Annotated in this window: 58 protein-coding genes and 1 tRNA gene (2 of these 59 running past the window's edge); 26 read left to right on the plus strand and 33 right to left on the minus strand. The window is 67.6% G+C overall.

Annotation, left to right across the window (positions count from 1 at the left end; translation table 11 throughout):
* Positions 1 to 513, plus strand: partial view of a protocatechuate 3,4-dioxygenase subunit beta gene (pcaH, locus tag ACEQZY_RS03600; RefSeq protein WP_341702150.1) — the 3' portion only. The gene continues 213 nt to the left of window position 1, outside the view; only the last 513 of its 726 coding nucleotides appear in the window; its start codon lies off the left edge, out of view; its stop codon occupies positions 511 to 513.
* A 3-nt stretch (positions 514 to 516) separates the two neighbouring features.
* Positions 517 to 1143, plus strand: a complete 627-nt coding sequence (gene pcaG / locus ACEQZY_RS03605; protein ID WP_341702149.1) for a protocatechuate 3,4-dioxygenase subunit alpha — start codon at positions 517 to 519, stop codon at positions 1141 to 1143.
* 63 nt (positions 1144 to 1206) lie between these two features.
* Here pcaG and ACEQZY_RS03610 read toward each other — a convergent pair whose 3' ends face one another.
* The 3 genes from ACEQZY_RS03610 to ACEQZY_RS03620 all read right to left on the minus strand — a co-directional run bounded on the left by ACEQZY_RS03610 (position 1207) and on the right by ACEQZY_RS03620 (position 5851).
* Positions 1207 to 2781: an alkaline phosphatase family protein gene (locus ACEQZY_RS03610; RefSeq protein WP_370152354.1), complete on the minus strand. Its 1575-nt coding sequence runs from the start codon at positions 2779 to 2781 to the stop codon at positions 1207 to 1209.
* 77 nt (positions 2782 to 2858) lie between these two features.
* Positions 2859 to 3893, minus strand: coding sequence for a TAXI family TRAP transporter solute-binding subunit (locus ACEQZY_RS03615; RefSeq protein WP_341702147.1), 1035 nt, complete (start codon positions 3891 to 3893; stop codon positions 2859 to 2861).
* A 32-nt stretch (positions 3894 to 3925) separates the two neighbouring features.
* Positions 3926 to 5851: a TRAP transporter permease gene (locus ACEQZY_RS03620; RefSeq protein WP_370152358.1), complete on the minus strand. Its 1926-nt coding sequence runs from the start codon at positions 5849 to 5851 to the stop codon at positions 3926 to 3928.
* Between the two features lie 131 nt (positions 5852 to 5982).
* On the opposite strand from ACEQZY_RS03620, the gene ACEQZY_RS03625 reads away from it, so the two are divergent.
* On the plus strand, positions 5983 to 6792 hold the full coding sequence (locus ACEQZY_RS03625) for a helix-turn-helix domain-containing protein (RefSeq protein WP_341702145.1): 810 nt from the start codon (positions 5983 to 5985) through the stop codon (positions 6790 to 6792).
* 13 nt (positions 6793 to 6805) lie between these two features.
* Positions 6806 to 7462, plus strand: coding sequence for an NAD(P)H-binding protein (locus ACEQZY_RS03630; protein WP_370152361.1), 657 nt, complete (start codon positions 6806 to 6808; stop codon positions 7460 to 7462).
* Here ACEQZY_RS03630 and ACEQZY_RS03635 read toward each other — a convergent pair.
* Genes ACEQZY_RS03635 through ACEQZY_RS03660 form a run of 6 tightly spaced genes read right to left on the minus strand, consistent with a single transcriptional unit; the run spans position 7432 to position 13869 of the window.
* A complete protein-coding gene (locus ACEQZY_RS03635) occupies positions 7432 to 8604 on the minus strand; it encodes an amidase (protein WP_370152494.1) in 1173 nt (390 codons plus the stop codon). The genes ACEQZY_RS03630 and ACEQZY_RS03635 overlap by 31 nt on opposite strands.
* Positions 8605 to 8609: 5 nt before the next feature.
* Entirely contained in the window at positions 8610 to 9272 is a 663-nt protein-coding gene (locus ACEQZY_RS03640; protein ID WP_341702142.1) for an isochorismatase family cysteine hydrolase, read from the minus strand.
* Between the two features lie 9 nt (positions 9273 to 9281).
* Positions 9282 to 10202, minus strand: coding sequence for an ABC transporter permease (locus ACEQZY_RS03645; RefSeq protein WP_341702141.1), 921 nt, complete (start codon positions 10200 to 10202; stop codon positions 9282 to 9284).
* A complete protein-coding gene (locus ACEQZY_RS03650) occupies positions 10202 to 11284 on the minus strand; it encodes an ABC transporter permease (protein WP_341702140.1) in 1083 nt (360 codons plus the stop codon). The genes ACEQZY_RS03645 and ACEQZY_RS03650 overlap by 1 nt, the downstream gene beginning before the upstream one ends.
* On the minus strand, positions 11281 to 12864 hold the full coding sequence (locus ACEQZY_RS03655) for an ABC transporter ATP-binding protein (protein WP_370152366.1): 1584 nt from the start codon (positions 12862 to 12864) through the stop codon (positions 11281 to 11283). Before ACEQZY_RS03655 ends, ACEQZY_RS03650 begins: the two co-directional genes overlap by 4 nt.
* A gap of 12 nt (positions 12865 to 12876) precedes the next feature.
* Positions 12877 to 13869, minus strand: coding sequence for a BMP family protein (locus ACEQZY_RS03660; protein ID WP_341702138.1), 993 nt, complete (start codon positions 13867 to 13869; stop codon positions 12877 to 12879).
* A gap of 272 nt (positions 13870 to 14141) precedes the next feature.
* On the opposite strand from ACEQZY_RS03660, the gene ACEQZY_RS03665 reads away from it, so the two are divergent.
* Positions 14142 to 14942: a cysteine hydrolase gene (locus ACEQZY_RS03665; protein ID WP_341702137.1), complete on the plus strand. Its 801-nt coding sequence runs from the start codon at positions 14142 to 14144 to the stop codon at positions 14940 to 14942.
* 3 nt (positions 14943 to 14945) lie between these two features.
* Here the strand turns inward: ACEQZY_RS03665 and ACEQZY_RS03670 are convergent, their stop codons facing one another.
* From ACEQZY_RS03670 to ACEQZY_RS03680, 3 genes are all read right to left on the minus strand, one after another.
* Positions 14946 to 15704: a CoA-transferase gene (locus ACEQZY_RS03670; RefSeq protein WP_341702136.1), complete on the minus strand. Its 759-nt coding sequence runs from the start codon at positions 15702 to 15704 to the stop codon at positions 14946 to 14948.
* 3 nt (positions 15705 to 15707) lie between these two features.
* Positions 15708 to 16556 (minus strand): CoA transferase subunit A, encoded by an 849-nt coding sequence (locus ACEQZY_RS03675; RefSeq protein WP_370152371.1) that lies wholly within the window; start codon positions 16554 to 16556, stop codon positions 15708 to 15710.
* Between the two features lie 73 nt (positions 16557 to 16629).
* Positions 16630 to 16716 (minus strand) — tRNA-Leu (locus tag ACEQZY_RS03680).
* A 154-nt stretch (positions 16717 to 16870) separates the two neighbouring features.
* Between ACEQZY_RS03680 and ACEQZY_RS03685 the strand changes: the two genes are divergently transcribed.
* Genes ACEQZY_RS03685 through ACEQZY_RS03695 form a run of 3 tightly spaced genes read left to right on the plus strand, consistent with a single transcriptional unit; the run spans position 16871 to position 18521 of the window.
* Positions 16871 to 17452 (plus strand): YqaA family protein, encoded by a 582-nt coding sequence (locus tag ACEQZY_RS03685; protein WP_341702134.1) that lies wholly within the window; start codon positions 16871 to 16873, stop codon positions 17450 to 17452.
* 3 nt (positions 17453 to 17455) lie between these two features.
* Positions 17456 to 17950 carry a disulfide bond formation protein B gene (locus tag ACEQZY_RS03690; protein WP_341702133.1) on the plus strand — a complete coding sequence of 165 codons (495 nt, stop codon included), beginning with the start codon at positions 17456 to 17458 and terminating at the stop codon, positions 17948 to 17950.
* Between the two features lie 22 nt (positions 17951 to 17972).
* A complete protein-coding gene (locus ACEQZY_RS03695) occupies positions 17973 to 18521 on the plus strand; it encodes a demethoxyubiquinone hydroxylase family protein (RefSeq protein ID WP_341702132.1) in 549 nt (182 codons plus the stop codon).
* 6 nt (positions 18522 to 18527) lie between these two features.
* Here the strand turns inward: ACEQZY_RS03695 and ACEQZY_RS03700 are convergent, their stop codons facing one another.
* Both ACEQZY_RS03700 and ACEQZY_RS03705 read right to left on the minus strand, forming a co-directional pair.
* A complete protein-coding gene (locus tag ACEQZY_RS03700; RefSeq protein ID WP_370152375.1) occupies positions 18528 to 19892 on the minus strand; it encodes an MATE family efflux transporter in 1365 nt (454 codons plus the stop codon).
* Between the two features lie 7 nt (positions 19893 to 19899).
* Entirely contained in the window at positions 19900 to 20451 is a 552-nt protein-coding gene (locus ACEQZY_RS03705) for a DUF2239 family protein (protein ID WP_370152378.1), read from the minus strand.
* 82 nt (positions 20452 to 20533) lie between these two features.
* Here ACEQZY_RS03705 and ACEQZY_RS03710 point away from each other — a divergent pair, with 82 nt between their 5' ends.
* Positions 20534 to 20866, plus strand: a complete 333-nt coding sequence (locus ACEQZY_RS03710; protein WP_370152381.1) for a GIY-YIG nuclease family protein — start codon at positions 20534 to 20536, stop codon at positions 20864 to 20866.
* A 10-nt stretch (positions 20867 to 20876) separates the two neighbouring features.
* On the opposite strand, the gene ACEQZY_RS03715 is transcribed toward ACEQZY_RS03710, so the two are convergent.
* The 3 genes from ACEQZY_RS03715 to ACEQZY_RS03725 all read right to left on the minus strand — a co-directional run bounded on the left by ACEQZY_RS03715 (position 20877) and on the right by ACEQZY_RS03725 (position 22953).
* Positions 20877 to 21422, minus strand: coding sequence for an HNH endonuclease (locus ACEQZY_RS03715; protein ID WP_341702127.1), 546 nt, complete (start codon positions 21420 to 21422; stop codon positions 20877 to 20879).
* Between the two features lie 119 nt (positions 21423 to 21541).
* Positions 21542 to 22261: an alpha/beta hydrolase gene (locus tag ACEQZY_RS03720; RefSeq protein WP_370152384.1), complete on the minus strand. Its 720-nt coding sequence runs from the start codon at positions 22259 to 22261 to the stop codon at positions 21542 to 21544.
* 5 nt (positions 22262 to 22266) lie between these two features.
* Entirely contained in the window at positions 22267 to 22953 is a 687-nt protein-coding gene (locus ACEQZY_RS03725) for a DNA-3-methyladenine glycosylase 2 family protein (protein ID WP_341702125.1), read from the minus strand.
* An 86-nt stretch (positions 22954 to 23039) separates the two neighbouring features.
* On the opposite strand from ACEQZY_RS03725, the gene gluQRS reads away from it, so the two are divergent.
* Positions 23040 to 23963, plus strand: a complete 924-nt coding sequence (gene gluQRS / locus ACEQZY_RS03730) for a tRNA glutamyl-Q(34) synthetase GluQRS (protein WP_370152387.1) — start codon at positions 23040 to 23042, stop codon at positions 23961 to 23963.
* A gap of 132 nt (positions 23964 to 24095) precedes the next feature.
* On the opposite strand, the gene ACEQZY_RS03735 is transcribed toward gluQRS, so the two are convergent.
* On the minus strand, positions 24096 to 24605 hold the full coding sequence (locus tag ACEQZY_RS03735; protein WP_341705155.1) for an acyloxyacyl hydrolase: 510 nt from the start codon (positions 24603 to 24605) through the stop codon (positions 24096 to 24098).
* A gap of 145 nt (positions 24606 to 24750) precedes the next feature.
* Here ACEQZY_RS03735 and ACEQZY_RS03740 point away from each other — a divergent pair, with 145 nt between their 5' ends.
* From ACEQZY_RS03740 to ACEQZY_RS03755, 4 genes are all read left to right on the plus strand, one after another.
* Positions 24751 to 25440 (plus strand): TIGR02117 family protein, encoded by a 690-nt coding sequence (locus ACEQZY_RS03740; RefSeq protein WP_341705154.1) that lies wholly within the window; start codon positions 24751 to 24753, stop codon positions 25438 to 25440.
* 152 nt (positions 25441 to 25592) lie between these two features.
* A complete protein-coding gene (gene gap / locus ACEQZY_RS03745; RefSeq protein WP_370152390.1) occupies positions 25593 to 26597 on the plus strand; it encodes a type I glyceraldehyde-3-phosphate dehydrogenase in 1005 nt (334 codons plus the stop codon).
* Positions 26598 to 26619: 22 nt separating this feature from the next.
* On the plus strand, positions 26620 to 27816 hold the full coding sequence (gene pgk / locus ACEQZY_RS03750; RefSeq protein ID WP_370152393.1) for a phosphoglycerate kinase: 1197 nt from the start codon (positions 26620 to 26622) through the stop codon (positions 27814 to 27816).
* 87 nt (positions 27817 to 27903) lie between these two features.
* On the plus strand, positions 27904 to 28941 hold the full coding sequence (locus tag ACEQZY_RS03755) for a class I fructose-bisphosphate aldolase (protein WP_370152395.1): 1038 nt from the start codon (positions 27904 to 27906) through the stop codon (positions 28939 to 28941).
* Positions 28942 to 29013: 72 nt separating this feature from the next.
* On the opposite strand, the gene ACEQZY_RS03760 is transcribed toward ACEQZY_RS03755, so the two are convergent.
* From ACEQZY_RS03760 to ACEQZY_RS03785, 6 genes are all read right to left on the minus strand, one after another.
* Positions 29014 to 30063: a M48 family metallopeptidase gene (locus ACEQZY_RS03760; RefSeq protein ID WP_370152398.1), complete on the minus strand. Its 1050-nt coding sequence runs from the start codon at positions 30061 to 30063 to the stop codon at positions 29014 to 29016.
* 43 nt (positions 30064 to 30106) lie between these two features.
* Complete coding sequence (locus tag ACEQZY_RS03765; protein WP_341705230.1) at positions 30107 to 31381, minus strand: DUF898 family protein; 1275 nt, start codon at positions 31379 to 31381, stop codon at positions 30107 to 30109.
* 138 nt (positions 31382 to 31519) lie between these two features.
* Complete coding sequence (locus ACEQZY_RS03770; protein WP_370152401.1) at positions 31520 to 32017, minus strand: Hsp20 family protein; 498 nt, start codon at positions 32015 to 32017, stop codon at positions 31520 to 31522.
* 193 nt (positions 32018 to 32210) lie between these two features.
* On the minus strand, positions 32211 to 32477 hold the full coding sequence (locus tag ACEQZY_RS03775) for a hypothetical protein (RefSeq protein ID WP_341705228.1): 267 nt from the start codon (positions 32475 to 32477) through the stop codon (positions 32211 to 32213).
* Between the two features lie 201 nt (positions 32478 to 32678).
* Positions 32679 to 32906: a 50S ribosomal protein L31 gene (rpmE, locus tag ACEQZY_RS03780; protein WP_341705227.1), complete on the minus strand. Its 228-nt coding sequence runs from the start codon at positions 32904 to 32906 to the stop codon at positions 32679 to 32681.
* Positions 32907 to 33115: 209 nt separating this feature from the next.
* Entirely contained in the window at positions 33116 to 33703 is a 588-nt protein-coding gene (locus tag ACEQZY_RS03785; protein WP_341705232.1) for a serine protease, read from the minus strand.
* On the opposite strand from ACEQZY_RS03785, the gene ACEQZY_RS03790 reads away from it, so the two are divergent.
* From ACEQZY_RS03790 to ACEQZY_RS03800, 3 genes are all read left to right on the plus strand, one after another.
* The gene (locus tag ACEQZY_RS03790) at positions 33587 to 34552 is read left to right on the plus strand and encodes a hypothetical protein (protein WP_370152500.1); all 966 of its coding nucleotides are present in this window, start codon (positions 33587 to 33589) and stop codon (positions 34550 to 34552) included. The genes ACEQZY_RS03785 and ACEQZY_RS03790 overlap by 117 nt on opposite strands.
* 152 nt (positions 34553 to 34704) lie before the next feature.
* On the plus strand, positions 34705 to 36489 hold the full coding sequence (locus ACEQZY_RS03795) for an ABC transporter transmembrane domain-containing protein (protein WP_370152406.1): 1785 nt from the start codon (positions 34705 to 34707) through the stop codon (positions 36487 to 36489).
* Positions 36476 to 37591, plus strand: coding sequence for a hypothetical protein (locus ACEQZY_RS03800; RefSeq protein ID WP_341705411.1), 1116 nt, complete (start codon positions 36476 to 36478; stop codon positions 37589 to 37591). Before ACEQZY_RS03795 ends, ACEQZY_RS03800 begins: the two co-directional genes overlap by 14 nt.
* A 15-nt stretch (positions 37592 to 37606) precedes the next feature.
* On the opposite strand, the gene ACEQZY_RS03805 is transcribed toward ACEQZY_RS03800, so the two are convergent.
* From ACEQZY_RS03805 to ACEQZY_RS03840, 8 genes are all read right to left on the minus strand, one after another.
* Positions 37607 to 38677 carry a peptidoglycan -binding protein gene (locus tag ACEQZY_RS03805; RefSeq protein ID WP_341705412.1) on the minus strand — a complete coding sequence of 357 codons (1071 nt, stop codon included), beginning with the start codon at positions 38675 to 38677 and terminating at the stop codon, positions 37607 to 37609.
* A gap of 22 nt (positions 38678 to 38699) precedes the next feature.
* Complete coding sequence (locus tag ACEQZY_RS03810) at positions 38700 to 39848, minus strand: flagellar motor protein MotA (RefSeq protein ID WP_370152410.1); 1149 nt, start codon at positions 39846 to 39848, stop codon at positions 38700 to 38702.
* Between the two features lie 189 nt (positions 39849 to 40037).
* Positions 40038 to 41108, minus strand: a complete 1071-nt coding sequence (locus ACEQZY_RS03815; protein WP_370152413.1) for an OmpA family protein — start codon at positions 41106 to 41108, stop codon at positions 40038 to 40040.
* A gap of 99 nt (positions 41109 to 41207) precedes the next feature.
* Positions 41208 to 41552 carry a hypothetical protein gene (locus tag ACEQZY_RS03820; RefSeq protein ID WP_370152416.1) on the minus strand — a complete coding sequence of 115 codons (345 nt, stop codon included), beginning with the start codon at positions 41550 to 41552 and terminating at the stop codon, positions 41208 to 41210.
* 133 nt (positions 41553 to 41685) lie between these two features.
* Complete coding sequence (locus tag ACEQZY_RS03825) at positions 41686 to 42474, minus strand: inositol monophosphatase (protein WP_370152419.1); 789 nt, start codon at positions 42472 to 42474, stop codon at positions 41686 to 41688.
* 43 nt (positions 42475 to 42517) lie between these two features.
* Complete coding sequence (gene thiE / locus ACEQZY_RS03830) at positions 42518 to 43186, minus strand: thiamine phosphate synthase (RefSeq protein ID WP_370152422.1); 669 nt, start codon at positions 43184 to 43186, stop codon at positions 42518 to 42520.
* A gap of 4 nt (positions 43187 to 43190) precedes the next feature.
* Entirely contained in the window at positions 43191 to 43985 is a 795-nt protein-coding gene (locus ACEQZY_RS03835; RefSeq protein ID WP_370152425.1) for an alpha/beta fold hydrolase, read from the minus strand.
* Between the two features lie 21 nt (positions 43986 to 44006).
* Positions 44007 to 45320: an O-acetylhomoserine aminocarboxypropyltransferase gene (locus ACEQZY_RS03840; protein WP_341703566.1), complete on the minus strand. Its 1314-nt coding sequence runs from the start codon at positions 45318 to 45320 to the stop codon at positions 44007 to 44009.
* Positions 45321 to 45713: 393 nt separating this feature from the next.
* On the opposite strand from ACEQZY_RS03840, the gene ACEQZY_RS03845 reads away from it, so the two are divergent.
* Both ACEQZY_RS03845 and ACEQZY_RS03850 read left to right on the plus strand, forming a co-directional pair.
* Positions 45714 to 46352 carry a TetR/AcrR family transcriptional regulator gene (locus ACEQZY_RS03845; RefSeq protein WP_341703565.1) on the plus strand — a complete coding sequence of 213 codons (639 nt, stop codon included), beginning with the start codon at positions 45714 to 45716 and terminating at the stop codon, positions 46350 to 46352.
* 88 nt (positions 46353 to 46440) lie between these two features.
* Entirely contained in the window at positions 46441 to 46908 is a 468-nt protein-coding gene (locus ACEQZY_RS03850) for a hypothetical protein (protein ID WP_370152428.1), read from the plus strand.
* On the opposite strand, the gene ACEQZY_RS03855 is transcribed toward ACEQZY_RS03850, so the two are convergent.
* Positions 46898 to 47074, minus strand: a complete 177-nt coding sequence (locus ACEQZY_RS03855) for a DUF1192 domain-containing protein (protein WP_341703563.1) — start codon at positions 47072 to 47074, stop codon at positions 46898 to 46900. The genes ACEQZY_RS03850 and ACEQZY_RS03855 overlap by 11 nt on opposite strands.
* 152 nt (positions 47075 to 47226) lie before the next feature.
* Here ACEQZY_RS03855 and ACEQZY_RS03860 point away from each other — a divergent pair, with 152 nt between their 5' ends.
* From ACEQZY_RS03860 to ACEQZY_RS03890, 7 genes are all read left to right on the plus strand, one after another.
* Positions 47227 to 48438: an MFS transporter gene (locus ACEQZY_RS03860; protein WP_370152430.1), complete on the plus strand. Its 1212-nt coding sequence runs from the start codon at positions 47227 to 47229 to the stop codon at positions 48436 to 48438.
* Positions 48439 to 48515: 77 nt separating this feature from the next.
* Positions 48516 to 49511, plus strand: coding sequence for an NAD(P)H-quinone oxidoreductase (locus ACEQZY_RS03865; RefSeq protein WP_341703561.1), 996 nt, complete (start codon positions 48516 to 48518; stop codon positions 49509 to 49511).
* Between the two features lie 130 nt (positions 49512 to 49641).
* On the plus strand, positions 49642 to 50385 hold the full coding sequence (locus ACEQZY_RS03870) for a cell cycle transcriptional regulator TrcR (RefSeq protein ID WP_341703560.1): 744 nt from the start codon (positions 49642 to 49644) through the stop codon (positions 50383 to 50385).
* Between the two features lie 140 nt (positions 50386 to 50525).
* On the plus strand, positions 50526 to 51500 hold the full coding sequence (locus ACEQZY_RS03875) for an ABC transporter permease (protein ID WP_341703559.1): 975 nt from the start codon (positions 50526 to 50528) through the stop codon (positions 51498 to 51500).
* Between the two features lie 16 nt (positions 51501 to 51516).
* Entirely contained in the window at positions 51517 to 52428 is a 912-nt protein-coding gene (locus ACEQZY_RS03880) for an ABC transporter permease (protein WP_341703558.1), read from the plus strand.
* A 16-nt stretch (positions 52429 to 52444) separates the two neighbouring features.
* On the plus strand, positions 52445 to 53452 hold the full coding sequence (locus tag ACEQZY_RS03885) for an ABC transporter ATP-binding protein (RefSeq protein WP_341703557.1): 1008 nt from the start codon (positions 52445 to 52447) through the stop codon (positions 53450 to 53452).
* Positions 53449 to 54205 carry the 5' portion of an ABC transporter ATP-binding protein gene (locus ACEQZY_RS03890; protein ID WP_370152435.1) on the plus strand. 242 nt of this gene lie beyond the right edge of the window, so the window shows 757 of its 999 coding nt (coding positions 1–757); it begins with the start codon at positions 53449 to 53451; the stop codon falls past the right edge of the window. The genes ACEQZY_RS03885 and ACEQZY_RS03890 overlap by 4 nt, the downstream gene beginning before the upstream one ends.

Raw genomic sequence — 54205 nt, forward strand, 5'->3', positions numbered from 1 at the left:
CCGATCGGCGAGCGCATCATCGTGCATGGCCGGGTGCTGGACGAAACCGGCCGGCCAGTGCCGCGCACCCTGGTCGAGTTCTGGCAGGCCAATGCCGGCGGCCGCTACCGCCACAAGAAGGATACCTATCTGGCACCGATCGATCCGAATTTCGGCGGCTGCGGCCGCACACTGACCGACGACGACGGCTACTACTTCTACCGCACCATCAAGCCTGGGCCCTATCCATGGCGCAATTTCGTCAATTCCTGGCGGCCGGCACATATCCATTACTCGGTCTTCGGATCCGGCTTCGCCCAGCGGCTGATCACACAGATGTATTTCGAGGGCGATCCGCTGATCGCCTCCTGCCCGATGCTGCAGAACGTGCCGGACAAGGATGCGCTCGAACGACTGATCGCGCCGCTGGACATGAATGCGTCGATTCCGCTGGACTCGCTGGCCTACCGCTTCGATATCGTGCTGCGCGGCCGGCGCTCCACCATGTTCGAGAACAAACTGGACGGGAACTGAACCATGCCGCAGCCGATGAACTACCTGCGCGAAACCGCTTCGCAGACTGCCGGCCCCTATGTGCATATCGGCCTGGCGCCGCACCAGGCCGGCTTCGACATCTTCCAGCAGAATTTCAGCAACCAGCTGGCCGGACCGCTGACCCGGGGCGAGCGCATCGCCATCGAGGGCCGGGTGATCGACGGCACCGGCACCCCGCTGAACGATGCGCTGCTGGAAATCTGGCAGGCCAATGCCGCCGGCCGCTACAGCCACCCGGCCGACAGCCAGGACAAGCCGCTCGATGCGGATTTCCGCGGCTGGGGCCGCACCGGTGCCGATTTCGATACCGGCATCTACCGGTTCGACACCATCAAGCCCGGTCCGGTGCCCGGCCGCCATGGCCGCATGATGGCGCCGCATGTCAATTTCTGGATCGTCGCGCGCGGCATCAATATCGGCCTCAGCACGCGGATGTATTTCGCCGACGAGGAAGCCGCCAATGCCGCCGATCCGGTGCTGAACCTGATCGAGCAGAAACAGCGCCGCAAGACGCTGATCGCCGCACGCGGCAGCCACGACGGCAAGACGGTCTACACCTTCGATATCGTCCTGCAGGGCGAGAACGAAACGGTGTTCCTCGATATCTGAAGTCTGCGCGCCGCAGCAAGGCTGCAGATGGCGGGGCGGCAATGCCCCGCCATTGCTTTTCGGTTACCAGACGCCGAACAGGATGCCGCGCGCCCTGGCATTGCCGGTGCGCCGCTCGACATCCTCGTTCGACATGGTGGTGCGGATGCGGCGCTGCTGCAGCCAGTCCAGCAGCCGCGCCGCCATCTCGGCCCGGATGCCGGCATGGGCCGGGCTCTCGCCGAGATCCTCGAATTCGTCCGGATCAGCATCGAGATCGAACAGCTGCGACCGGAAGCCTTCATAGGCGATGTATTTCCAGCGGTCGGTACGCACCATCCAGCCGCGGGCGCGGTCCGGTGGCAGCTTCAGGATCTGCCGTGCCTCGCGGAAGGCATAGTCGAATTCGCTGAAAGCCGCATCGCGCCAGTCCGGCAGGGAGGCACCGGCCAGCAGCGGCAGCAGCGACACCCCTTCCAGCCGGTGCGACTGCGCCGCACCGCCGGCCGCCTCGAGAAAGGTCGGCACCAGGTCGATCGCCTCGACGAAACGGTGGTCGACCTGGCCCCGCGTGGCATCCATGGCGGCATCCGGGTGATACACGATCATCGGAATCCGCACGCTCTCCTCGTGGAACAGCTCCTTCTCGCCCAGCCAGTGATCGCCCAGATAATCGCCGTGGTCACTGGTCAGCACGATCAGCGTGTCGTCCATGCGGCCCTGCTGTTCGAGGAAGGCGAACAGCCGCCCGAGATGGTCGTCCAGCTGCTTCACCAGCCCCATATAGGCCGGGATCACCGTGTCGCGCACCTCGTCGCGACTGAAATTGACCGATTCCTCATGCTGCATGAAAGCCGCCACCACCGGATGGGGCGCCTCGCGCTCGCGCGGATGTTTCCTCGCCGGCAGGATCTGGTTCGGTCCGTACATCGCGTGATACGGCGCCGGTGCGATATAGGGCCAGTGCGGCTTGATATAGCTGAGATGCAGGCACCAGGGCGTCTCGCCGCTGTCGCGGATGAAATCGATCGCCCGGTCGGTCATGTATGGGGTTTCGGAATCGGCCTCGCGCACGCGGGCCGGCAGGCGCGCATGGCGCAGATACCAGCCGCTGAGGATTTCCCCGTCGGGGCCTTCCGCCGCATTGGCAAAGTCATGCCAGGGATTGTCGGAGACATAGCCCTTGCTGCGCAGGTAACGGTTATAGGCCAGGTCGGGATCGGTACTCTGGTCCGGATGCAGGCCGTCGTCGCGTTCATACGGCTCGAAACCGCATTGCCCGACCAGGACACCGAGGGATGATTGCGGATCGAGCCCCAGCCGGCGCATGCCCTCGTCGTCGCCCTTCATATGAGTCTTGCCGACCAGCGCCACCCGGTAGCCCAGCGGCCGCAGATAATCGCCCAGCGTCAGCTCGGTCGCCCGCAGCGGCACGTTGTTGTAGGTGGCGCCGTGGCTGGTCATGTAGCGGCCGGTATAGAAAGACATCCGCGACGGACCGCAGACCGGTGCCTGGCAATAGGCACGGTCGAACAGGACCCCGCGTTTCGCCAGCCCGTCGATATGCGGCGTCTGCAGGGTCGGGTGGCCGGCGCAGGAGAGATAATCCGCCCGCAGCTGGTCGGCCATGATGAACAGGATGTTGCGAACCTTGCCCATGGGGTGTCCGTCTCGGGGAAGCTGACCTGAGGGAATGAACGGCCGGGTGGCCCGGAAGGTGCCACCCGGCCGCGACTTTACTGCGGCATCAGGCCTGCGGGAATCGTCATTCCGACTTCCTTGTAGTAGCGAGCCGCACCGGGATGCAGCGGCATGTTCGACATCTCGCGAAAGACATTCTCGATCCTGACGGCCCGCAGCCACGGCGTCTTGTCGCGCTGCTTCGCCGCGCCTTCCCAGAAGGCCTTGGTCATCTTGTAGATCACCTCGTCCGGCATATCCTTGCGGGTGCCGATGCCGACAATCGATCCGATCGTCGTCACATCCTCCTTGTTCACCTGGTTTTCGCCGTAAATAGCCGCCGGAATCTGATCGAGCACCCCGCCGGGCCGCGAGCTGAAAGCCTTGAATTCGTCGGACGCCATCTGCTTCTCGGTCAGGCCCAGCAGGCGGATCTTGCTGGTCAGAGCGAATTGCTGGATCACCGGGCTCGGCGGCAGGGTCGGATTCATATAGACGTCAATATGCTTGTCCTGGAAAGACTGCGCGGCCGCTTCCCAGCCAAGGTTGATCTGTTCGAAATCCTTGCCCGGCTCGTAGCCGGTGGTCAGCTTCATCAGCTGCGCCATGGTGTTGGTTGCGCCACCGCCGGGCGGCCCGAGGAACACGCGCTTGCCCTTTATCTGCTCAAGGTTGGTGATGCCGGAATCGGCATAGACAACGATGTGATAATAGCCGAGCGGGAAATTGAAGACGCTGCGCAGGTTTTTCGATAGTTCCGGTGCGTCGGTGATCTTGGCATACATCGCCGTGCCTTCGATCATGAAGCCCTGCACAGTCGGCGACGACATGAAGAAATCCATCTTCCCGCGGGCGGTTTCCAGGGCATGGGCGGTGGCGGCACCGGTGGCATTCACCTGCACTTCCATGTCCGGATGGGCCTGGTTGACGATGTTGGCGAAGGTCGACATCACCAGATAAGGCGAACTGCCGGGCCCGAGGGTCGACAGCTTGTAGTAATCCTTGGCCCCGGCCGGCCCGGCGGACAGGCCGGCAAGCACTGCCGTGGATATGGCCGCCATGACAATGCGGCGCGATACGGATGTGGTCATTGTTTCCTCCCTCTTTCTTTCCTGCAAACCAGTCACGCCTGCCGCCAGCCGAGGCGGGCGGCGAGTGCTGCCAGACCCGGCGGCGAGCCGGCCAGGCCCCGCCGCCAGTCGACCGCCAGCATCGCCAGGGCGGCGACGAAGGCAGCGGTTTCGATGATCTCTCCCGGCATCAGCATGAGGATGCCGGTGGCCGTACGCACCAGGCGGGACGGCCAGTCGAGGCGGGCCCGGTCCTGGCCGCCAAGCCCGCTGGCCAGCACCCAGATCGCCAGGGCCAGACGCAGGCAGGCCCAGAGGAATTCCGGCCAGGCAAAATCCACCATCAGCGTCAGCGACGGGTTGTAGACAAAGACAAAGGGAATGATGAAGCCGATCACCGCCACCTTCACGGATTCCACCGCCGTCGCCATCGGGCTGGCGCCGCAGATCGGCGCCGCAGCGAAGGCGGCCAGAGCCACCGGCGGCGTGATCGATGACAGCACGCCGAAATAGACCACGAACAGATGTGCCACCAGGGTCGGCACGCCGAGGCCCTCGATGGCCGGGCCCATTGCCAGCACGATGATCAGGTAGGCCGGCACCGTCGGCATGCCCATGCCGAGCACCAGGCAGCCGGCCATGGTCAGCAACAGGGCAAGGAACAGGGAATCGCTCGACAATGCGAGGATCACATTGGCAAAGCGGATGCCGAGCCCGGTCATGTTCATCACGCCGATGATCATGCCGACCGCACCCACCGCGATCAGGATGGTGGCACCGGCCCGCCCGGCCTGGGCCAGTGCCGCCAGCAGCCGCTGCGGTCTGCGGCGCAGGTCCGGATTGAGCAGCAGCCCCAGCGCTACCGCCGACAGCGCGGCCCAGAAGCCCGCTGCGGCCGGCGACCGGCCGGCAATCAGCAGCACAACGATCACCAGCAGCGGCAGCACGAAGGTCAGCGACATCACCCAGTCCTGCCGGGTCATCGACTGCCGCTCGGCATCCGGGATCGGCTGGATGCCAAGGCGGGCGGCACTGACCGCCACCGAGGCAAACAGGCTTGCATAATAGAACAGCGCCGGCACCAGCGCGGCGACGCAGATGGTGAGATAGGGAATGCCGGTCACATCGGCCATGATGAAGGCCACCGCCCCCATCACCGGCGGCGTGAACTGGCCGCCCGACGAGGCCGCCGATTCAACGGCACCGGCAAATTTCGCCGGAAAGCCACGCTGCTTGATCATCGGCATGGTGAAGACGCCGGTACCGACCACATTGCCGGCAACGCTGCCGGACATGGTGCCGAACAGGGCGCTGGCAACGATCGCGGCGTGGGCCGGCCCGCCGCGCAGCCGGGCCGTCACGCTGAAAGCGAGCTTCAGCAGCACCGGGCCGGCCCCGATTCCCTCCAGCAGCACGCCGAACACCACGAAGATCAGGATCAGGCTGGTGACCACGGCAACCGGGCCGCCGAAAACCCCGTCGAAACTGTACCAGACCGTGCGCAGGGTTTCGTAATAGGGGAACCCGGCATGCCGGAATATCCAGGGCAGATGATGGCCATAGAGCGCGTAGACCAGCGCCAGTGCGCAGACGATCACCAGCGGCCAGCCGAAAATCCGTCGCGTCAGTTCCAGCAGCAGCAGCATTGCGAAGCCGCCGAGCCACAGGTCGCTGACGGTGAAATCGTAGAGACCGATTTCCAGCGCGGCACCGATCTCGAAATACCGCCAGAAGGCGGCCATGCCGAGCAGCAGCAGCAGGATATCGGCAGCGCGGCCGATCCGGCCCGGTAGCGGAAAGGCCAGCAGGCCAAGCGCCATGGCCACCGCCAGCGTCCCGACCCGCGACACCGTCTCGTCGAAGACGCCGACCCCGGCGGTGTAAAACGCCACCAGGCTGATGCCGATGCCAAGCAGCACCACCGCCGCCTGGTCCGGTCCGGCCAGAATCGCAGTCACGGCCGCGCGCAGCTGGCGCATCCGCCGCCTCCCCTTGCTGTTTCCCTCCGTGGCAGCCTGCCGGCTGTCCTGATTGGCAGTAACCGTTATCCGTCCGGTCGCCGGCAGCAAAGTCCGATTGACCGGCGTTTCACCTGGTGTAACCTTGGCCCATGACCGCCATAACCCTGCCGCAGGTCAAATCCATCCGCGCACTCGCCCGCGGCCTCGATGTGCTGAAGGCCCTGCAGGACCGTCCCGCCACCAGCCTGCAGGACCTGCATGGCGACACCGGGCTGTCGAAACCGACCCTGCTGCGCATCCTGAAGACACTGGAAGAGGCCGGCATGGTGCATCGCGCCATCGGCGATGGCCGCTACCGCGTCAGCGCCCGGGTGCGGTTCCTCGGCCGCGATCTCGGCGTCCACGATGCCATTGCCGAACTGGCCGCGCCGGTGCTCGACCGGCTGTGCCGCCATGTGCTGTGGCCATCCGACATCGCCGTCTACAAGGACGGGGCCATGGAGATCCTCGAAACCAGCCGGCAGCAGACGCCGTTCCTGGTCAATCGCGCCCGCATGGGCTACCGCGTGCACATGCTGATGAGCGCCATGGGCCGCGCCTATCTCGCCTTCTGCACGGAGGATGAGCGCACCGCGATCCTCGGCCGTCTGCAGCGGTCGGACGATCCTTATGACCGCAAGGCCCGCAACCGGCCGGCCGTGCAGACGATGCTCGGCGAGGACCGGGCCCGCGGCTATGCGACGCGCGAGCCGGGTTACGGATACTGGGGGACCGACCGCAGCCAGGCCGCGGCGATCGCCGTGCCGGTGCGGCGCGGCAATCGCGTGTTCGCCAGCATCAACCTGTGCTGGGTGGCCGGCGCCGTGCCGACCGACGAGATGGTTCGTCTGCATCTGGCCGACCTGCAGCAGGCTGCAGACGAAATCGCCCGTGGCGTCGCCGACGAAGACGCCGCCTGACCAGGAGCCCTGCATGCATCTTCTTGTTTCCGGTGGAACCGGACTGATCGGCAGCCTCGCGCTGCGCCACGCCATCGGGCATGGCGGCATCGACCGGATCACGGCGCTGGGCCGCCGGCCGGCCTCGCTCGACAGCCCGCAACTGAGCCAGATCGCCTGCGATTTCGCCAGTCTCGATGCGGTGGCCGACCAGATTCAGCCGGCTGACGCGGCCATCTGCGCGCTGGGCACGACCATGCGGCAGGCCGGCTCGCGGCAGGCCTTCCATGCCGTCGACCACGACGCCGTGATCGCCTTTGCAAGGCTGGTAAAAACGAAGGGTGTCCGGCGGTTCGCGATTGTCTCCTCGGTCGGTGCGTCCAGCCGGTCCGGCAGCTTTTATCTCGCCACCAAGGGCCGTGCGGAAGACCGGCTCGGGACCATCGGTTTCGAACGGCTGGTTATCCTGCAGCCAAGCTTCCTGCTGGGCGACCGCAGCGAGAAGCGGTTTGGCGAGGGCTACGCCACTGCCCTTGCGCAACTGCTCAGCCCGCTGCTGGCAGGACCGCTGCGCCGTTACCGCCCGATCGAAGCCGATCTCGTCGCACGGGCCCTGCTGCGCGCCGTCACCGATGACGGGGCCGCCGCCGGCCGCTTCGACTATGACGGCATCCGCAGGCTGGCGGCATAGGCCAGCAGGGCCTCGTCCTGGCCGGCACCCGCCAGCACGGACAGCCCGAGCGGGCAGCCGTCCAGTTCGGCCAGCGGCAGGCTGAGCGCCGGCAGGCCCGCATGACCCGCCACCGACGTCAGGGCCAGCGCCGCCGCATAAAAGTCGCGCGCAGCGGCATCGCGCAGGAAACGACGCGGTGCAATGCCGGGCGTGGTCGGCAGCAGCAGCAACGTGCCGGGCGGCAGCATGTCGCGGATACGGCCGGCAGCCGTCTGCCGCCAGTGACGCCAGCGCAACACGTCATCCGTTGTCACACTGAGGGCATCGGCAAAGCGCGGCGCAATGGTCTCGCCGAAGACCGGCCGCCGCTGCCGGATCCAGTCGCCCAGCGCCGTCGCGATCTCCGCGCCCTGCAGCACGCGATAGGCCTCGCGGAAATCGGCCGCCGCTCCCCCGTAGATATCGGCATCTTCCGCCGCGCCGAGCCCTTCGGCAGCTCCGCGCAGAACGAGGGCGGCGGCAGGATCTACCAGCGCGAAGGCGTCCCGCGCCAGCAGAAGGCGGCGGGGCGCGGCAGCCGTGCCGGCATCCTCCAGCAGGCAGCGGCCTGCCTTTTCCAGCAGCGCGCCGTCACGCGCGAACAGGCCGACCGTGTCGTAACTCGGTGCGAAGGGGATGACGCCATCGAGCGGCACCCGGCCATGGCTCGGGCGGAAGCCGAAGATGCCGCAGAAGCCGGCCGGCACACGCACCGAACCGCCGGTATCGGTGCCGAGCGCCAGGTCGGCCAGGCCGGCAGCAACCGCCACCGCCGATCCGCTCGATGAACCGCCCGGGAGGCGGCCGGGGGCGCGCGGATTGACCGGCGTGCCGGTATGGACATTCTCGCCTTCCAGGCTGAAGGCCAGTTCGTCGGTCACCGTCTTGCCCGCCAGCGCCGCGCCGGCTTCCAGCAGGCGCTGCACAGCCGGCGCCGAATCCGCGGCCGGATGCTGCCCGCTGCGCCAGTCGGGATTGCCGCCGCCGGTGATCTCGCCGGCCACGTCGATCAGATCCTTTACCGCGAAGGCCAGGCCATCGAGCGGCCCGGATGCCAGCGGGGCAAGCCGGCAGCGATGGCCGGGAACGAAGGCACCGAAATCATCCGGCGCCGCGGCCATGGCGGTCACGTCAGGGCTTGGACGATGGTGTCGGTCGGCGCCGTCCAGCCGACAATCCCGCCCTGCGCCCGGATCATTGCCAGCGTCGCCGCCTTGAATTCCGGGAAGTAGCTCTCGGTCGCATCCTCGGCAAGGATACATTCATAGCCGCGGTCATTGGCCTCGCGCATCGTGGTCTGCACGCAGACCTCGGTGGTCACGCCGGCAAAAACCAGGTGGCCGATCCCCTGCCGAAGCAGCAGGTCGCCGAGCGGCGTGGCGTAGAAGGCACCCTTGCCCGGTTTCACGATCACCGTTTCCCCCGGCAGGGCCGCCAGTTCCGGCACGAAATCGTTGCCCGGCTCGCCATCCACCAGGATGCGCCCCATCGGACCGGCATCGCCGATGGCCAGCGCCCCGCCGCCGCGTGCGCGTTTGGCCGGCGGACAATCCGAAAGATCCGGTTTGTGCCCCTCCCGGGTATGGATCACCGGCAGGCCGGCGGCGCGGAAACCGTCGATCAGCCGGCGTACCGTCGGCACGATGGCGGCCAGCGGTCGCACATCGTTGCCCAGTACCGAACCGAAGCCGCCTTCCTCGATGAAGTCGCGCTGCATGTCGATCACGACCAGGGCGAGCCGGCCGGCCGGAAAGCTGTAGTCGTAAGGCTGGGCGGCAATCACGGGCATGGCAGCACCTCACTTGCCGCGCTGGAATGGCAGGGTCAGCGCCGTCGGCGGCTCCAGCCGGCCGACGATGCCGGCCACCGCCAGCAGAGCCAGCAGATAGGGCAGCATCAGCAGGAAGGCCGTGGGCACGTTGATGCCCATGGCCGGCAACTGGAACTGCAGGGCGGTGGCCGCCCCGAACAGCAGGCAGGCGCCGATGGTGCGGCCGATATTCCAGCCGCCGAAGATCACTGCCGCCAGAGCGAGATATCCGGCGCCGTTGGTCATGTTCTCGGTGAAGGTGTTGATATCGGCCACCGACAGGAAAGAACCTGCCAGCCCCGCCATGGCGCCGGTGATCAGCACCGCCTGCCAGCGCGTGCGGGCAACCGCGATACCGGCCTTGTCGGCCGCACGCGGCTCATCGCCCACCGCCCGCACCGCCAGCCCGAAGGATGTGTATTTCAGCATCGCCCAGAGGCCGGCCACGATCGCCAGCCCGACATAGACGAAGACCGACTGCTGCAGGAAGGCCGTGCCGATGAAAGGCAGGTCGCTGATGCCCGGAATGTCGAGCTTCGCCAGCCCCGGAATCTCCTCGCGCGACAGGCCTCCGAAGATGATCCGGTACAGCAGCGTGGTGGCGCCGAGCGCGAGGATGTTGAAGCCGATCCCCACCACCAGCTGGTTGGCACGCAGGTTGACGCTGAGCAGGGCCTGCAGGGCTGCAACAGCCACCGCCGCCAGCACCGCGCAGAGAATGCCGAGCACCGGCTGGCCGGTTCCCCAGGAACCGAGCGCGCCGAAGAAGGCTGCGGTCAGCATCATGCCTTCGAGGCTGAGATTGAGCACGCCGGAGCGTTCCGAAACCAGCTCGCCGCTGGCCGCGAGGATCAGCGGCATCGACAGGCGCAGGGTGGAGGCAATGAAGATCGCCAGTGTCTCTTCCATCAGCGTGCCCCCTTTTCCAGCTTCTCGACCAGGATCACCGAACCGGCCACGGCGATGACGATCAGGCCCTGGATCACCAGGGTCAGCGCCGCCGGCACGCCGGCCATGATTTCCATGGAAATGCCGCCCGAACGCAGAAAGCCGAAGAACAGCGCACCGGCCAGCACGCCGGTAGCCGAGCCCCGCGACAGCAGGCCGACCACGAGGCCATCAAAGCCATAGCCCGAAGAGAAGCCGGTCTTCAGATAATACTGTTCGCCCTGCAGCATGATGGTGCCGGCGAGACCGCCGAAAGCACCGGCCATCGCCAGCGCACCGACCAGCAGAATACCGCCCGGCATGCCGGCGCGGCGCGCCGCCAGTTCGTTGAGGCCGATGGCGCGCAGCCGCAGCCCGAAGGTCGAGCGCTGCAGCACGATGGCGGTAGCCACCGCCAGCAGAATGCAGATCACCAGGCCGATATGCAGCGGCGATTCCGCATCGCCGGTCAGGCCGGGCAGCCGGGTCGGCACCGGAATCTGCAGCGATTCCGGCAGCGTCGCCGAGGAGGTCTGCGGCTGGCGCAGCAGCGCCGTCGACTGCACCGACCAGTAGACCATCAGCAAGGCAACAAAGCCCAGCAGCAGGGTGCTGATCACCTCGTTGGTGCCGAATCGCACCTTGAGGATGCCGGCAATGGCGCCCCAGACAGCACCGGCAACAGTGCCGGCCAGCATCGGCAGCAGCATCGCCAGGCCGAGCGGCAGGCCGTCGACATGGCCATAGAGCGCGACCGCGGTGGCGGCGATGCCGCCCACCGCGATCTGCCCCTCCCCCCCGACATTGGTGAGATTGGCGCGGAACGCGAAGATGAAACCGAGCCCGACCAGCGACAGCGCCACCGCCCGGTTCACCGAAGCGCCGAAGGCGAAGGCCGAGCCGAAGGCGCCATCCAGGAATGCCTCGATGGCATCGGGCACCGAGCGCCCGCTGATCGCGATCAGCAGCAGGCTGACCAGCAGCGAAGCGGCCACCGCCGCCAGCGGAATGGCAATCCGCGCAAGTCGCCGCCAGTCCGGCAGGGAGGCCGCCAGCGCCGTCACAGGCCATGCCCCGACATCAGGGCGCCGATGGCGGCGCGTTCGCCGGGCTCAGCCGGCCGTTCTCCGACCAGCCGGCCGCGATACAGCACGACGATGCGGTCGGCCACCGCGATCAGTTCATCCAGTTCGCTGGAGATCAGCAGCACGCCGACACCGCGCCGGGCGGCCGCCCGGATCTGCCGGTAGACCGCCTCGACGGCATTGATGTCGAGGCCGCGGGTCGGCTGCGCCGCCACCAGGGCGACCAGCGGATCGAGCGTGAGTTCGCGGGCCAGCACGGCCTTCTGCTGGTTGCCGCCGGACAGGCCTGAGAAGGCGACATCGGCACCAGCGGCGCGCACGTCGAATTCCTGCATCAGGCCGCGTGCCGCCTGGTTCAGCGCATTGCGGCGCAGCAGGCCGAAGCGGGTGAAACGGTCCAGCTTGTTGAGATACATGTTCTCGGCCACCGACATCGCCGTGACGCAGGCGACAGCGTGGCGATCCTCCGGCACGATGCCTCCGCCCGCCGCCGTCACCGCCGCCGGGCCGGCCTCGGTCAGCTCGGTTTCGCCGATGAAAAACCGGCCGGCCGCCGGCCGCTGCAGGCCGGCCAGCACCATGCCGAGCTCGCTCTGGCCGTTGCCTTCGACACCGGCGAGCCCGACGATCTCGCCGGCGCGAATCTCCAGGGTGAAATTGTCGAGCCGGACGGCATCATGGCGATCCTTCACGGTGATGCCGTCGCAGACCAGGGCGCGCGGGCGCGGAGCATCGCCGGCAGAAACCGGCGGCGCAGATGCCGCGCCGGATTCGGACAGCGCCACATCCAGCGACTTCACCTCGCGGCCGACCATGGCGCGGACCAGCGCACCCATATCGGCGGTCGCCATTTCCGCCTTCGCCACCACGCGGCCGCCGCGCAGCACGGCGACACGATCGGCCACTTTCGCGATCTCGGCCAGCTTGTGGGTGACAAGGATCACCGCGCGACCGCTGTCGGCGACGCGGCGGCAGATATCGAGCAGCGAACCGATCTCGTCGGGCGGCAGCACGGCAGTCGGCTCGTCGAGCACCAGCAGCCGCGGCTCGCGCATCAGGCATTTGACGATCTCGGCGCGCTGGCGCTCGCCGACCGACAGCTCGCCGACCACCGCCTCGGGGTCGAGGCTGAAGCCGAAACTTTCGGCGATGCTGCGGATCTTTGCCGCAAAAGCCCGGTGCTGCAGCAGGCCGCGGCTCTGGCCCAGCATCAGGTTCTCGACCACGGTCATGCGTGGCACCAGACTGAAATGCTGGTGCACCATGGCAATGCCGCTGTCGAGCGCCTCGGCCGGGCCGGCCGGCACCCATTCACGGCCGGCGAAGCGCATCAGCCCGTCATCGGGCCGGTATACGCCGAAGATCAGGTTGCACAGGGTCGACTTGCCGGCACCGTTCTCGCCCAGCAGGCATTGCACCTCGCCGACCCGGAAATCGAGCGAGACATCCTGCAGGGCCTGCAGGCTGCCGAAGCGCTTGCCGAGATTCTCCAGCGCCAGCAGCGGCCGCGTCTGCGACGCGACCGCCTCCGCCGGCAGCTGGCTGGCAACCTGGTGCACGGGGCGCCCGGATCAGGCGTCGAGCACCTTGATCTTGCCCGACAGCAGGTCCTTCTTGATCTCCTCCAGCTTGGCCTTCATCGCCGGCGTGGCGCCGGTGCAGATCACCATGTCGGAGGATTTCGGCCCCATGGCGAGGCCGAAGGGCTTGAATTCCGGCTTCCAGCTGCCGGCTGCCGCCTGCTCGATGGCATATTCGACCTGGAAACCGACGCCGGTGATGGAATAGGCGATATAGAGCGGGTCGGTGCCGCAGCGATCGGTGTAGCTGCCGATGATGTGGGTGCCCTTCTCGCGTGCCGCCTGCTCCATGCCGCGCAGACCGAGATTGAGGATGTGGTAGTGGATATCGGCGCCCTGGGCGATGGCGGCCAGCGTGGCTTCCTTCGACTTGGCGACGTCGTCGAAATCGCCGGTGTAGTTCTCGAAATACTTGATGCCCGGGTTGATGTAGCGGGCGCCGTTGCCGAATTCCTTGCCGGTATTGACGATGGCCGGGATTTCCAGGCCGCCGACGTAAGACACCGCGCCGGTCTTCGACAGCATCGCGGCGGCCGCGCCGGCGACGAAGCCGATCTCGGCCTGGCGCACGTCATAGCCCGACACGTTGGCCGGCTTCGCCGCATCGGCATTGCCGCCGACGATGGCGAATTTCACCTTCGGGAAACGCGGCGCCACCTTGAAGACCGAGGCCTGGGTCTGGCCGCCGACGCCGATCACCAGCTCGTGCTTGCCGGCCAGCGCGACCAGCACCTGCTCCATGTCGCCGAACTTGACATTCTCGATGTATTTGACGGCGATCTTGCTGCCGAGCTTCTTCTCGGCGGCCTTCAGGCCGTCATAGCCGGATTCCATCCAGCCCTTGTCGGATTTCGAACCCGGGATCAGCACGCCGACCGTCAGCGGACCGGCCGCCCGCGCCGGCGCGGCCTGGCCGCCCAGCATCACAAGGCCGGCGGCGCCGGCCGTACCCATCAGAAATCCACGGCGATCGATCTGCATCATTGTCCTGCTCCCCGTCTGGCGGATCGTTTATGTCCGCGGAAGGAACAGCAATCGCCGTGCCAGCCTGTCATGCCCGGCCAACCCTCTGGAATCCCTCCGGCATCCGGGCAACGGCCGGGCCGGTGGAGGAATTCTCCCTGCACAGATTGCATACAACTGGTCTTGGCTGCCTGTTTTATGGGCTGCCGGGCAGTCCGCAACCGGCGGAACCAAGGGCTTAGCCATGGCAGGAAACTTGCTACATGCGGGCAGCAACCCGCGATGAGGACGCCATGAGCAAAACCGGGAAAAAGACCGCCAAAGCCGCACTGACGCCGCTGGGTTCACCGCAGGCCGGTTTCGCCTGGGGGGCCAGCGCCGGCCATATCGACATGGCCACGCCGCCGGCGAAGCCGAAACCGCTGACCATCGCCGCGGCACCGCAGACGGTGACCATCGACCTGAAACGCAGCGCCCTCATCGTCATCGACATGCAGAACGACTTCTGCACCAAGGGCGGCTGGGTCGACCATATCGGCGGCGACTACCGGCCCGACCGCAAGCCGATCAGGCCGCTGCAGAAGCTGCTGCCGGCTCTGCGCAAGGCCGGCATGCCGGTGATCTGGGTGAACTGGGGCAACCGGCCCGACCTTGCCAACATGCCGCCGAACCAGATCCATCTCTACAAGCCATCCGGCAAAGGCACGGGCCTCGGCGATCCGCTGCCGGGCAGCGGCGCGCCGGTTCTGCAGAAGGACAGCTGGGCCGCCGCCGTGGTCGACGAGCTGGAACAGAAGCCGCAGGACATCAAGGTGGACAAATACCGCATCAGCGGATTCTGGGACACGCCGCTTGACAGCATCCTGCGCAATCTCGGCATCCGCACCGTGCTGTTCACCGGCGTGAATACCGACCAGTGCGTTCTGCACAGCCTGACCGATGCCAATTTCCTCGGCTATGGCTGCGTGCTGGTGGAAGACTGCTGCGCCACCAGCTCGCCGGATTTCTGCACCGAGGCGACGGTCTGGAACGTCAAGAAATGCTTCGGCTTCGTCACGGACTCCGGAAAGATCCTCAAGGCGCTGAAAGCCTGACGCCTATTCGGCTGCCGCCACCGCGCCGGGGAAGACCTGGTCGACGAAACGCGGATAGGTCTCGGCCAGCTCGGCGGCAATCTGCGTGCGCAGCAGCTGCAGGGTCGCGGCATCCGGTGCTTCGGTCTGCGGCACGCTGGCCGGGCAGTCGAAATCGAAACCGGTATGGTCGCGCACTTCCTCGACGCTGTGCCCCGGATGCACACTGGCCAGCCGGAAACGCAGCGTCGCGCGGTCGAAGGTGAACCAGCACAGGCTGGTCAGCAGACCGAGTGGTCCGCCGGGGCGATGCGTGCCGTCGTTGCGCGGCCCGGCGGCCGATACGAAATCCACCTGCGGCACCAGCACGCGGCGCGAATGCTCCTCGCGGAACAGGATCACGCGCGGCACCAGATAATAGAGATAGCCGGAACCGAACGAACCCGGCCAGCGCACATTGGTCTGCGGATACTCGCCGCCGGCACCGACCAGGTTGATATTGGCGTGGCCGTCGATCTGGCCGCCGCCCAGGAAGAAGGCCTCCAGGCGCCCCTGCCCGGCCAGGTCGAACAGCTCGACGCCGCCATCGCAGAGAAAGTCGTTGCGGATGCTGCCCAGCACGTTGACGCGCATCCGTCCGCCGGACTGTGCCCGCGCCAGCAGCGCACCGGCACCCGGGATCGGCGAGGAGGCACCGGTCGCCACCAGGCGGCAGCCCTGCAGCAGCCGGGCGATCACGGCAATCAGCAGTTCCTGCCGGCTGAATTCCATCGTGCCGCCCATGACCTACTCCGCCGCCTGCCGGCTGTCCTGCACATGCTCGGTGAGATAGCGGGCGAAACCATCCTCGCTGCGCGCCGCCTCGCAGTAGAGCCGGATATGCGCCTCGTCATAATCGTAGATGTCCCACAGTTTCAACGGCCAGGCGCCGCGCGGCGCCTCGGCAATGCCGCCGATATAGGCGGCGGTCAGCGTGCCGGCCGCCGTTTCTTCCGAAGCCAGCAGGTCGACATCGCGGATTTCCTCGACGGTGACCAGCGATTCCCGGCTGGCATGGGCCATCGCCACCAGTTCGCGGCGGCGGCCGATGAAGACATTGCCGTTGCGGTCGGCATAGGGCGCATGAAACACCGCGAAATCCGGCCGGATCGCCGGCAGCAGCACGATCGGGTCGCCGCCATCGGCAAAGGGATTGTCGATCACCTTCCAGTCGGGCCGGTTCTTCAGCAGGTCAGAGCCGAGCAGGCCGCGCAGCGGCATGAAGGGCAGGCCCTTGCCCGCGGCCTGGATCGCCGCATGCACGGCCGGGCAGGTTGCATCCAGCATGCGGAAATCGCCGCGTTTCAGTGCCGCTGCGAAACGATACGCCGTGCCGTATTCCCCGAGCGTGACGGCGGAGGTCTCCAGCGTGCCGACGCAGCCGGCGCCGATCAGCATCTCCGCCTGCAGTCCCGAGACCGGCACGCAGACCAGATGCAGCCCGTGCGGGCGGCGGCGGATCAGGGCCCGCGTCAGTTCCATCGCCACGCCGGAATAATCCGGCGGCACGGCGACCTTGGCCCCATCATGAATCTGTGCTGCCAGCGCGGCGACGGACTGGACGAGGCCCGAGGCCTGCAGTGTCTTGATCGACATGGGCGCAATCCTCCCGGGATGGCTGTTGCCGGCATCATCGCCCGGAAGCGGCCGTCAGGCAACGGAGGATCGGTGGTGCCCCAGGCCGGACTTGAACCAGCACGCCCTTGCGGGCAACGGATTTTGAGTCCGTCGCGTCTACCAATTTCACCACTGGGGCAGTGAAAGCGGCCGGATATTAGCCAAGCCGGCCGGCCGCGCAACCCCCCCGCCCCGCCGCCGGCGGTTTCCGCCGCCTGCGACCGCCCGGCGCATGGACAAGGCCGCGGCCCTCCGGCATACACGCGGGGCCCTGTTCCGGAGGATGCCGTCCCGTGCTGCGCCCGCTTTACGACTGGACCATGCGCCAGGCCGCCCGCCCGAAGGCCGGCCGCGCGCTGGCGGTAATCTCCTTCCTGGAAAGCTCGGTCTTCCCGATCCCACCCGACGTGATGCTGATCCCGATGTGCCTGGCCAATCGCGCCCGCGCCTTCCAGTATGCCCTCGTCTGCTCCATTGCTTCCGTGCTGGGCGGCGCTTTCGGCTACGCCATCGGCTATTTCTTCATCGAGACCATCGGCCAGGCGATCATCGACTTCTACGGCTATGCCGAGAAATGGAATGCCTTCGAGGCCGCCTACGACAAGTATGGCGCCTGGGTGGTGCTGCTGATGGGCTTCTCGCCCCTGCCCTACAAGGTGGCAACCATCGCCAGCGGCGCCACGCATTTCGCCTTCGCGGTCTTCATCGTCTCGTCGGTGGTGTCGCGCAGCGCGCGCTTTTTCCTGGTCGCCGGCCTGCTGTGGAAATTCGGCCCGCCGATCCGCGATTTCATCGAGCGCCGCCTGGTGATCCTGATGTGGATCTTTGTGATCGGGCTCATAGGCGGCTTCGTCGTCATCAAGTATCTGGTCTAGGCCATGACTGCACTGCCGACCGCCCTGCTGAATCCGCACCGCTCAGGTCTCGTCGTCGCGCTGGCCAGCGCCATCACGCTGGGGCTGGTCTTCGTTTCGCAATACGGCTTCGGCCTCGCACCCTGCGAGCTGTGCCTGTGGCAGCGCTGGCCCCATGCCGCGGCCATCCTGCTGGGCCTCGCCGCCCTGCTGCTGCCCCGTTTCAGGGTTGCGCTGCTGGCGCTGGCGGCGCTGAGCCTTGCCGTCGGCGGCGGCATCGGGGTGTTCCATGTCGGCGTCGAACAGAAATGGTGGCAGGGGCTCGCCAGCTGCTCCGGCGCCCCGACGCCCGACAGTATCGACGCGCTGCGGGCCCAGCTGCTGGCAGCACCGGTCGTCCGCTGCGACGAGGTGGCCTTCCGGTTCCTCGGCCTGTCGATGGCCGGCTGGAACGTGCTATGGTCGGCCCTGCTCGCCCTCTTCGCCGGCCTTGCCGCGAAGCGCGCCGTCACGGAGTAGCCTGCAACTCATGAACCAGCCGATGCAGAAACGCCGTCTTGCCGGAGACCCGAACCCGCGCCAGCTGCTGGAACGGATTCTGCGCGTCGACCATGCCGGCGAATACGGTGCCAAGCGCATCTATGACGGCCAGCTGGCGGTGCTGGGCCGCCGCGGTACCTCCTCGGCGCCAGCCATCCGCCAGATGGCTGCGCAGGAGCAGAAGCATCTCGATGCCTTCGACCGGCTGCTGCCCGAGCGCCGGGTGCGGCCGACCCTGCTGTCGCCCTTGTGGCATGTCGGTGGCTTCGCGCTCGGCGCTGCCACCGCGCTGATGGGCGAGAAGGCGGCGATGGCCTGCACGGAGGCGGTCGAGGATGTGATCGACCGGCATTATGCCGCGCAGATCGAGACTCTGGGCGAAGCCGAACCCGAACTGCGCGGGCTGATCGAGGAATTCCGCCAGGAAGAGATCGAGCATCGCGACACCGCCCGCGCGCAGGGTGCCGAAGAGGCGCCGGCCTATCCCCTGCTCAGCCGCGGCATCCGCGCCATCACCCGCGGCGCCATCTGGCTGTCGGAACGGGTCTGACCGACATCAGAGCAGCCGCCGCACCGCGCGGCGGCGCCAGACCAGCATGAAATACAGCCCCTGCAGCAGCGGCGTCGCCACGAAACAGGCGGCATAGCCGATCCAGACTGCCGGCAGGCCAAGCTGCGGTTCCAGCAGCCAGGCCAGGGGAATCTCGATTCCGAGGATGGCAAACATCGACAGGCCGGCCGGCCACAGCACGGTGCCGGTGCCGCGCATGATGCCGCTGAGCAGGCTGGCCGCACCCATCAGCACCAGACTCCACAACATCAGGCGCATCAGTCCGGCAGCCATGGCAGCCACCGCCACGTCATCGAGGAACAGGCCCAGCACCGGCCGCGCGAACAGATGAACCAGCAGCACGATCGCGCCGGTCGAGGCGAGGTTGAGCCACAGGCCGGCGCGCAGGATCGCGCCGATCCGCTCGGGCCGGCCGGCACCCACGGCCTGCGCCGTCAGGATCGACGCGGTGATGCTCAGCGACATGATCGGGAACTGCACCCAGCTCATCACCAGGTTGATCGCGCCATAGCTGGCGGTGCCATCCGGACCATGGCGGTTGACCAGCCCGATCAGCGCGATTTCGGCCACCGCCATCGCCATCATCTGCAGCGCCGTGGGCACGCCCATGCGCAGGATCAGCGCGGCCAGCCGCCGCTCGAAGCGGAAAGCGGCCAGGCCGCGCAGCGACGGCGCCAGCGGGTGCCCCCGATGGCGCCAGTACAGGGCCAGCCACAGCAGTCCGGCCAGTGCGGCAACCAGTGTTGACAGCGCCGAACCGACGACGCCGAGCCGTGGCAGGCCGGCCCAGCCGAGGATCAGCGCCGGCGTCAGGAACAGCGAGCACACTGTCATGATGGCGAGCGCCGCCAGCGGCGTGACGGCATCGCCGGTGCCCCGGCTGATCGAGGTGACCAGCCACAGCACGAAGATTGCCGGCATCACCATCAGCATCGCCTGTGCATAGGCTGTAGCGGTCGCCTGCACTTCCGCCGGCGTGCCGAGCCATCGCATCAGATCGGCAGCCACCAGCGCGCCGCCGCAGCCGAGCACAAGTCCGGCCGCCAGCATCATCGCCAGCGCCGTGCCGGCGATGGCCCGCACACGGTCGCGGCCGCCGGCGCCCCAGGCCTGTCCGACCAGAACGGTGGCACCGCTGCTGAGCCCGATGGCGACCGACAGCAGCAGGAACATCACCGGGAAGAAGGCGGAAACGGCCGCGATCGCATCCACGCCGAGCAGCTGGCCGATATAGGCGCGGTCAATGGCGCCCGACGCCGATTGCAGCATGTTGGTCAGGATCATCGGCAGCAGCAGGGCAAGATAGGCCTGCCACACCGGACGGGGCGGTTTCGGAAGGGGCTGGATCATGGCGCCGTCAGTAGCTGCGGAAGGCCAGCGTCGTTACGAAATTTGCCACGTCGTGAGGCCAGCCCTCGATGCTCCGGGCAAAGCCGGTGCGGTCGTCGGCAAACAGCGCACGGATGGCTTCCTCATAGCCGGGCTGGTCGCCGGCCAGCGCGGTCATCGCCCGATAGGCGGCTTCCTGCGCGGCCCGGCGCGTTTGTTTGCCGCCGTCGCTGCGCATGGCCTGCTCGACCAGTTTGCGCAACGCCACCGAGGCACCGCCGGACTGCGCCGCCAGCCAGTCCCAGTGCCTGGGCAGCAGGGTGACCTCGCGCGGCACGACGCCGAGCTTCGGCCGGCCGCGGCCGCGCGGCGCAGGCTCTGCCGGCGGCGCCAGCCGGGCGAGGATGTCGGCATCGCTGCCGCGCAGGTCGAGATCGATCACCCGGCCGGTCGCATCCTCGAAGACCAGCGCATCGCCGCCGGCCGCCTTCACGGCCAGCGCGACATCGGCCAGAGGGCCGGCCGCCAGCAGGCGGTCGCCGGCAAAGGCGGTGCAGGGAAGGGTTCGGTGGTCGCTCATGGGCAGCTTTTACCCGGATAATATTCTGCTTGTCAATATTACCCGGATAATATTATGAAGGCGCCGGCAAAGGAGACCCGTCATGCAGCAGCAGGACCGCCGGGCGGCGGTGGCCGCCTACAAGAAACGCAAACCGGCAGCCGGCATCTACGTCGTGCGCTGCGCCGCCGGTGGCGTCTGGGTCGGCCAGAGCCAGAGCCTGGACACGGTGCAGAACCGGATCTGGTTCGCGCTGCGGATGGGCAGCAGTCCCTGCCGCAGCCTGCAGGCCGCCTGGCAGACCCATGGCGCGGACAGCTTCCGGTTCGAGATCCTGGAACGGCTGGCCGAGGAGGAGACGGATTACATCCGCAATGCGCAGCTGAAAGCCCGGCTGGCGCACTGGCGCGCCGCGCTCGGCGCGCAGACGATCTGATGCCGCGGCCTTACGGCTCCAGCTCGCTGTCCCAGTAGAGGAAGTCGCGCCAGCTCTCGTGCAAATAATTGGGCGGGAAAGCCCGCCCGTTCTGTTGCAATTCCTGCACGCTCGGCATGTGCGGTTTCATTCTGGGATGCATGTGGCATTCATGCGGCATGCGGCCACCCTTGCGCAGGTTGCAGGGGGCGCAGGCCGCCACCACGTTGTCCCAGCGGGTCAGGCCGCCGAGCGAACGCGGCACCACATGGTCGAAGGTCAGTTCATGCCGGCTGCCGCAATACTGGCAGCTGAAGCGGTCGCGCAGGAACAGGTTGAACCGGGTGAAGGCGGGCCGGCGGGCCGGGGCGATGTAGCGTTTCAGCGCCACCACGCTGGGCAGCCGCATGCGGAAACTGGGCGAGCGGATTTCCTGATCGTATTCGGAGAGGATGGTGACCCGGTCCATGCAGACCGCCTTCACCACTTCCTGCCAGGGCCAGAGCGACAGCGGGAAGTAGGACAGCGGCTGGTAATCCGCATTCAACACCAACGCCGGACAACTCTCAGGGTTCATCTTGTCCCCAGACCCAGTTGCGTGTGTATTATCCTTACCATATGCGGGGTTACCGCATCGTGACAACTACCTTATTTAGTCGCGCTGCCGGCTTATCCACAGACTGCCGGGCGCCGCCATCATACTGCGCCGCCGGCCGCGGCGGAAAAGGATTCGGCAAGAAAGCCGCCGCCCAGTTCCAGCCCGTCCATGGCGATGCCATGGCCGAGGCCGGGACTGACATGGAACCGCGCCGGACAGCCTGCCTCGCCCAGCCGGTTCAGCGCCGCATGCATGGCCTCCACCGGCACGATGTCGTCGGCATCGCCATGGATCAGCAGTACCGGCGGGCGGCCGCGGATGTCCTGCTCCAGCCCGGCGCCGAGCAGGGCGCCGGAATAGCCGAGGATGGCCGCCGGCGCCGGACTGCGCCGCAGGCCGACATGCAGCGCCATCATGGTGCCCTGGCTGAAGCCGACCAGGGCCAGCCGGTTTCCCGGCAGATCGTGTTTCGCCAGTTCAGCATCGAGAAAGGCATCCAGGATCGCCGCAGATGGCAGGGCGGCGTCGCGCATCTGCGCATAGATGGCCGCCGTCTGGTGCGGATCGCGCCGCAGCAGGTCGGGATCGTAGGCATCGAGGGCGAACCACTGCCGGCCGCCGCCCATGCCGGGCGGGAATCCCGGAATGCGGCCCGGCGCATGCGGCGCGACGAAAGCCGCATCGGGCAGCAGCCGGCGCCATTGCATGCCCAGCTCGATCAGGTCGTTGCCGTCGGCGCCGTAGCCGTGCAGCAGCACCACCAGTTTCTGCGCCCTGCCGGTGGCGGCCGGCAGCCGCGGGCCATCGAGTGTCTGCATCTGCGTCATGCTCCCGCGTTGTCGGCGCCGGCATCGGTGGTCAGGCGCTGCTGCGTCACCGCATAGTAGCGCCACAGCAGCCGCGCGGCGACGCTGCGATAGGGCCGCCAGCTTTCCGCCAGTGCATCCATGCGTTTCACGTCGGGCCGCGCCTTCAGTCCGAACAGCCGCTTCATCGCTTCCTGCAGGGCCACGTCATGGGCCGGCCAGACATCGCCGCGGTCGAGCAGGAACATCAGGCAGATCTCCGCCGTCCAGCGGCCGACGCCCTTCACGGCGGTGAGCATCTCGGTGGCGGCGTGATCGTCCAGTTTCGGCAGCAGCGCGAGATCGACGGCGCCGGATTTCACCGCCTGTGCCAGATGCCGCACATACCTGATTTTCGGCCCGCTGAGGCCGCAGGCCCGCAGGCGCGGTTCGCTCAGTTTCAGCAGCCGCTCGGCCGAGAACACGCCATTGGCGCGCCCCGTGACCGCGGCTTCCAGCCGGCCCCAGATGGTGGCGGCGGCGGCCACCGAAATCTGCTGCTCGACGATAATGCGGCACAGGTTGGAGAAATCCGCCGGCCGCCGCCGGTCGGCAACGAACCCGACCGCCGACAGCGCGGCAGCGAAACGCGGCTCGCGCGCGCACAGCGCGTCGATGGCGGCCAGCGTCTGCCGGCGGCGGTCCGGCCGCACCCGCGGCTGCATGATCGCGGGCGGTTTTGCTGCAATCGGGGCTGCGGGCTTTTTCTTTGCGGGTGACTTTGTCATAAGCTGGCGGGCAGGAATCGATCATGCAGTCTGGCATCGTTACCCGCTTCGCGCCAAGCCCGACCGGCTGGCTGCATCCCGGCCATGCCCTGTCGGCCGGGATCGCGGCCCTGCATGCCCGTGCGGCAGGCGGACGTTTCCTGCTGCGCATCGAGGATATCGACACCACCCGCTGCCGCCCGGAATACAGCGACGCGATTCTCGCGGACCTGGCCTGGCTCGGCCTGCACTGGGAACAGCCGGTGCGCCGCCAGTCGCAGCATTTTGCCGCCTATGCCACGGCCCTGGACGATCTGAAGCAGCGCGGCCTGCTCTATCCCTGCTTCTGCACGCGCAGGCAGATCCAGGCCGAGATCGCGGCGGCCGGCGGCGCGCCGCATGGTTTCGACGGCGCCCTCTATCCCGGCACCTGCCGCGGTCTCGCCGAAAGCGCACGGCAGGACCGCATCGCCGCCGGCGGGAATTACGCCCTGCGGCTGGATATGGCCGCCGCCTGCCGGCAGGTCGCCGGCTGGCCGTTGCGGTGGCAGGACGGAACGGCCGGGCCACAGGCGGTGACAGCCGACCTGCTGCTGGCCGGCTTCGGCGATGTGGTGCTGGCACGCAAGGATATCCCGGCCAGCTATCATCTCTGCGTCACCCATGACGATGCCCTGCAGGGGATTACCCTGGTCACCCGCGGACAAGACCTGTTCCCGGCCACCCATCTGCACCGGCTGCTGCAGGCGCTGTTCGGCTGGCCGGTGCCGGCCTATGCCCATCACCGTCTGCTGGCCGACGAAAGCGGCGAGCGGCTGGCCAAGCGCAGGGGCGCCGCCAGCCTGCGCGACCTGCGCATGGCCGGTGCCAGCCCGGCCGCGGTCTGGCGGCAGGTCGGCCTCGATCCCGCGGATATGGAAAAAATGGCGGAAAGTGTTTCACGTGAAACACCCCGCGAACGATCATAGATGCAACCGATTGATCTGCAAGGATTCAGATCAATGAGCGCCCAGGATCGGGTATATTGTCCTGAATATCAGCGCATGTTCGATGGGTGTTTCACGTGAAACACCCCCTCCCGCCGGACCGGCCAGGTGGACCTATTTGCCCCGGCCGAGCGGAATCGCGTAGGTGATGGCCACGGTCTCGGTGCCGGGATTGCGGTCGTAGATGCCGGCATTGGAGATGTGGTTGAAGCTGAGGCCGAGCCGCGAACGGTCGTCGAAACGGTAGCTCAGTTCGATCTGCGAGCGGAATTCGATCGGCCCGCCGATATCCTTGCCGTCACCCTCGTAATAATAGCCGGGGGCAAAACTGGGGGTCAGCACCCAGCGACGGCCGAAATAGATATCGACCAGCACGCCGGCAAAGGCATGAATGGTCGTATCCGAAGTGCCCATGAGCCCGGCAAACGGCTTGAATATCCAGAATTTCTTGTCATGCCGGTATTCGATGCGGCCCTCGAAGGCATCGTGATCGGTATCGATGGTATCGAAATAGCCGGCCGACAGGGCCACGAAGGCCGGATCATCGGCCCGCGCCGCGCCGGCGAAACCCAGCGCCAGCAATGCCGCAGCCGCAGCACCCAGCCACCCACGCACATACCGCATGATTGCCCCCTGATATTTCCCACCCGCCCGGCCGTAACGGCCTGAGCCGGCGGAATATTACCCACAGGGGGAATGATTCGCCAATACCTGCCGCCCGCCCGGACCCGCTGTATTCTCGCCATATTTCCGTCGCATAAGCCCGGCCATGCGCAGTCTGAAACGGTTTGTCCTGATCCTGCCGCTGGCCCTGCTGGCGGTGCCCGCCCTGTATGGCCTGGCGGCCTGGACCCTGGGCAGCGTCACCGCACCGCACCGCGAGCCGCAGCCGGATACCCCCACCCTGCCGGTCTATCTGCTGTCCAACGGCTGGCATGTCTGGCTGGCCCTGCCGCTGCGGCCGGACGGCGCCGAAACCGCCCCGGAGGCCGACTGGAGCGGCTGGCTGCCGGCCGGCGACTTTGCCGGCAATGTCGAGGCCCTGCCCTACATTGCCTTCGGCTGGGGCGACCGCGACTTTTACCTGGCCACCCGGCAGCTGCAGGATATCCGCCCCGGCCCGGCCATCGGCGCCCTGCTCGGCCGCGGGCCGGCCGCCATGCATGTAATGCGGCTGGCGGCACCTGACCCGGCCGCCCCGGATGTGCGCCGGATCGACGCCGACCCGCTGCAGTACCATGCCCTGGTCGCCTATATCCGCCGCGGCTTCGCCACCGGGCCGGACGGACGGCCGCAACCGATCGCCGGCGCCGCCTATGGCCCCCGGGATGCCTTCTACGAGGCGACCGGCCGCTACAGCCCGCTTCGCACCTGCAACGAGTGGATCGGGGCCGGATTGCGCGCCGCCGCCCTGCCGGCCGGCCTGTGGACGCCGCTGCCCTTCACCCTGATGCGCTGACACGTGAAACAGTGCAGGAACAGCCATGCCGTTATCCCGGCAGTCGCCTTGCGACTCAGGGCCAAAAACGGTAAACCCAGCCCCCGAAAAAGGGGTGTCCCCGGCGCCGGGCGCCAGGCCTCTCGCCAAGCTTTCCACTGGAGAAAAAGATCATGACGGTACGCGTTGCGATTAACGGTTTCGGACGCATCGGCCGCAATGTCCTGCGCGCCATCATCGAGAGCGGCCGCACCGACATCGAGGTGGTCGGCATCAACGATCTCGGCCCGGTCGAAACCAACGCGCATCTGTTCCGCTATGACAGCGTGCATGGCCGCTTCAACGGCAGCGTGACCGTGAAGGGCGACAGCATCGATGTGGGCCGCGGCCCGATCAAGGTGACCGCCGAGCGCGATCCGGCCAAGCTGCCCTGGAAGGACCTGAAGGTCGACATCGCGCTGGAATGCACCGGCATCTTCACCGACAAGGACAAGGCCGCGCTGCACCTGACCGCCGGCGCCCGCAAGGTGCTGGTCTCCGCCCCGGCGACCAACGCCGATCTCACCGTCGTCTATGGCGTGAACCACGACCAGCTGAAGCCCGAGCATACCGTGGTCTCGAATGCGTCGTGCACCACCAACTGCCTGGCGCCGGTCGCCTTCGTGCTCGATGCCGCCATCGGCATCGAGAAGGGCTACATGACCACGATCCATGCCTATACCGGCGACCAGCCGACCCTGGACACCATGCACAAGGATCTGTACCGCGCCCGCGCCGCGGCGCTGTCGATGATCCCGACCACCACCGGCGCCGCCAAGGCCGTCGGCCTGGTGCTGCCGTCGCTGAAAGGCAAGCTGGACGGTTCGTCGATCCGCGTGCCCACCCCGAACGTGTCGCTGATCGACTTCAAGTTCATCGCCAGGAAGAACACCACCGTCGAGGAGGTGAACGAGGCGATGAAGCGCGCCGCCGCCAACCAGCTGAAGGGCATCCTCGACATCAACGACCAGCCGCTGGTTTCCAGCGACTTCAACCACAATCCGGCCAGCTCGACCTTCGACCTGAAGCAGACCCAGGTGATGGAAGGCAATCTGGTGCGCGTGGTGTCGTGGTACGACAACGAATGGGGCTTCTCCAACCGCATGTCGGATACTGCGGTGGCGATGGCCAAACTGTAAGCGGCAGGAAGGAACCGCCATCGTGGCCCGCTTCCACACCCTCGACGATGTCGATGTTTCCGGCAAGGTGGTGCTGACCCGCGTCGACCTGAACGTCCCGATGAAGGACGGCCGGATCACCGACGACCTGCGCATCAGCCGCATCCTGCCCACCCTGCACGAACTGTCGCGCAAGGGCGCCAAGGTGGTGGTGCTGTCGCATTTCGGCCGGCCCGACGGCAAGCCGGTGCCGGAAATGTCGCTGAAGCCGGTGGCGGCCGCACTCGCCACGGCACTCGGCGCTCCGGTCGGCTTCGCCGAGGACTGCATCGGCGATACCGCCCGGGCGGCCATCGACAAACTGAAGCCCGGCGGCGTCGTGCTGCTGGAAAACACCCGCTTCCATGCCGCCGAAGAGAAGAACGACAGCGCCTTTGCCAAGTCGCTGGCGGCACTGGGCGATCTTTATGTCAACGATGCCTTCTCCTGCGCCCATCGCGCCCATGTCTCGACCGAAGCGCTGGCGCATCTGCTGCCGGCCTGCGCCGGCCGCAACATGGAAGTCGAACTGAAGCATCTCGAAGCCGCCCTGATCGCACCGGACAAGCCGGTGGCCGCGGTGATCGGCGGCGCCAAGGTCTCGACCAAGCTGGAACTGCTCGGCAACCTGCTCGGCAAGGTCGACAGGATCATCATCGGCGGCGGCATGGCCAACACCTTCCTGTTCGCCCAGGGCCGCGAGGTCGGCAAGAGCCTGTGCGAAAAGAACATGGCCGATACCGCCCGCGACATCCTGCGCGATGCCGTGGCCCGCGGCTGCGCGGTGATCCTGCCCGACGACGTGGTGGTGGCCCGCGAATTCCGCGCCGGCGCCCCCAGCAAGGTGGTGCCGGCCGACCGCTGCCCGGCCGACCAGATGATCCTCGATATCGGCCCGGTGGCCGCGGCCCGGCTCGGCACCATCCTGGCCGACTGCCGCACGCTGGTCTGGAACGGCCCGCTCGGCGCCTTCGAAACGCCGCCCTTCGATGCCGGCACCGTCACCGTGGCGCGCACCGCGGCGGCGCTGACGGCAGCGGGGCGCCTGCTGAGCGTGGCTGGCGGCGGCGACACCGTCGCCGCCCTGCGCCATGCCGGCGTGGCCGAGGAGTTTTCCTATGTGTCGACCGCCGGCGGCGCCTTCCTCGAATGGCTGGAAGGCAAGGAGCTGCCCGGTGTGGCCGCACTGGCCGCCAAGTGAATGCATGATACAATCCGGCCCCGAAATGCAGGGGCCGGTTTTTTCGTTTCAACGACCTGACATGAGACGTATCGGGAGCAGACTGCAATGAACCTCAAGGAACTCAACAAGATCGCGGAAGCGATGGTCGCGCCGGGCAAGGGCATCCTGGCCGCCGACGAGAGCACCTCGACGATCGAAAAGCGCCTGTCCAGCATCAACGTGCCCTCGACCGAGGAAAACCGCCGCGATTACCGCGAGATGCTGTTCACCACCGACGGCGCCGAGCAATACATCTCCGGCGTCATCCTCTACGACGAGACGCTGCGCCAGAAGGGCAAGGACGGCACCCCGCTGGTCGACATCCTGAACAAGCGCGGCATCATTCCGGGCATCAAGGTCGACAAGGGCGTGCAGCCCCTGCAGGGCAGCGACGGCGAGAAGATCACCGAAGGCCTGGACGGTCTGGGCAAGCGCATGGCGGAATACCACCAGCTCGGCGCCCGCTTCGCCAAATGGCGCGCGGTGCTGACCATCGACGCCGCCACCGGCAAGCCGAGCCGCCAGGCGCTGGTTGCCAATGCCGAGGCGCTGGCCCGCTATGCCGGAATCTGCCAGGCCAACGGCATCGTGCCGATCGTCGAGCCGGAAATCCTGATGGATGGCGACCACGATCTCGCCACCAGCTTCGCCGCCACCGAGCGCACGCTGCACACCGTCTTCGAATATCTGGCGATCCACAATGTCGCCTTCGAGGGCATGATCCTGAAGCCGGGCATGGTGATCCAGGGCGAGAAGGCGAAGAAGGCCGCCAGCATCGACGAAGTCGCCGATGCCACCGTGCAGGTTCTGAAGCGCTGCGTGCCTTCGGCCGTGCCGGGCATCGCCTTCCTGTCGGGCGGCCAGTCGGACGAACTGGCCTCGGCCCATCTCGGCGCCATGAATGCCCGCCACCCGAACCTGCCCTGGAAGCTGACCTTCTCCTATGGTCGCGCCCTGCAGGCCCTGCCGCTGAAGCTGTGGGGCGGCAAGGCCGCCAATGTGGCGAATGCGCAGAAGGGCTATCTGCACCGCGCCAGGCTCAACGGCATGGCGGCACTGGGCAAATACGAAGCAAAGCTGGAAAGCGAGTTCAAGGCCGCGTAAGCGCCGCCTGAAAGCAGCGACCGCAACGGCCCCGGCAGCAATGCCGGGGCCGTCTGCGTTCAGGCAGCCGCCTCAGCTGCGGCAGATGTCTTTCAGCGCCTGCCATTCGGCCGGCGCCAGCAGCGGGGATGCCGGCTGCGCGGCGGCGGCGAAACGGGCGGCGCGGATGGCCGTATCCGGATGGGTGCTGAGCAAAGCCGGCATCCCCTCGCCCGCCTTGCCGGCAAGCCGGCGGAAGAATGCGGCCATGCCTGCCGGATCGATGCCGGACTGCCGCAGGCGCTGCAAGGCCAGATGGTCGGCCTCGTCCTCCAGGTCGCGGGTATAGGCGGCATGCAGCAGGTGTTCCGCCACGGTGACCGAGCCGATGCCGCCGACCACATCGCCGAACAGCAGGCCGACCAGCAGGCCGGTGGCGCCGCTGCGTATCGCGGCAGCCATCGCATGGCCGGCATCGACATGGCCGATTTCATGGGCGATCACCCCGGCCAGTTCGCCGTCGCTGCCGACAAACCGCAGCAGGCCCTCGGTCAGCACGATATAGCCGCCGGGCAGGGCGAAAGCGTTGATCATGCCGTGGCGGATCACCCGCACCTGCAGCGGCAGCCGCGGCGGTGGCTGCGACAGCCGGGCCACCAGCCGCTGCAGCGCGGCCTGGCCGGCCGCCGTCTCGCAGACCGCCCCCCGGCCGCCGCGGGCGGCGGCGACCTGCTCGAAGCCGGCAAAGACCCGGCTGCCGAAGGCCTGCTCGGTGTCGGGCGAAATGCTGCGGGCGATCACGGCGGATGCCCAGGGCAGCAGCAGGAAGGTGACGGCAAGGCCGGCCAGGGCAGCCAGCGACCACCACAGCACCAGGCGCCGGCCGCGCCGGTCGGCCGTGGTCGGGGCGCGCAGCGCGGTGCAGCGCCGCCGCAATTCGGCCAGCGCCGCCCCCGACAGGCGCAGGCGTGCCGGACTGTCATCGGCCAGCGCCAGGCTCAGCCAGTCGCTGCCGACGGATCCGTCCAGCAGGCGGATCTCGCCATAGGGCCAGGTAACGGCCTGGCTGCCGTCCGTGAAGGCAAGACCGCCATCGGTGAAGGCGGCATGGCCCTGATACACCGCGCCGCTTCTGCCATCCATATAGCGGGCGGCGTAATCCGCCGGGGCAGACGCTGCCGTCGGCTCAGACAATGCCGATCTCGAAACTGTCGGCCAGCCCCTCGCCGAACCGCATCTGCGGCTGCAGCGACTGCTGCGCTTCGGCGGCCGCGGCAACATTCTGCACGGTGATCGCCGTGATGACCGTGCGCAGCACCGGCGTGTAGACCGTCAGCATCACCAGAACGCGCAGGCCGCCCAGGGCAAGCAGCGCAAAGACAACGATGAGGATGCCGGCCAGCAGCTTGCTGAACTCTTCTGTCGCCTGAACCGCCACGACGCCGGCGACCGTGATCGCCGCCAGGAAAGCGATCGGCAGGATCACCAGCAGAATGCCGTAGAGAAACAGGTCGCGCAGGCGCAGGCTGCTGGCAAAATGCAGCGGCCCGATCCGGGTGTGGCCGACATACCAGCGCTGCCAGCGCACCAGGAAATAGCCATACAGCACCGGTCCGGCCAGCACGGTCAGCAGCAATGCCGCGGAAAGCCAGCCGCCGGCCCGGGCCGTGGCACCGGCAAGCTGCTGCGGGCCTGCCGCAGGCGACAGCGTCGACCAGCCGGCCTGCAGGACAGCCCCGGCAAGACAGACCAGCAGCGGCAGCACCAGCAGCACCATCACCAGCAGCCAGGGTCTCAGCAGGCCGCGTCCGGTGCCGCTGAAGGTGCCGCGGAACTGACCCCAGGTGGTATGGACGATGCGGTAACGGGCAAGGTCGGCCAGGGCCCAGGGCATGGCGAGGCCGAGGCTGAGCGGCACCAGCAGCAACCACAAGGCCGCCTTGCCGATATAGGCCCAGGTCGAGCCGTCCTGCCCGGCCCGGATGCCGCGCCACAGGGTGCGCGCCAGCCGGTAGCGCCGGGCCCGCCAGGTCGCCGCGTTGATCAGCAGATAAAGCACCAGTGCATAGGCGAGGCTGAGGATGCCGGCGGCCACGGCATTGTCCAGCAGCATGGTCTGCAGGGCGGAATAGCCGACCGACAGCGGCACGAAGATCGCCATCACGATCAGGAAGCCGATCAGCAGTTCACGGGCGCGGCCGGTATATTCCAGCGGCTCGCCGCCGATTCCGACCGAGGCCCAGAAGAAACGCCGCAGGTTGGTCTTGGCCCAGAAGCGGTAGATGCCCAGCGTCAGGAAGCCGAACAGCATGTTGCGGACCAGCAGCGCCGGCAGGCCGGGCCGGCTCGCGAACTGCAGGGCGCCGTCTTCCGCCGGAGCGGAATCCGCGACCGGCCCTTCGACCGGATGCCCGGGGGCGGGGCCCGTCCGCAGGGGCGGAGGGTCGTTGAACACGGTCATGGGGGGGAACGGCCTTCTGCAGCTTCTGGTCTATATATGCTGGCTTTCGCTCCCCTCCGGCAAGATGAAAAAGCCCGGGCAGTTGCCTGCCCGGGCCGGTTCCGAGGTTGTGTTGTTTCAATTGCAGCCGGGCGGTGCTTACGCCGCCTTGGGCTGGGCGTCGATCACCGCGCCCGACACGGCCGGGGTGGCGATCGCGATCTGCCGCGGCTTCTTGGCTTCGGGGATTTCGCGTTTCAGCGCGATATGCAGCAGGCCGTCCTTCAGTTCGGCGCCGGTCACCTTCACGGTATCGGCCAGCTCGAAGCGGCGCTCGAAGGCGCGGCGCGCGATGCCGCGATGCAGGAAGGTAACGCCGGGCTGCGCGCCGGCCTCGGCATTGGCCGCCTCGGCCGTCTCGACCGCCTTGCCGGTCACCAGCAGGCTGTTCTCCTTCACCGTCACATCGAGTTCGTCGGCGCGGAAGCCGGCCACCGCCATGGTGATGCGGTAGGCATCCTCGCCATGCTTCTCGATGTTGTACGGCGGATAGCTGGTCGCGGTCTCATCGAGACGGCTGGCCAGGTCGAACAGGCGGTTCACATGATCGAAGCCGATGCTGGAACGCAGCAGCGGGGAAATGTCGAAAGCACGCATGGTTTCATCCTCCTGAAGCGATGAGTCCGTTGCGCGGCCCGCGAAACGCCGGTCCCGGGGATGCAGCTGCATCCTGCGGGCAACCAGAAGGCGCCAGTGCCGGGCCGCCGTGGCTGCCGGGTCCCGCTCGGGCCCCCGGCTCGACAGGGATGTAGGAAGCCCCGGCTGGGCCTTCAAGAGGGGGGCGGCGCCGTCAGCCGACCGAGACCGGGTACCATTTGAATTCGGCCAGCGCCCGGCCGCGCAGGAAATCGACCGCATGTTTCGGGCCGACGAATTCCGGCGCCAGGTTCACCCCCTGGGCAGCCAGCACCACGGTGGAATTCTTGAACAGCGGCTTCATCGCCGCCAGCGAGCGCGACGCCATCTGGTCGGTGGCGATGGCGGCATAGGAGACATAGATCAGCGTGATGATCTCGTTGCCGAGCTTGATCGATGCCGATTGGTAGACCTGTGCCATTGTTCGGCGTCTGCTTTTTGCCACCCCGATTCGAATCATCGGATGGCGCGGCCGCCCTGCCAAGAGGATAAATGACCGCCGCCGGCGCCGGCCGGAATCCACCGCATACAGAAAAAGGGCCGCATACGGAAAAGGCGGCACCGGTTGTCCGGGCCGCCCTGCCGCCCCGGGCCGCGCGGCCCGGGCAAACCGGAAACAGGCTTACTTCTTGAGGCCGAAGCCGGCGAAGCGCTTGTTGAACTTGGCGACCTGGCCACCCTGGTCATTGAGGCGGGCGGGGCCGCCGGTCCAGGCCGGATGCGAGGTCGAGTCGATATCGAGCATCATGGTGTCGCCCGGCTTCCCCCAGGTCGACCGGGTGGAATAGACGGTGCCGTCGGTCATCTGGACCTTGATCTCGTGGTAGTCGGGATGGATATCGGCCTTCATCACTGCTTCTCCTGGGCGTCCGGCAGCCGGATACCCGCAAAATTGCTCAATCGGCGGGGGTTATAGCCAGAACCGCCCCCCGCCGCAAGGGCGAAAGCCGGCTGGCCGGCGGCTCTCACAACCGTGGAAACGCGGTTTTCCGGCAATTCCTATCCGGGCGCCGGAAGCGGGGACAATTGTTCGGGCGCCCGGGTTCTGGCGACTGGCTACTAACGACTGGCGCCGGCATCCGTCCGGCGGCGCGGCTCCGCGGCATCCACCAGTTCGAGGCCGAGATGCCGCAGCCCGTCGAGAATCGGGATGAAGCCATTCAGGCCGGTATTCATGCCCGGGCTGCGCCGGTCGGCAGCCCAGCCGAGCGCGGCGATGCCGACCACATTGCCATGCCGGTCGAGCAGCGGCCCGCCGCTGTTGCCGCCATGGATCGCCACATCGGCCTGGATGAAGTCCAGCCGGTCCGGCGGCATTGCCGGACGGACCGCACTGATGATGCCGCGCGTCACCGTCCACCCCAGCTCGGTGAAATGCGGGGCGCCAACGGCATAGACCTCCTCACCGACCTGCGCCGGCATTTCGCGGATCGGCAGCACCGGGTAGGCATTCCCGGGCAGCTTGATCACGGCAACGTCCCTGCGCCGGTCCCGCTGCAGCACCTCGCCGACCTCCACGCTGCCCGACAGATGGCGGACGCGCACAAACCGCTGTCCGCCGACAACATGATGATTGGTGATCAGCAAGCCATCCGGCCTGACAATGAAGCCGGAACCGTGGCCGGCTTCGCTGACCTCGACGAGCACCGTGGCCGCGCGAACCTGATCGGCATGGGCCGCGAAGGCCATTCGGAAATTTTCCTGTCGGGGAATCTGCTGCATTTCCCGCTTGCCGTCAGCCTGCGGCGATACAGGTCCCGCCCCGCCGGAAACAAGCGCCCGGAGATCGGCATCGACTGCCAGCCTGTTGGCCGCATCGGCAAAAGCCTGGTGGATCAGAACGTCGTAGCCCCCGGCCAGCGGGTCGGAAATCTGGAACTTCCCTTCGATTTCCCTATGCAGGATCACCCTGCGCTGCAGCACGTCGTAGATTTGCCAGTTAACGGTAACCAGGACGGTCCCCGACAATGTCCCCAGCAGATGTCCGTACCAAGGGTCGATATGGCGGCACAGATTGCCGCTGACCTTCACGATATTCGCGCCAACCAGATAATCGGCCGATTCCGGTTCTGCCTCCCGGAACAGCGTGTTGGGGTTGCTGGCCACCGGGTAGCCATGACCGCTGAATACGCGAAAGAAGATGTCGCCGTATGCCGTGGTGTTGAGCAGTTTCCGGTCGTCATCGTAGAGAAGTTTCGAGTCGTTGTAGCACCGCATTGGCTGCAGGTAAGCATCGCCGATGATGGCGCCACGCTGGATGCTGGTCTGCACCCGCCGGAAAGCGATCTTGCGGGCGCCCGGACCGGCCCAGTCCTGTTGCGGCTGGACCTGGGAACCATCCGGCCGGACGACAGCTTTGGCCTTGATGACGGGCGGGTTGACGGGCTGTTGGCCGGCACAAGCGGTGCAAACCAGGCCAAGCATGGCAGGAAACCAGAAGCGTCGAAGCATCTCTTCCCCCTGGACGGCAATCTCGGCGGCAATCTACATGAATAAAGATGGAACAAAAAGAAAATAATAAATGAACATATTGGCGTATTCATGTCGCCCTTCCCGCGCGACCCAGTGTCACGTTGTGCCAGTGTCACGTTGTTTACAGCGCGGACGGCCGGTATAACCGGCCGGTCTTCCGTTCTGTCCGGGATCCGATGTCCGCCGCCACCGATACCAAGCGCCCCGCCCTCGGCGCCCTGCGCCTCGTTTTCGGTTTTCTTGCTCCCCATCGCTGGATGGCGGTGGGCGCCGCTATTGCCCTGGTGGTGGCCGCCGGCGCCGTGCTCGGCATCGGCCAGGCGATCCGCCGCGTCATCGATGTCGGCTTCGGCATGGGCAACGGCAGCTATCTCGACCTCTATTTCGCCGCGCTGTTCGGTGTCGTCGCCGTGCTGGCGGTGGCCACCTTCGCCCGCTTCTACTGCGTGACCTGGCTGGGCGAGCGGGTGGTGGCCGATATCCGCAAGGCGGTCTACGGCCATGTGCTGCGGCTGAGCCCCACCTTCTTCGAAAGCACCCGCACCGGCGAGGTGCTGTCGCGCCTGACCACCGATACCGAGGTGATCCAGACCCTGGTCGGCTCGTCGGTCTCGGTGGCCCTGCGCAACCTGCTGCTGTTCTTCGGCAGTGCCGTGCTGCTGGTGATCACCTCGCCGCGCCTGACCCTGCTGGTGGCGCTGGTGATCCCGCTGGTGGTGCTGCCGATCGTGATCCTCGGCCGCCGCCTGCGCCGGCTGTCGCGGGAGAGCCAGGACCGCATCGCCGATCTCTCTGCCCAGGCGGGCGAAACCCTGAATGCCATCACCACCGTGCAGGCCTATACCAGCGAAGCGCGCGAACAGGCGCAGTTCGCCGGCCGCGCGGAGAATGCCTTCATGACCGCGGTGCGCCGCACCCGGGCCCGGGCCTGGCTGACCGCGCTGGTGATGCTGCTGGTCTTCGGGGCGGTGAACACGGTGATGTGGATCGGTGGCAAGGCGGTCTTTGCCGGCGAGATGTCGGCCGGCGAACTCAGCGCCTTTGTCTTCTATGCGGTGATCGGTGCCTCGGCGGTCGGCGCCCTGTCGGAAATCTGGGGCGATGTGCAGCGCGCCGCCGGTGCCGCCGAACGGCTGATGCAGCTGCTGGCGACCGAGCCGGGCGTGCGCGCGCCGGCCGAGCCGCTGGCCCTGCCCGCCCGCCCGGCCGGCCGGCTCGAATTCGACGCCCTGCGCTTCCGCTATCCGGCCCGGCCGCAGACCCCGGCACTGGACGGCCTGAGCCTGCAGGTTGCCGCCGGCGAAACGGTGGCCATCGTCGGCCCGTCGGGTGCCGGCAAGACCACGCTGTTCCAGCTGCTGCTGCGCTTCTACGACCCGGAAGCGGGCAGCATCCGCTTTGACGGCATCGCCATCGACCGCCTCGACCCGGTCGGCCTGCGCCGCCATATCGGCCTGGTGGCGCAGGACCCGGTGATCTTCGGCGCTTCGGTGGCCGACAATATCCGCTATGGACGGCCGGAGGCGAGCGATGCCGAGGTGCGGGAAGCCGCCGAGGCCGCGGCGGCCCATGGCTTCATCGAGGCCCTGCCGGAAGGCTACGGGACATATCTCGGCGAGCGCGGCGTCCGCCTGTCGGGCGGCCAGCGCCAGCGCATTGCCATTGCCCGCGCCCTGCTGCGCGATCCGCCGGTCCTGCTGCTGGACGAGGCGACCTCGTCGCTGGATGCCGAATCCGAACGCAAGGTGCAGGCCGCGCTGGAGCGCCTGATGGAAGGCCGCACCACGCTGGTGATCGCCCACCGGCTGGCCACCGTGCAGAAGGCCGACCGCATCGTGGTGATGGATCACGGCCGCATCGTCGCCGCCGGCCGCCACGACAGCCTGATGGCGGAGAACGGACTCTATGCCCGCCTCGCCCGCCTGCAGTTCATGACCGGCAGCGCCGATGCCGCCGCGTAAGTCGCGCAGCGGCACCGGCGGCAGCCGCCTCCTGCGCCTGTGGTGGCGGCTGTTTGCCGTCGCCGCGATCGCCTGGATCGGCTACACGGTCTGGAGCAGCGGCGCCTGGCGCAGCACCGATTCCTTCGCGGCCGGGCAATGCATCGCCATCGACGCGCCGCCGGGCCCCGAAGATATCGTGATGCTGCCCGATGGCAGCGGCGCCATCGTCTCCAGCCAGGACCGGCGCGACCGCGAGGCCCGCGGCGGCCTGTTCTTCTACGATCTGTCCGCTGCGCCCGGCCGTTTCCTGCCGCTGCCGGTGCCGCCTGCCCTGCCCTTCCATCCGCATGGCATCAGCCTGTTCCGCGCGGAAGACGGCCGCCTGTTCCTGCAGGTGATCAACCATCGCAGCGCGGACCGCCACACCGTCGAGATTTTCATTCTCGATGGCGATGCCGCCGGCGGTTTCCGCCTGCATCACCGCGGCAGCGTCGCCAGCAGCCTGTTCGTGCATCCGAACGGCATCGCCGCTGCCGGGCCGGAAGCCTTCTACCTGACCAACGACCGCGGCAGCGGTCCGCGCTGGATGCATATGGTGGAAAACCTGCTGCAGCTGAGCCGGTCCACCGTGGTCTATCACGACGGCCGCGGCGTGCGCGAAGTTGCCCGCGACATCGCCTTTGCCAACGGCATCGCGCTGAGTGCCGATGGCGGCACATTGCTGGTCGGCTCGACCCTGTGGCGGATGATCCTGACCTATACCCGCGATCCGGCCAGCGGCGCGCTGTACCGCAGCGGCAGCCTGACGCTGCCCGGCGGCGTCGATAACATCCACCGCGACAATCTCGGCGATTTCTGGCTGACCGTGCATCCCAATGCCGCCGCCACCATCGGCCATGCCGTCAATCCGGAAAAGACCGCGCCCAGCATGGCCCTGCGCATCAGCACCACCGGCGGCGCCCTCGCCCGGGTCGCCGAGGCCTTCGGCGATCCCGGCACTGCCATTTCGGCAGCCAGCGTCGCCGTGCAGCAGAATGGCCGTCTGCTGATCGGCGCCGGGTTCAGCAGCCGGATGATGGATTGCCGGATCGAGGATGCCCGCCTGAAGCCGGTCGAGTGACGGCCGCCGCCGCGGTCAGCGTTCGGTCAGCTTCAGTTCGATGCGCCGGTTGCGGCGCAGCGCGATCTCGTCATTGCCGCTGTCGATCGGCTGGAATTCGCCGAAGCCGGTGGCAGCCAGCCGGTCGGCCGGAATGCCCTGGCTGGTCAGATATTTCACCACCGAGATCGCCCGCGCGGTCGACAATTCCCAGTTCGAGGGGAACTGCGCGGTGTTGATCGGCACCCGGTCGGTATGGCCATCCACCCGCAGCACCCAGGGCAGGTCGGTCGGGATCTTCGCCATCAGCTCGCTCAGCGTCCGCGCCAGCCGGCCGAGCTGTTCGCGTCCCTGTGGCTTCAGTTCGGCGGAGCCGGAATCGAACAGCACCTCGGACTGGAAGACGAAGCGGTCGCCGACGATCTGGACATCGCGGCGGTTGCCGATGATCTGGCGCAGCCGGCCGAAGAATTCCGAACGGTAGCTCTGCAGCTCGTCGACCTTGCGGGCCAGGGCGGCATTGAGACGCTTGCCGAGATCGGCGATCTGCGCCTCGCTGGCCCTCTCCTTGGCCTCGCTTTCCTTGAGGATGCGGTCGAGTTCGGCCATCTGCTGACGCAGCGCGAGGATCTGCCGGTTCAGCAGGTCGACCTGGCTGCGCGCCTCGGCCGTCATCTTCCTTTCCTGCTCAAGCTGGGCGGCACCGGAAACCAGCTTGCCCTGCAGATCGACGATGATCTGCTGCCGGTCCTGCAGCCGCTTCTCGGCCTCGTCGGCGCGGGCCTGGGCATCGGCCAGCACGGCGGCGAGCTGGTCGCGTTCCGCATTCGCCGACTGCAGGGTCGACTGCAGCTGGCCGACATCCAGGCGCAGCTGGGCGCTGGTGCGTTTTTCCAGCGCCAGCTGCTCGACCAGGCCGGCAATCTCGCCGCGCAGCTCGGCCAGTGCCTTGTCGCGCCCGGAAATCGCGTTGGCGAGGAAAAACTGCACCAGGATGAACACCGCCAGGACGAAGACAATGACCATCAGCAGGGTCGACAGCACGTCGACATAACCGGGCCACGGGCCGGAGCCCTGTCCTTCGTTGCGGCGGCGGGCGAATGCCACGGTCAGCTCCGCATCCCGGCGCTCACGAGCGCCGCTGGGTGTCGGCCATGGCGGCGATGGTGCGCGACAGCAGCTTGATTTCGGCGCGCATCTCGTCGACCAGTTTGGCGCGGCCCTGCGCTCCGTCGTCGAGCAGGCGGGCCAGCAGGATGTCCATGTTGCGCAGATGGCCGCGGCTGGCGGCATCGAAGCTGCCGCTTTCGGCGCCCTGTGCCAGCTTGGCCAGGATCGGCTTCATCTCGATCTGGTGTTCGGTCAGCTTCAGCAGCAGTCCCTGCTCGGCGCGCATCTGCTCGGTCAGCAGGCTCAGCTTCTCGTTCAGCTGCATCAGCGCGGCGCCGGTGGAATTGCGGCTGTCTTCGCCGCGCGCCATCGTGCGCTGCAGGTTGTCGAGGCTGTCGGCGGTCTGCTCGAGCAGGGCCTGCACATAGGCGGGCACCGACTGGTCGCCCTCGACCAGGCCGCCGCCGGTGACCCGGGTGAACCCGGCCAGCCATTCCTCGAGATCATTGTAGAAACGGTTCTGCGCCTGGCTGGCCTGCAGGTCGAGAAAGCCCAGAACCAGCGAACCGGCCAGACCCATCAGCGAGGTCGAGAAGGCGATGCCCATGCCGCTGAGCGGATGCTCCAGCCCGCCCTTCAGCTTTTCGAACAGGCCGTTGATGTCGTCGCTGCTGCTCAGCGACAGCGAGGCGATGGTATCGCTGACCGAACTGATCGTCTCGAGCAGGCCCCAGAAGGTGCCGAGCAGGCCGAGGAAGACCATCAGGCCGATCAGGTAGCGCGAGATGTCGCGCGCCTCGTCGAGGCGGGAGCCGACGGAATCGAGCAGGGCGCGGGTGGCCGCCGCCGACAGCGAGCCGCGCGGGCCGCGGTTCTCCAGCATCTTGGCCAGCGGTGCCAGCAGGTTCGACGGTTCGCCGACATTCGCGGCGGTGGCGCCATGCTGCGCCTTCTGCCAGTCCTCGACCCAGCGCGCCTCGCTGCCCAGCATCAGGACCTGGCGGAAGGTGTAGAGAATGCCAAGCACGAGGACGGCAACGATCAGGCTGTTCAGCGCAGGATTGGCCATGAAGGCCCGCACCAGCGGCGCGTGCAGCACGCCCACCACCGCGCCCACGGCGATCAGGAAGACCACCATGCGAAACAGGAAACGGCCGGGCTTGGTCATGCGTTCCATCCTCCGGCTTCTGGCCTAAGCAGCGAATACGGCATTTTCACGGCGCCTGCCGGGCCGCACTGCCCGTGCGGGCGGCAGGACGAATCACCACACTGTTCCGGAAGCATCGCCCGGACCGGCAGGCAAGATCAACGGCGGAAGCCCCGGCTGCCAGCCGGCAACCGGATCGCGGGCGACGGCTCAGCGGCCGACCGGCGCGATTTCCACCCGGTCGGAGGGGCTGCCGTCGGTGGGCGTGCCGAGCGCACGGACATCGATGCGGGTGCTGCGGATGCCCTTGTCGATCAGGTAGGCGCGCACGGCGAGCGCACGGCTGAGCGACAGGCGGCGGGCGCCGCTGCCGCCATCGGTGCCGGTGCTGGCAGCATAGGCGCGGATCTGCACGCGATCCTCGGTGCCGGCAAGCTGCTGGGCGAGCGTGTCGAGCGCGGAGACATTGCCCTGCGGCAGCTCGGCCTGCTCGGCGGCAAACGGAATGCTGACGACGCCGCCCTGCATGCTGGGGGCCGGCGCGGGCTTCGGTGCCACCATGGCGCTCTGCTGGCTGGCCGGGTTGGCCGGGGCCGGCTTCGGCGCAGCCGGCGCGGCCGCCATCTGCTGCGGCGCCGGGTTCGCCACTGGGGCAGGGGCAGACGCAGCGGGAGCGGCCGGAGCCGCGGTGGGGGCCGCCGGGGCAGGAGCCGGAGCCGGGGTGGCAGCCGCCACGGCCGGCGGCGTGGTCGACATCGGCTGGCCGGCCGGTGCAGGCGGCTGGGCGACCGGCTGGGCCGGCGGTGCCGCCGTGGTGCCGGTCGCAGCCGGTGCCGCAGGGAGCGCCGGTTCGGCGGCCTTCGGCTTCGGCATCGCCATCTCGGTCTTCGGGGCCGGGGCCGGCTTTTTCACCGGAGCCGGTTCGGCCGGGGCCACGGCCACGGCCGGGCTGCTCTCGCGGGCCGGGCGGCGGCGCTCGGCCGCGGCAGCGGACCGGCCGCCGGTCTCGCCCAGCAGCGGCCGCGGCGGCATCGCCTCGCCAGGCAGCGGCGGGCGGCCGGAAATGGCGGGGTAGCCGCCGGCCACGGCTCCGCGGCCGGCCGGGGCGGCATAGCCGTCAAGCTGGTTGAGGGCGTCGAGATTGACCTGGACGCTGCCATTGCTCTGGCCGCCGATCACGGTCTGGGCCGCGGCGGGCATGGCCGCGACGGCACCGGCCAGCAGGCCGGCCGTCAGCAGCACAAGGTGGGTCAGCGAAAACGCTTGCGGCCTGGCAGCCATGGAAGTTCCCCCGTTACGCGTCGGCGCTGCGAACGATAGCGGAGGCCGCCCGGCCCGACAACCCGCCAAACAAGCGGATTGTCGGTCCGGTACAACCCATTAGCTCTTCTTCTTCAGCAGGACGTGGGTCACTTCGGTGTATTTGTTGTCGGAGCCCGTGGCCGAATCAATGGCCCAGCCGATGCCGCCGCCCAGGATGAGGTTGCCGAAGGTCATGGCCGCCGCATCGGATTTCAGGTTCACCAGTTCGCTCTGGTACCCGTCCTTGGCGCAGGTCACTTCGATATCATGCTTGGTTTTTTCGACCCGGATCGCGCCGGGCGTGACCAGTTTGCCGATCTGGACCCCGTTGCGCATAAGTTTGCATTCGGCCCCGTCCGGGTCGCTGCTGAAGGTCAGCGTCTGGCTGCTGCCTTCGGTGATGGTGGAACAGCCGGCCAGCACTGCCAGCAGACCGGCAGACCGGCAGTCGCAATCAATCTGCAGATTTTCATTTTTCCCCCATGGATTGAGCCTGCTTCCAGGCCCGGTAAATCTAATGGGGTCAAATCTGCCGGATCAACACTTTCTGCGGGAATTATTTTGCCAGCAATTTGCGCAGGGGGGTGTGCAGGGCATCATTGGCGGCAATGACGCCGCCGGTTTCCAGCATCCTGTCGCTGCCGGCCAGGTCGGTGACCAGGCCGCCGGCCTCGCGGACGATGACGATGCCGGCGGCAATATCCCAGGGCGACAGGCCCGCTTCCCAGAAACCGTCATAGCGGCCCGCCGCCACATAGGCGAGGTCGAGGGCCGCGGCGCCCATGCGGCGGATGCCGGCCACCTCGCCCATCACGCTGGAAATCTCCTTCAGGAAGGGGGCATGGCCCGGCTTGCCGTTGAAGGGGATGCCGGTGGCGAACAGCGCCTCGGGCAGCTGGCGGCGGGCGGAGACGCGCAGCCGGCGATCGTTCAGGAAGGCGCCGCCGCCCTTCTCGGCCCAGAACATCTCGTCGCGCACGACATCGAGGATGACGCCGGCAATCAGGTCGTCCTCGCGCTTCACGCCGATCGAGATGGCGAAATGCGGGATGCCGTGCAGGAAATTGGTGGTGCCGTCCAGCGGATCGATGATCCAGTAATGCTTGCCGTCCTTCGCCTCGATGCGGCCGCCCTCTTCCATGACGAAGCCGAAATCGGGACGCAGCTTGGCCAGTTCCTGATGCAGGACCTTCTCCGCCTTGCGGTCGGCGGCGGACACGAAGTCGGACGGGCCCTTCTTCGAGACCTGGAGGTTCTCGACCTCGTTGAAGTCGCGGATCAGGCTGCGCTGCGCTTTGCGCGCCGCATTCGCCATCGCATTGATCAGGGCGGAACGGAGGGCCATCGGATTATTGGTCTTTTAGGGGCGGGAAAGGCGGCGGACCCTATCAGCCGCACGCATGCTTGGCAATCGCCCGGCAGAAGCCGGACACCGCCGCCGCAGGCCCTTCAGGATGCTGCCAGATTCCGGCCGAGACGGCGAGGAAATCGGCACCGGCGGCAACCAGCGGGGCGCAGTTTTCCACCGTGATCCCGCCGATGGCGACGCAGGGGATTTCCATCAGCCCCGACCACCATTCGAGGATTTCCGGCTCGGCCCGGGTCTTCGGCTGCTTGGTGCCGGTGGGGAAAAACGCTCCGAAGGCGACATAGTCGGCACCCGCCTCGCCGGCCTCCATGGCCAGGTGGCGGGAATTGTGACAGGTAACGCCGACGATGCGGTCGGGGCCGAGGATCCGGCGGGCCTCCGCATAGGGCGCGTCCTCCTGGCCGACATGCACGCCATCGGCGCCCAGCTTGATGGCCAGATCGGGCCGGTCATTGATCAGCAGGGCGACGTCATGGTCGTGGCAGACCGGCAGCACGGCCTCGGCGGCACGACGGAAAGCGTTGTCGGAAGCCGTGCGCTCGCCATCCTTCAGCCGCAGCTGCAGGCAGGCGACGTCACCGGCGCCCAGCGCCGCCTTCAGGGCTTCCGCGAAGGCGGCCGGCTCGATGACCGGCGGCGAGATCAGGTACAGGCGTTGCGCAGGCATGGCGGCAGCGGCACTTGGCATGGGGTTATCCGGCAATGAAATCCTTCAGGGCATCCAGTGTCTCGTCAGGCCGCTCGCCCATCATCAGATGGCCGCAGCCGGGCAGCACGTCGATCCGGCCCTGGCGGAATTCCTGTGCCCAGCCGCGCGCGGCACGCAGCGGCGTCATGATATCGCGTTCGCCGGCGATGATCTGCGCCGGGCAGGCGGCAGCGGCCACCGCCGCCTTGCCGCCCTGATAGGCGTTGCAGGCGCGGAAACCCAGCGCCAGCGCCGTGCGCGGTGCGCGGTCGACCAGCCGGATCGCGCCGGCCAGCAGATACTGGCCCGGCACCCGGTTGCCGCCGATCTGGTTGCTTTTCGCGATCATCCAGTCGTTCATCAGTTCGACCACCGTGTAGGCGCCGCTGTCGGCCAGGGCCTGCAGTTCCGGATTCACCGCCATCGGGAAGGCGAAGCCGAGCAGCGAGATTCTCGAAACCCGGTCGGGATGGCGTGCGGCGGTTTCCAGCGCGATCAGGGCGCCCATGGAATGGCCGACCAGCACAGCCTGCTTCACGCCGGCGGCATCCAGCAGTTTCGGCATCCAGTCGGCGAAAGCCTCGACACTGTCGGGCATCGGGCCTTCCGAACGGCCGTTGCCCGGCAGGTCCAGCGCCAGCACCGAATATCCGTGATACGCGAACCAGCGGGTCTGCAGGGCCCAGACGGTATGGTCGCAGGCATTGCCGTGGATGAACACCACGACCGGCTGCCCTGCATCGAATTCCCGGCCGCCGGTGGCGGCAAAAACCTTCCGCCCCTCTACTTCAAGCCACATCTGCGTTTCCCCGTCCTGTCGTTATTCCGCCGCCGCCTTGACCGCCTTCGCCGCGGCGCGCAGGGCCTGGTTAAGATCGTCGGTCAGGTCCTGCACGTCCTCGAGGCCGACCGACAGCCGCACCAGGTCCTCGCCGATCCCGGCCGCCTTCAGCTCGGCGGCGCTCATCTGCTGGTGAGTGGTGCTGGCCGGATGGATCACCAGCGACTTGGCGTCGCCGACATTGGCCAGGTGCGAGAAAATCTGCAGATTCTCGATCAGCGCCCGGCCGGCCGCACGGCCGCCCTTGACGCCGAAACTGAAAATCGCACCGCAGCCCCTGGGCAGCAGTTTCTGCGCCAGCGCATGGTCGGGATGTTCGGGCAGGTCCGGATACGACACCCAGCCCACGGCCGGATGCGCCTTCAGGAAGTCGACCACCTTCCGCGCATTCGCGACATGGCGTTCCATGCGCAGATGCAGGGTCTCGACGCCCTGCAGGATGTTGAAGGCGTTGGTCGGCGACAGGCAGGCACCGAAATCGCGCAGGCCTTCGGCGCGCGCGCGCATGATGAAGGCGGCGGGGCCAAACTCCTCGGCGAAATCGAGGCCATGGTAACCTGCGTAAGGCTCGGTCAGGGTCGGGAACTTGCCAGACGCCTCCCAGTCGAAACGGCCCGAGTCAATCAGCGCGCCGCCGATGGCGACGCCATGGCCGCCGAGGAACTTGGTCGCCGAATGCATCACCAGATCGGCACCGTGCTCGAAGCCGCGGAACAGGTAGGGCGTGGCAAAGGTGCAGTCCAGCATCAGCGGCAGGCCGGCATCGTGGGCAATCTGCGCCACCGCCGGCACATCCAGGACCTCGAGGCCGGGATTTCCGAGAATCTCGCCGAAGACCAGCCGCGTCTCGGGCCGGATCGCCGCCTTCCAGGCCGCGTGATCGCGCGGATCGACGAAGCTGGTGGTGATGCCGAAGCGCGGCAGGGTATGGACGAGGATGTTGTAGCTGCCGCCATAGATGTTGCGCGAGGCAACGATATGGCCGCCCTGCCCCATCAGCGTGGCGATGGCGAGATGCAGGGCCGCCTGGCCGGAACTGGTACAGACCGCGCCGACGCCGCCTTCCAGTGCCGCCAGCCGCTCCTCCAGCACCGCCACCGTCGGGTTGGAGATGCGCGAATAGATATGGCCGCCGCGTTCGAGGTTGAACAGGGCCGCCGCATGGTCGGTATCGCGGAAGACATAGGAGGTGGTCTGGTAGATCGGCACGGCGCGCGCGCCGGTGGCCGGATCGGGCTGCTGGCCCGCATGCAGGCTGAGCGTGTCGAAGCGGTGGAATTTCGGTTCCAGCATGGCGTCTGCTCCCTGCCCGGCCGGATGCTTCGCGGATCGTTGCCGGGCCGGCGGGCTGACTGAAGATCGTACCGGGTGTCTCCGGGCCGGGCAAAAAAAGTGGGCCGTTCCGTCCGACTGGATGGAACGACCCCGACATCTGCCTCAACCTCGAAACTCCCGCGATTAATCCATGCCGGGAGTACCCTAGTCAAGCAGGTGTAACAATCTGTTTCCATCCCGCAAAAAGAGCGGCCGTCGGGATGACCCGACGGCCGAGGTCAAACACAACAGGGAGGAAACCATTGACCGGGCCGAGTATGCCGATCACGGCTTAAAAAACCGTGAAATGCCGGGCTCCGGCGCGCCCGGCGGCAGGATGGACAGGCCGGGGCGATGCTGTATGGTCGCGCCATGATCCCGCGCAAAGCCATCGCCGCCGCCGAAGCCGGGGCCAGCTCCGCCGGAGCGGCCCCGCAGGAGCCGGTGCAGGACCGCCTGCTGGATGCGGCGCTGACCTGTTTCCGCCGCATGGGCGGTAAGCGCACGCGGATCGAGGATATTGCCGCTGAAGCCGGTCTGGCCCGGACGGCGATCTATCGCTACTACCCCAACAAACGGGCCATCATCGCGGCCCTGGCGACCCGCTGGCTGGCCGCCGATGAGGCCCGCCTCGCCGATATCGCCCGCGACAGCGGCCGCAGTCCGGCCGCCCGGCTGCAGGCCTTCCTGCTCGCCGATGCCGAAAACACCCGGCATTACCTGGCGGATCCCTGTCTGGTCGAGGTTCTCGACGAGGTGATGCGCAATATCGCCGTCGTCATGCGGCAGCACCGCTCGCATGTCCGCCGCCATCTGGCGGGCCTGCTGGCCGAGGGCCGCGAGGCCGGGGCGTTCCGGGTCGGTGCCGCCGATGCCCAGGCACTGGCGATCGACGACCTGATGGCCAGCTTCCATGCGCCGCAGCTTGCGGCGATGTTCGACAGAGATTCCTGGCGCGCACGCGCCGAAACGGCCGTCGACATGATCCTGCGGGCTGTCCGTAGCCGCTAGCTGGCCGGCATCGCAGTTTGACATTTGACATATTTTGTCTTATGTCTTGGAAATGTCCCCGCTGCAGAAAGCCGTTATCCGCCGGACCATGTCTGCGCTGCTGACCATATCGGCGGCCCTTGCGATGCATCCTGCCCTGGGCGGTGCCAGCTTTGCCTGGTCGCGGCTGCTGGCAGCGCTGGCCACGAGAACAAAGCGGATCGGTCCGGCGACCGGCCTGCCGGCGCTCGGTGCCGCCTGGCAGCGCGGCTTCGCCAGCCCGAAACAGGTGCCGGTGACCGCCGTGACCGCCGACACCGTCCTGGCCCGGATCGATACTCCCTGCCCGCTGCGCGGCACCGGCCGCACGGCTGCCTGCTGGCGGATGATGGAATACGACCGGGCCGTGGCGGCGGCGGCCGGCGGCCAGTTCGTGGTGCTGGAAAGCCAGGCCGAGCCGGGCGTCACCGCCTGCCGGGTTGCCCTGCGCCTGGCCGGGCAGCCCATGGACGACCTGGTTCCGGCGCATATCCGCGCGCCGGAGGCCGGGCTGCGGGGCCGAGCCCTCAGGTCTTGAAGAAGCCCGCCGCGGTGCCGCGCGCGGCCTGCTTGGCCCTGATCACCTCGCGGATCGTGGCAATTTCCGCCTCCAGTTCGGCGATACGGCCCTCGAGATCCTCGATCGACATCACGTCGTATTTCGGTGCCGCCGGCCGGCGTGTCGTAGCCTCGTCCCAGTCCATGTCGTCCTCCCGTCGCGGCGCCCGTTTCCCGGCGGTCCGAGACTAGCGGCATTGCGGCGCCCCGCTCAATCCCGGCCGCCACCAAATCCTGCTATACTCCGCGATCCGCCGCCCTAATCTTGGGCGTGCCTCCCTTCCCGCCCCGAGTTCCCATGCCCGAAAACAATTCTGCCGCGCCGGCCGCCGAAGCCCCGGCGATGACCGGCTTTCTGACCTTCGTCTTTGCCGCCGCCTGCGGCCTGGTGGCCGCCAATCTCTATTACGCCCAGCCGCTGATCGGCCTGATTGCGCCGGATATCGGCCTGAGCGACACGCTGGCCGGCTTCGTGGTGACGGTCACGCAGATCGGCTATGGCATCGCGCTGCTGCTGATCGCGCCGCTGGGCGACAAGCTGGAAAACCGCCGGCTTATCCTGGTCACGCTGATCGCCGCCGGCATTGCCCTCGCCGGCATGGCGTTCACTGCTCATCCGCTGCCCTTCCTGACGGCCGCCTTCCTGATCGGGCTGACTTCGGTCGGCGCCCAGCTGCTGGTGCCCTTCGCTGCCCATCTGGCACCCGACCACCGGCGCGGCCGCATCATCGGCAACATCATGGCAGGTCTGATGCTCGGCATCCTGCTGGCGCGGCCACTGTCGAGCCTGCTGACCGACCTGTTCGGCTGGCGCGCGGTGTTCGGCATCATGGCCGGCGCCATGCTGCTGCTGGCGGGGCTGCTCGCGTTGCTGCTGCCCCGGCGGCAGCCGCAGACGCAGCTGTCCTACGGTCGCATCCTGCACTCGCTGTTCGGCCTGCTGCGCGGCAATGCGGTGCTGCGGCGGCGGGCGGCCTATCATGTGCCGCTGTTTGCCGCCTTCAGCCTGTTCTGGACTGCCGTGCCGCTGCTGCTGGCGGGGCCGGATTTCGGCCTCAGCCAGCGCGGCATCGCGCTGTTCGCACTGGCCGGCGCCTCGGGGGCCGTGGCGGCGCCGCTTGCCGGCCGCTGGGCCGATCGCGGCTGGGGCCGCTTCACCACCGGACTGGCGATGGTGCTGGTGGCGCTCAGTTTCCCGGCGGCCTGGTTCGGGGCCGAACTGCGGATGCTGCCCCTGCTCGTGCTGGCGGCGATTGCGCTGGATTTCGGCGTACAGGCCAATCTGGTCACCGGCCAGCGCGCGCTGTTTGCCCAGGCCCCCGAGGCCCGCAACCGCCTGAACGGCCTGTATATCGCCAGTTTCTTCTTCGGCGGTGCCGCCGGTTCGGTGCTGGCCAGCGTCAGCTACACCCATGGCGGCTGGACCGCCACCGCACTGACCGGCCTGGCCCTGCCGCTGCTGTCGCTGCTGGCCTTTGCCGGCGAATTCCGGCGCGCCCCGGCGGACTGAGCGCCGCATGCTTGCCGGATCGCGCCCGGGCCGTTAGATCACGAAGACCATTCAGAAAGCGCACCGGAGGAAACCGCATGCTGCCGCAGGAGATGACCGTCATCGAGATCAGCCAGCCGGGCGGGCCCGAGGTGCTGAAGCCGGCGCCGCGGCCGATGGCGCAGCCGGCGGCCGGCGAGGTGCTGATCAGGGTGGCCGCAGCCGGCGTGAACCGCCCCGACGTGCTGCAGCGCCAGGGCATGTATCCGCCGCCGCCCGATGCGCCCGACTATCCGGGCCTGGAAGTGGCCGGCGAGATCGTTGCGCTGGGCCGCGACGTGGCGCGCTGGAAGGTCGGCGACCGGGTCTGCGCGCTGGTCGCCGGCGGCGGCTATGCCACCTACTGCGTCGCCCCTGCCGAGCAATGCCTGCCGGTACCGGCCGGGCTGGGCATGGCGGAGGCGGCCGCCCTGCCGGAGAACTGGTTCACCGTGTGGACCAACATCGCCGACCGCGGCCGGCTGGCTGCCGGCGAGAGCATCCTGATCCATGGCGGCGCCTCCGGCATCGGCGTGGCGGCGATCCAGCTGGCGAAGCTGCTGGGGGCCGGAAAGATCTACGTCACCGCCGGCACCGACGAGAAATGCCGCTACTGCGAGGAACTGGGCGCCGATGCCGCCATCAACTACAAGACCGGGGATTTCGCCGCCCGCATCGGCGAACTGACCGGCGGCCGCGGCGTCGACGTCATTCTCGACATGGTGGGCGGCAAGTATTTCACCCCCAATATCAAGAGCCTGGCGGAAGAGGGCCGGCTGGTGATCATTGCCGTGCAGGGCGGCCCCAAGGGCGAGGGCGACCTGAGCCTGGTGATGCGCCGGCGGCTGACGGTGACCGGCTCGACCCTGCGGCCCCGGCCGGTGGCCTTCAAGGGTGCGATCGCCCGGGCGCTGGAGGAAAAGGTCTGGCCGGCCCTGGCCGACGGCCGGGTGCGGGCCATCATCGACTCCCGCTTCCCGCTGGAGCAGGCGGCGGCGGCCCATGCCCGGATCGATCATGGCGACCATGTCGGCAAAGTGCTTCTAATTGTTTGATAGTAATACTAAAATATAAAAAACCGGGTGGTTGCGCCCCCGCCCGGTTCCACTATATTGTCGCCCGATTTTTCCGCTCACGCGGCCGACCGCTGACTAGCCGGCCGGCCGCACCAGGAGGATTTTACCCATGGCATTGCCCTTGATGCCCAAAGCCACCGCCGTGTGGCTGATCGACAATACCAAGCTGACCTTCGACCAGATCGCCCGCTTCTGCGGCCTGCATCCGCTCGAGGTGAAGGGTATTGCCGATGGCGAGGTGGCCGTGGGCATCGTCGGGCTCGATCCGGTCGCCAACAGCCAGGTCGCGGCCGAGGAAATCGCCCGCTGCGAGGCCGATGCCGCCGCCGACCTGAAGCTGCTGGCGCCGACCGTGCCGGTCCAGCGCCAGAAGACCAAGGGCGCGAAATACACGCCGCTGTCGAAGCGCCAGGATCGCCCCGATGCCATCGCCTGGCTGCTGAAGTATCATCCGGAAGTGCCCGATGCGCAGGTCCAGAAGCTGCTCGGCACCACCAAGGCGACCATCGATTCCGTGCGCAACCGCACGCACTGGAACCATGCCAACATCAAGCCGCGCGATCCGGTCAGCCTCGGCATCTGCAGCCAGGCCGAACTCGACCGCACGCTGATCCTGGCCGCCAAGCGCAGGGAAAACCGCGAGAAGCGCGAGGCCCGCGCCGCCCGCAAGGCGAATGCCGAGGCCGGCGCCGGCGCGATGCCCGCCGCTGAAATCCCTGCCGCCGAAATCCCCGCTGCCGACCTGCCGGAAAGTGCGGCAGCCGCAGCCCCGCAGTCCGAGCCGACCATTGCCGATGTGTTCGGCACCGGTCCCGCCGATGACGGCGACAGCGACAGCGACCGCCGGGACTGAACCGAACCATCCATGCCGATTGGTGCGCCCGGGAACGGGCCTAGGCGCCGCGTTCGCTTTCCGCTATAGCCTTTGGCGGGAGAAAAGCCCGCGCAAGAGGCAGCTCGCATTTTATCCAGAATCTGGCAGGGGTCCGGGGGATGCTGGTCTTTATCATTCGGCGGCTCATGCAGGCGGTGCTGGTCCTCGCCGTCATGTCCGTGCTGGTCTTCGTCGGCATCTACATGATCGGCGATCCGCTGGCGATCCTGGCCAGCCCGGAAGCCACCGAGCTTGACCGCGAGGCGATCGCCCGCGCGCTCGGCCTCGACCTGCCGCTCTGGGAACAGTATCTGCGCTTCCTCGGCGCCGCCCTGACCGGCGATTTCGGCAAATCCTTCGTGTTCGGCCAGCCGGCCATGCGGCTGGTGCTGGAGCGCATGCCGGCCACCATGGAACTGGCGATCACCGCCACGGTGATGGCGCTGGTGATCGGCGTGCCGCTCGGCCTCTATGCCGGGCTGCGCCACCAGACGGCGCTGGCCCGCGGCATCATGGCGGGCTCGGTGCTCGGCTTCAGCCTGCCCAATTTCTGGGTCGGCCTGATGCTGATCATGATCTTCGCCGTGCAGCTCGGCTGGCTGCCCGCTTCCGGCCGCGGCGAAACGGTCGGCGTGTTCGGCATCCAGCTCAGCATCTTCACCGCCGATGGCTGGAGCCATATCGTCCTGCCCGCGATCACGCTGGGCCTGTCGAAATGCGCACTGATCGTCCGCCTGGCCCGGGCCACGGCGCGCGAGGTGATGCTGATGGATTTCGTCAAGTTCGCCCGCGCCAAGGGCCTGAACGAAAAGCGCGTCATCGGCGTCCACATCCTGAAGAACATCATGGTGCCGATTACCACCGTCACCGGCCTCGAGCTTGGCACCCTGATCGCCTTTGCGGTGATCACCGAAACCATCTTCTCCTGGCCCGGCATGGGCAAGCTGCTGATCGATTCCATCATCCATCTCGACCGCCCGGTCGTCGTCGCCTACCTGCTGACCGTCGTGCTGCTGCTGGTGCTGATCAACCTGGTGGTCGACATCCTGTATTCCGTGCTCGATCCGCGCGTGCGGCTCGGCAACGCCAAGTGATCCGGGAGGAGGCGCCATGACCGACACCGCCCTGCCCGCCGCCGCGCCCGCCCCGACGGAATCGCCGCTGCGGCGCATCATTGCCGAATTCGCCGAGAGCCGCCTGGCCCTGCTCGGCGTCGCCATGCTGGTCCTGTTCGTCGGAGCCGCACTGCTGGCGCCGCTGCTGGTGCCGCAGGATCCCTACGACCTCGCCACCCTGGACATCCTCGATGCCCGGCTGCCGCCCGGCGAGGTTTCCGGCACCGGACTGGTCTTCATGCTGGGCAGCGACGGCCAGGGCCGCGACATGCTGAGCGCCATGCTCTACGGCCTGCGCATCAGCCTGTTCGTCGGCGTCACCGCCGTGGCGCTGGCACTGGCGATCGGCGCCAGCGCCGGCCTGCTGGCCGCCTATATCGGCGGCCGCACCGAAAGCATCATCATGCGGACGGTCGACATCCAGCTGTCGTTTCCCGCCATCCTCGTGGCCCTGATCCTGCTGGCCCTGCTGGGCAACGGCGTCGACAAGGTGATCATTGCGCTGGTGGCCGTGCAATGGGCCTATTTCGCCCGTGCCGCCCGTGGCGCCGCCCTGGTCGAGCGCAACAAGGAATATGTCGAGGCGGCCCGCTGCCTCGGCATCAGCCGCGCCCGCCTTCTGCTGCGCCACCTGCTGCCGAACTGCCTGCCGCCGCTGATCGTCATCGCCACGGTCGACATCGCCCGCTCGATCACCCTCGAGGCAACCCTCAGCTTCCTTGGCCTAGGCGTGCCGGTGACCGAACCCTCGCTCGGGATGCTGATCGCCAACGGCTTCGATTACCTGCTGAGCGGCGTCTACTGGATCTCGGTCTTCCCGGGCGTGCTGCTGACCCTGGTGATCATTGCCATCAACCTCGTCGGCGACCAGCTGCGCGATGTGCTCAACCCCCGCCTGAAGCGCTGATCCCGGAACCGGACCGATGAGCGAGACCGCGACCCCGACCCTGCAGGTCGAGAATCTGGAAACCCATTTCCCCACCCGCGACGGCACCGTGCGGGCCGTCGACGGCGTCAGCTTCGCGGTCGCCCCCGGCGAAATTCTCGGCCTGGTCGGCGAATCCGGCTCCGGCAAGTCGATCACCGGCTTCTCGGTGCTCGGCCTGATCGATCCGCCGGGACGCATCGCCAATGGCCGCGTGCTGTTCAAGGGCGAGGACATCACCGCCGCGGGCGAAAGCCGGCTGCGCCAGCTGCGCGGTGCACGCATCGCGATGATCTTCCAGGATCCGATGATGACCCTGAACCCGGTCCTGCGCATCGACACGCAGATGATCGAGGCGGTGCAGGCACACCAGAAAATCAGCGAGGCGGCGGCCCGCGCCCGCGCCGTGGAGACCCTGCAGGCGGTCGGCATCGCCGCGCCGGAGGAACGCCTGCTGGCCTATCCGCACCAGATGTCGGGCGGCATGCGGCAGCGCATCGCCATCGCCATCGCCCTGCTGCACAAACCCGACGTGATCATCGCCGACGAGCCGACCACGGCGCTCGACGTGACCATCCAGGGCCAGATCCTCTATGAAGTGCGCAAGCTGTGCCGCGAGACCGGCACCGCCCTGATCTGGATCACCCACGACCTGTCCGTCGTTGCCGGGCTCGCCGACCGCATCATGGTGATGTATGCCGGCCGCATCGTCGAGACCGGGCCGGTGGCGACGGTGATCGAACGGCCCCAGCATCCCTATACCCGCGGCCTGATCGGCTCGGTGCCGGGCGCCCTGCCGCGCGGCAAGCGGCTGTTCCAGATTCCGGGCATGGCCCCGGCACCGCTGAACCTGCCGCCGGGCTGCCGGTTCAAGACCCGCTGCAGCCGTGCCGATGCCGCCTGCGACAGCATGCCGGAACTGGCCGATCTTGCGCCCGGCCATGCCGTGCGCTGCTTCCATCCCTTCGATGCCGCGCCGATCAGCGCAGCGGAGGTTGCCTCGTGAACGCCGCCCCGATCCTAGAGCTGAACCAGGTTTCCAAGCGCTTCACCTGGCGGCTGGACATCGCCTCGCGCATCGCCAACCTGATGGGTGCCGGCCTGCAGGAGCGGGCGGTGCATGCCGTCGATGCCGTCGACCTGACGATCCGCGAGGGCGAGGTGGTCGGCCTGGTCGGCGAATCCGGCTGCGGCAAGTCGACGCTGGGCCGCATCGTCGCCGGCATCATGGATGCCAGCGCCGGCAGCATGAAGTACCGCGGCAAGGGCCTGGCCGAAATGACGCCGGAAGAGCGCCACACCTGCAAGCTGGCCGTGCAGATGATCTTCCAGGACCCTTACGCCTCGCTCAATCCGCGCATGCGGGTCGAGGACATCATCGGCGAGGCGCCGGTGGCGCATGGCCTGATCCGCCGCAGCGAGATGGGGGCCTATGTCGAAGGCCTGATGCGGCAGGTCGGCCTCGATCCGCGCTATCGCAAGCGCTATCCGCACCAGTTCTCCGGCGGCCAGCGCCAGCGCATCGGCATCGCCCGCGCCCTTGCGGTGAAGCCGCAGTTCATCGTCTGCGACGAGGCGGTGGCGGCGCTCGACGTGTCGATCCAGGCGCAGGTGCTGAACCTGTTCATGGACCTGCGCGAACAGCTTGGCCTGACCTATCTGTTCATCAGCCACAACCTGTCGGTGGTCGAGCATATTTCCGACCGTGTGGTGATCATGTATCTCGGCCGCGTGGTGGAAAGCGCGCCGACGGAGGAGC

Origin of the sequence: Ferrovibrio sp. (assembly GCF_964218355.1) — a bacterium.
Classification (GTDB): domain Bacteria; phylum Pseudomonadota; class Alphaproteobacteria; order Ferrovibrionales; family Ferrovibrionaceae; genus Ferrovibrio.

Coding starts and splice junctions, on each gene's coding strand:
- ACEQZY_RS03810 (WP_370152410.1), bottom strand. CDS start 39,848: ATGACCAAGCCCGGCCGTTTCCTGTTTCGCATGGTGGTCTTCCTGATC.
- ACEQZY_RS03765 (WP_341705230.1), bottom strand. CDS start 31,381: ATGACCGTGTTCAACGACCCTCCGCCCCTGCGGACGGGCCCCGCCCCC.
- ACEQZY_RS03710 (WP_370152381.1), top strand. CDS start 20,534: ATGCAGCAGCAGGACCGCCGGGCGGCGGTGGCCGCCTACAAGAAACGC.
- ACEQZY_RS03855 (WP_341703563.1), bottom strand. CDS start 47,074: ATGGACTGGGACGAGGCTACGACACGCCGGCCGGCGGCACCGAAATAC.
- ACEQZY_RS03755 (WP_370152395.1), top strand. CDS start 27,904: ATGAACCTCAAGGAACTCAACAAGATCGCGGAAGCGATGGTCGCGCCG.
- ACEQZY_RS03640 (WP_341702142.1), bottom strand. CDS start 9,272: ATGCCCGTGATTGCCGCCCAGCCTTACGACTACAGCTTTCCGGCCGGC.
- ACEQZY_RS03880 (WP_341703558.1), top strand. CDS start 51,517: ATGACCGACACCGCCCTGCCCGCCGCCGCGCCCGCCCCGACGGAATCG.
- ACEQZY_RS03835 (WP_370152425.1), bottom strand. CDS start 43,985: ATGTGGCTTGAAGTAGAGGGGCGGAAGGTTTTTGCCGCCACCGGCGGC.
- ACEQZY_RS03670 (WP_341702136.1), bottom strand. CDS start 15,704: ATGGGCGGCACGATGGAATTCAGCCGGCAGGAACTGCTGATTGCCGTG.
- ACEQZY_RS03705 (WP_370152378.1), bottom strand. CDS start 20,451: ATGAGCGACCACCGAACCCTTCCCTGCACCGCCTTTGCCGGCGACCGC.
- ACEQZY_RS03850 (WP_370152428.1), top strand. CDS start 46,441: ATGTCTGCGCTGCTGACCATATCGGCGGCCCTTGCGATGCATCCTGCC.
- ACEQZY_RS03715 (WP_341702127.1), bottom strand. CDS start 21,422: ATGAACCCTGAGAGTTGTCCGGCGTTGGTGTTGAATGCGGATTACCAG.
- pcaG (WP_341702149.1), top strand. CDS start 517: ATGCCGCAGCCGATGAACTACCTGCGCGAAACCGCTTCGCAGACTGCC.
- ACEQZY_RS03875 (WP_341703559.1), top strand. CDS start 50,526: ATGCTGGTCTTTATCATTCGGCGGCTCATGCAGGCGGTGCTGGTCCTC.
- ACEQZY_RS03870 (WP_341703560.1), top strand. CDS start 49,642: ATGGCATTGCCCTTGATGCCCAAAGCCACCGCCGTGTGGCTGATCGAC.
- ACEQZY_RS03725 (WP_341702125.1), bottom strand. CDS start 22,953: ATGCAGCCGCGGGTGCGGCCGGACCGCCGCCGGCAGACGCTGGCCGCC.
- gluQRS (WP_370152387.1), top strand. CDS start 23,040: ATGCAGTCTGGCATCGTTACCCGCTTCGCGCCAAGCCCGACCGGCTGG.
- ACEQZY_RS03800 (WP_341705411.1), top strand. CDS start 36,476: ATGCCGCCGCGTAAGTCGCGCAGCGGCACCGGCGGCAGCCGCCTCCTG.
- ACEQZY_RS03645 (WP_341702141.1), bottom strand. CDS start 10,202: ATGGAAGAGACACTGGCGATCTTCATTGCCTCCACCCTGCGCCTGTCG.
- ACEQZY_RS03815 (WP_370152413.1), bottom strand. CDS start 41,108: ATGGCTGCCAGGCCGCAAGCGTTTTCGCTGACCCACCTTGTGCTGCTG.
- ACEQZY_RS03740 (WP_341705154.1), top strand. CDS start 24,751: ATGCGCAGTCTGAAACGGTTTGTCCTGATCCTGCCGCTGGCCCTGCTG.
- ACEQZY_RS03690 (WP_341702133.1), top strand. CDS start 17,456: ATGACTGCACTGCCGACCGCCCTGCTGAATCCGCACCGCTCAGGTCTC.
- ACEQZY_RS03620 (WP_370152358.1), bottom strand. CDS start 5,851: ATGCGCCAGCTGCGCGCGGCCGTGACTGCGATTCTGGCCGGACCGGAC.
- ACEQZY_RS03630 (WP_370152361.1), top strand. CDS start 6,806: ATGCATCTTCTTGTTTCCGGTGGAACCGGACTGATCGGCAGCCTCGCG.
- ACEQZY_RS03865 (WP_341703561.1), top strand. CDS start 48,516: ATGCTGCCGCAGGAGATGACCGTCATCGAGATCAGCCAGCCGGGCGGG.
- ACEQZY_RS03775 (WP_341705228.1), bottom strand. CDS start 32,477: ATGGCACAGGTCTACCAATCGGCATCGATCAAGCTCGGCAACGAGATC.
- ACEQZY_RS03635 (WP_370152494.1), bottom strand. CDS start 8,604: ATGGCCGCGGCGCCGGATGATTTCGGTGCCTTCGTTCCCGGCCATCGC.
- thiE (WP_370152422.1), bottom strand. CDS start 43,186: ATGCCAAGTGCCGCTGCCGCCATGCCTGCGCAACGCCTGTACCTGATC.
- ACEQZY_RS03660 (WP_341702138.1), bottom strand. CDS start 13,869: ATGATGCAGATCGATCGCCGTGGATTTCTGATGGGTACGGCCGGCGCC.
- ACEQZY_RS03840 (WP_341703566.1), bottom strand. CDS start 45,320: ATGCTGGAACCGAAATTCCACCGCTTCGACACGCTCAGCCTGCATGCG.
- ACEQZY_RS03720 (WP_370152384.1), bottom strand. CDS start 22,261: ATGCAGACACTCGATGGCCCGCGGCTGCCGGCCGCCACCGGCAGGGCG.
- ACEQZY_RS03845 (WP_341703565.1), top strand. CDS start 45,714: ATGATCCCGCGCAAAGCCATCGCCGCCGCCGAAGCCGGGGCCAGCTCC.
- ACEQZY_RS03695 (WP_341702132.1), top strand. CDS start 17,973: ATGCAGAAACGCCGTCTTGCCGGAGACCCGAACCCGCGCCAGCTGCTG.
- ACEQZY_RS03665 (WP_341702137.1), top strand. CDS start 14,142: ATGAGCAAAACCGGGAAAAAGACCGCCAAAGCCGCACTGACGCCGCTG.
- gap (WP_370152390.1), top strand. CDS start 25,593: ATGACGGTACGCGTTGCGATTAACGGTTTCGGACGCATCGGCCGCAAT.
- ACEQZY_RS03675 (WP_370152371.1), bottom strand. CDS start 16,556: ATGTCGATCAAGACACTGCAGGCCTCGGGCCTCGTCCAGTCCGTCGCC.
- rpmE (WP_341705227.1), bottom strand. CDS start 32,906: ATGAAGGCCGATATCCATCCCGACTACCACGAGATCAAGGTCCAGATG.
- ACEQZY_RS03700 (WP_370152375.1), bottom strand. CDS start 19,892: ATGATCCAGCCCCTTCCGAAACCGCCCCGTCCGGTGTGGCAGGCCTAT.
- ACEQZY_RS03625 (WP_341702145.1), top strand. CDS start 5,983: ATGACCGCCATAACCCTGCCGCAGGTCAAATCCATCCGCGCACTCGCC.
- ACEQZY_RS03825 (WP_370152419.1), bottom strand. CDS start 42,474: ATGGCCCTCCGTTCCGCCCTGATCAATGCGATGGCGAATGCGGCGCGC.
- ACEQZY_RS03790 (WP_370152500.1), top strand. CDS start 33,587: ATGGCGGACGCGCACAAACCGCTGTCCGCCGACAACATGATGATTGGT.
- ACEQZY_RS03735 (WP_341705155.1), bottom strand. CDS start 24,605: ATGCGGTATGTGCGTGGGTGGCTGGGTGCTGCGGCTGCGGCATTGCTG.
- ACEQZY_RS03615 (WP_341702147.1), bottom strand. CDS start 3,893: ATGACCACATCCGTATCGCGCCGCATTGTCATGGCGGCCATATCCACG.
- ACEQZY_RS03770 (WP_370152401.1), bottom strand. CDS start 32,017: ATGCGTGCTTTCGACATTTCCCCGCTGCTGCGTTCCAGCATCGGCTTC.
- ACEQZY_RS03885 (WP_341703557.1), top strand. CDS start 52,445: ATGAGCGAGACCGCGACCCCGACCCTGCAGGTCGAGAATCTGGAAACC.
- ACEQZY_RS03795 (WP_370152406.1), top strand. CDS start 34,705: ATGTCCGCCGCCACCGATACCAAGCGCCCCGCCCTCGGCGCCCTGCGC.
- ACEQZY_RS03860 (WP_370152430.1), top strand. CDS start 47,227: ATGCCCGAAAACAATTCTGCCGCGCCGGCCGCCGAAGCCCCGGCGATG.
- ACEQZY_RS03760 (WP_370152398.1), bottom strand. CDS start 30,063: ATGGATGGCAGAAGCGGCGCGGTGTATCAGGGCCATGCCGCCTTCACC.
- ACEQZY_RS03610 (WP_370152354.1), bottom strand. CDS start 2,781: ATGGGCAAGGTTCGCAACATCCTGTTCATCATGGCCGACCAGCTGCGG.